The organism is Prosthecodimorpha staleyi (assembly GCF_018729455.1).
GTDB lineage: Bacteria > Pseudomonadota > Alphaproteobacteria > Rhizobiales > Ancalomicrobiaceae > Prosthecodimorpha > Prosthecodimorpha staleyi.
The window spans coordinates 599,315-655,882 of sequence record NZ_JAHHZF010000001.1 but is presented as its reverse complement, the minus strand read 5'-3'; the positions used below and the strand labels follow the sequence as shown (position 1 = coordinate 655,882).

The window sequence follows — 56,568 nt, the reverse complement described above, 5'->3', positions numbered from 1 at the left end:
CAGACCAGGATGAAGTTGGGCACCTCGGTCGCCCAGTAGAGCGACGCGTTGAGGGCGTAGCGGTAGAACACCGCCACCGAGACGATGGCGACGAGCGCCGCCAGGAGCGCGCCGCAGACCCAGCGCAGGGCGATCGAAACGAGGGTCATGGGATCACTTGGTATCCTGGATCGCCTTGATCAGGTCGCCGCCGTATTTGGCCTCGAAGGCCTTCCAGGAGACCTCGGCGCCGGCCCGGAAGCTCTCCTTGTCGACAGTGCGCACGACGGTCATGCCGGCCTTCTCCAGATCGGCGACCAGCTTGGCGTTGGCGGCGCGGGTCGCGGCGACCTGCCGGTCCTGGCTCGCCCGGGCGGCCTTCAGCACGATCGGCTTCAGGTCTTCCGGCAGCTTGTCCCAATAGGCCTTCGAGACCACGAACTGGCTCGGGATGTTGGCGTGCTGGGTCAGGCTCAGGAACTTCTGTACCTCGTAGAATTTCGAGGTGTAGATCAGCTCCGGCGGGTTCTCCTGCGCGGTGACGACGCCCTGCTGGAGTGCCGAATAGAGTTCGGAGAAGTCCATCGGGGTCGGATTGGCGCCCCAGGCGCGGAAGGCGGCGAGCCAGGGCTCGACATTGGGCACGCGGATGACGATGCCCTTCAGGTCCGAGGCCTTGGCGACCGGACCGGTCTTGGTGGTGATGTTGCGGAAGCCGAGTTCGCCCCAGCCGAGCACCTTGAAGCCCTTTTCGAGCATGATCGCGTCGACCTTGTCGCGCACCGGGCCGTCGCGGTGCAGGACCGCGCTGACATGGGCCTCGTCGCGATAGATCATCGGCAGGTTGAGCACGTCGAGGCGCGGATCGATCTGGCCGTGGCGGCCCATGACGGCGCCGTCGATCGCGCCGAGCTTCATGCCTTCCAGATATTCCGTCTCCTTGCCGAGCTGCGCATTTGGGAACACCTGCACGTCGACACGGCCGGGGGCCAGGGTGTCGAGCTCCTTCTTGAAATCCGCGAGCCACAGGCTGTAGCCGTGCGTTTCCGGAAGGGCGTGGGCGATGCGCATGGTGATCGGCTTCGCCGTCTGGGCGCCCGCAACGGTGGCGAGGCCGGTCAGTCCGGCGGCAAGCGCAAGCGCATTCAGCGCCAGCACGGCGCGTCGTCTGGAGATCATGGGGTCCCTCCCGGGTGTGATGGAGCGACGGCTTGTCGCCGTTCTGGCCCGCCGACCGGCGAGGCGTCGCCATGGTAGACGAACTGAGGTACAGTATGTCAAGCTACTGAGGTACAGTATGCGAGTGAAATGCGTGCATGGCAGGCTTCGGCCGGCCGAGCCGGGCGGAGGAAGTCTCCCCCGGCGCCGATTTGCGCTATGGCTGGGTGACGGCGCGGCGGCCGGGAACCGAGACGGGGTGGGTGGATGGGCGAGGTCCGGCGAGGTCCGTTCGGCGAACGGGGGGCGGTGGCGAAGCGCGCGGGATCGGTCGAAGGCCTCGGCATCGACCGCCCGAAATCGCTCGCCGTGCTGGTCGCCGAGCGGCTGCGCGAGGCGATCGTCAGCACCGAGTTGCAGCTTGGTCAGGCGCTGTCTGAAGAGCAGATCGCCGCGACCATGAATGTCAGCCGCACGCCCGTGCGCGAGGCGTTGACCATGCTGCAGCTGCAGGGGTTGATCGACATCAAGCCGCAGCGCGGTTCCTTCGTTTTCAAGCCCGACGCCGAGGACATTGCCGCGCTCGTCGCCTACCGGCACATCCTGGAAATGGCGGCCGCTCCGCTCGCCCTTGCGGCGGCGCCGGAGGCGACGCTGCGCGATCTCGCCGCGTCGGTCGCGATGATGGAGGCGGCGCGCGCCGAGGACCACCCGCTCGATTTCGCCCGCGCCGACTCGCTGTTCCACCAGGCCTTCTTCACCCATTGCGGCAACCGCTACCTGTCGGAAGCCTACGGGATCGCATCAGGTCGGCTGGCGGCGCTCCGCGCCCATCTCGCCGCGCCCTTGACCATGCATCGCAGCCGCGCCCATGCCGACCATCTCGACATGATCGAGGCCTTTCGGGCCGGCGACCGCAAGCGCCTGCTGTCGGTGCTCGGCCGGCACATTCTGGCCATGACCGACAACTATGTCGGGGCCCTGAAAGAGGCCGGATCGGTGCGTTGAGACGCGGCCGGGGGCGGGCCGGACGCGCATTGGGCAGCGCGCCGATTGCAGCCGTCGGCGCGGATCGGTATCAGGCTCGGAGCATCCCGCAGGGGCGAAGGGGCGAGCCGGCGACGCCTGCGTCGCGACGACCCGACCACCCTGCCTCCCGAATCGTTGGCCTCCCGAACAGTTGGCCGCCCGAACCCTTTGCCGCCGATCCCCGCCGCCGCCATCGCTCTCGGGCCGGCGGCATCCAGCGTCCCCTGAGCGAGCCGGAAGACACCTCATGGACCTCTTCGACCGCCTGCGCGCCGCCCGTCCGGATGATTGGCGCGCCTATGTGGCCCATCCCTTCGTCGACGGTCTCGGCGACGGCACCCTGCCGGCCGCCGCCTTCCAGGCCTATCTGGTGCAGGACTACCTGTTCCTGATCCAGTTCGCCCGCGCCTATGCGCTCGCCGTCTACAAGAGCCGCACGCTCGACGAGATGCGCACCGCCCTGTCGGGCGTGAAGGCGATCCTCGATACCGAGATGGATCTGCATGTCCGTCTCTGCGCCGGCTGGGGCCTCGGCCCGTCCGACCTGGAGCGCGCGCCGGAGGGCCGGGCGACGATCGCCTATACGCGCTTCGTGCTCGATTGCGGCCAGCGCGGCGACCTGCTCGATCTCTACGTGGCGCTGGCGCCCTGCGTCGTCGGCTATGCCGAGATCGCCGCGGCGCTCGCCCGTCGGCCGGGCGGGGTTTCCGAGAGCAATCCCTATCGCGACTGGATCCTGGAATATTCCGGGCCGCTCTATCAGGAGGTCGCCCGATCGGCCCGCGCCAATCTCGACCGGCTCGCCCGTCTCGCCCTGACGGAAGCCCGCTTCGACGATCTGGCCGAGACCTTCGGCCGGGCGAGCCGTCTGGAAGCCGACTTCTGGAGCCAGGGCTTCGACGTGCTCGGCTGACCGGCCGGCGCCGGGGCGGCCGTTCCCGCCTGGACGCTCAGGCGCGCAACCGCCGCCGCGATCAGGGCGCCTCCAGCACCTCGACGCGCTTCTCGGTGCGCATGCCGTTGCGCTCCTCGGACGGCGTGCGCTTGAAGAACTCGCTGTAGCATTTGGAGAAATGCGAGGCGGAAACGAACCCGCAGGCGAGCCCGACCGACAGGATCGGCATCGAGGTCTGGCGGATCAGGTGGCGCGCCCGGTTGAGGCGCAGGCCGAGATAGTAGCGGGTCGGGGTGGCGTCGAGATAGCGCTGGAACAGCCGTTCGAGCTGGCGCGGCGACAGGCTGACCAGTTTGGCGAGCTGGGCGCAGGAGAGCGGCCGTTCCAGCCGCTTGTCCATCTCGGCGATGACCGCGAGCAGCTTCGGGTGCGACACGCCGAGCCGCGCCCTCAGTTCCATGCGCTGGCGCTCGTGGCTGTCGCGCATTCGGTGGTGGATCATCTCGTCGGTGACCAGCGCCGCGACCGCCTGGCCCTTCTTGGTCGCCACCAGCGCCAGCATCATGTCGACGGCCGCCGTGCCGCCCGCGCAGGTGAAGCGGTTGCGGTCGAATTCGAACAGTTCCTGGGTGACCTCGATCTCGGGAAACTCCTCGCGGAAGCTGTCGTAATTCTCCCAATGGATGGCGCAGCGGTAGCCGTCGAGCAGGCCGGCCTTGGCCAGCACATAGGTGCCGGTGCAAACGGCACCGATCGAGACGCCGTAGAAGGCGAGCTTGCGCAGCTTCGCGATCAGGATGGAGTGGTCGTATTTCTGCACGTCGAGACCGGCGGAGACGATGATCTCCGGCATTGGTCCGATGTCGCGGTAGGACCCGTCGACCGAGACCGAGACGCCGTTCGAGGCCTCGACCGGCACGCCCTCCGGCGAATAGAGCTTCCAGGCGAACAGCTTCTGGCCGGTGACGTAGTTGGCCAGCCGCAGCACCTCGATCGCCGACGCGAAGGCGATCATCGAGAAGTTCGGGACCAGGAGGAACCCGATCGTATGCGTCGAACCGATCTCGGGTCTGATGTTCATCGCGCGCCTCCCAGCCATCGGTCCGTGCGACCGCCCCTGTCCCACCAGCGACCTTTCCGCGCGTCGATCGGACATCATCCCTTGTCCGAGCGCGACCGCATTTTTGTCATGGCGTCATGAGGGGCTTCGAGCCCCGCCGACGCCGGTCCGGCCGATATGCAGTCAAGGCGAGGTGAAGGCATCCGGCTGGCTGCGGGACGACATGAGGCGTCGGGAAATCGACACCGTCAAGTCCGGGCGGCCTCGAATGCGCCAATGACGGGCTGTGCCGGCTGGGCTCGCGCCACTTTGCGCCGATGCGCCGCCTCCAGCGCGATCATCCCCCAGGCGAGACCCCAGAGCATGAAGAAGTGGCGCCAGTGGTCGCTGTCGATGATCCAGCCGATGACCAGATGGCCGATCAGGCAGACCCAGACCACCTGGGCGTAGGGCTGCCAGGGGCGCGGCTTGAACATCAGCGGGAACAGCGCGCCGATGGTCCAGAAGACCAGGACCAGATAGGAGAGGCCGCCGAGCCAGCCATAGGCCAGGAAGCCCTTCAGATAGACGTTGTGCGGATCCTCGCCGTAATAGTAGCCGAAATCGAGCGGCCCAAGCCCGAGCGGCAGTTCGGTCACCCAGAGGAAGCCGATCAGGTGGCGGGCGAGGCGACCGAGCCGGGCGCCGTCATAGTCCTGCACCAGCTTGGCGCGGTTCATCAGGAATTCGCGCGTGGTCTCGTCGGCGAGGATCGCGACCAGCACCAGCACGACCGCCGCCGCGCCGGCCGCCGCGATGCCGATCAGTCGGAGGCGTCCCTTCACCGAGCGCTCGTTGAGGAACACCACGAAGGCCAGCAGCACGAGGCCGAACACGGCCAGGAACCAGGCGGCGCGCGAGAAGGAGAACAGAACGCCGACCAGGATGACCAGGATCGGTGCCGCCTTCCACCAGACCTCGCGCACCGGCCGGGTCAGGAAGTCGCGGGCCAAGACCAGGAGCGGCAGGACCATGAACGGCCCGAAGACGTTCGGATCCTTGAAGGCGCCCTTGGCGCGGTCGTAGCGGGTCAGGGATTCGATATGGAACAGATAGCCCATGATGCCGAGCACCGCGGCGATCACGGCGGCCAGGATCATGGCGTTGACGATCAGCTCGATGCGCTTCGGGCGCGCCGCGACTGTGGCGGCGAAGAAAATGCAGGTGAAGGCCAGGAACAGCGAGATCGCCACGAACTGCGGCGACTTCTCCTTCTCCAGGAGTGGCTGGGTCATGACCAGGAGGCCGCCGACCTGGAACAGCAGCAGGAGGACGAGCAGCGGTCCCATGGCGCGCGGGATGCGCAGGCCGAGCACGAAGGCGAACAGGCCCATGGCAACCAGGATCAGGTCGTAGGGCGCCGGCTCGATCATCACGACCGAACCGGATGCGACGCCGAGAAACAGCATCGCGTCGCCGAACCGGGCGAGGCCGATGCGCGGCCGGCCGCTGCCGGCCGGGAGCTGGGCGGCCGCGACGCTCATCAATAGGCGTTCTCGCTCGACAGCAGCCTCAAGGGCGTCGCGAACAGGATGTAGAGATCGAAGGCGATCGACCAGTTCTCGATATAGTAGAGGTCGCACTCCACGCGCCGCTCGATCTTGTCGGAGGTGTCGGTCTCGCCGCGCCAGCCGTTGATCTGCGCCCAGCCGGTGACGCCGGGCTTGACGCGGTGGCGGGCGAAGTAACTGTCGACGACCTGCTCGTAGAGCTGGTTGTCGGCCTTGGCAGAGAGTGCGTGCGGGCGCGGGCCGACCAGCGACAGCGTGCCGGCGATGACGTTGAAGAGCTGCGGCAATTCGTCGATCGAGGTGCGACGGATGAAGCGGCCGACCCGCGTCACGCGCGGATCGCCGCGCGTCACCAGCCTGGCGGCGTCGGCATCGGCCTGGTCGACATACATCGAGCGGAACTTCCACACGTCGATCAGCTCGTTGTTGAAGCCGTAGCGCTTCTGCCGGAAGAAGATCGGGCCGCGGCTGTCGAACTTGATGGCGATCGCGGCGCCGACCATGATCGGCATCAGGGCGAGGAGCGCCAGCAGACCGAAGGTCAGGTCGAAGGCGCGCTTCATGACCCGGTCCCAGTCGGCCAGCGGCTTGTCGACCACGTCGAACAGCGGCACCGTGCCGACATAGGAATAGGAGCGCGGCCGGAACTTCAGCTTGCTGGCATGGGCCGAGAGGCGGATGTCGACCGGCAGCACCCAGAGCTTCTTGAGCAGCTGCAGGACGCGCGCCTCCGCGGTCAGCGGCAGGGTGACGATCAGCATGTCGATCTTGCCGATGCGGCCGAACTCGACCAGTTCGTCGATCGTGCCGAGGCGCGGATAGCCGGCCACCACGGCGGGCGAGCGGCTGTCCTTGCGGTCGTCGAAGACGCCGCAGATGCGGATGTCGTTGTCGGGCTGGGCTTCCAGCGACTGGATCAGGTCGGCCGCCGCCTGGCCGCCGCCGACGATCACGGCCCGCCGCGCCAGGCGCCCCATCCGGATCCAGCGCCGCGCCACCGAGGCGAGCAATGCGCGCTCGACGGCCAGGAAGGCCGCGCCCGACAGGAACCACAAGGCCAGCCAGACGCGCGACAGATCCGTGCCGATCTTCATGAAGAAGACGACCACGGCTAGCGTCGCGAACACCGCCGACCACGCCGCCAGCACCCGGCGCACCGTGCGCGCATAGGGCAGGATGCCGGGCAGCGTGTAGCCGCCGGACGAATGCACATACATCGTGTTGACGACTGCCGCGAGCAGCGCGACCGAGAAGTACAGCGCCCGGTCGGCCTCCGGATCGGGCACGTAGATCCAGAAGGTCAGCGCCCCGAGCGCGAAGACGGCGGCGAAGTCCAGCGCGCGCACCGCTCCGGCCAGGATCGACATCGACATCGGCTTGTCGGTCAGGCATTTCGCCACCAGCGCCGAGACCGCGGTGGCCAGCGCCGGATCGTCGGTCTTGCCGGCGACAGGTTCCGGGGCGGGATGGACCAGGCGCAGGTTCGGCTCTCCCTCGGCGGAGGGCGCGGCGGCGGGTTTCGGATCGATATGGGTCGGCTGTACGGACATGGACGATTCCGGTTCAGCGGTTGCGGCTTGTGACCGGCAGACTTGACGATGGATCGGGAGCGGCGGCGGTGCGCGGCGCCACCAGGCTGCGGTAGAGGGCTTCCATCGAACCCGCCATGGCGGCGCTCGAAAAGGTCGGACGGATCGCGGCCGCAAGGTTCGCGGCGCGGTCCTGATGGCCGCGCGGGTCGCCGCGCCCCCCCGCCATGGCGTCGGCCAGCGGCGGGACCCCGCCGGGCGCGATCAGGCGCCCGGCCTCGGCCGCGAAGATCTCCGGTATGCCGCCGACGGCGGTGGCGATCAGCGGACGCGCGGCGGCGATCGTTTCCAACACGATGTAGGGCAGGGATTCGGCACGCGAGGGCACCAGCACGGTCCGGCCCCGGGCCAGCGCGCGCCGGATCGGCATGGACTCGCCGAAGGTGACGACACCCTGCAATCCGCGCTCCTTGGCCAGGGCTTCATAGCGGGCGCGCTCGGTGCCGGGACCGATCAGGGCGGCCGTCACGGTCCGGCCCGCCGCATGCAGGCGCGCCACCGCCTCAATGACCAGGTCAGTGCCCTTCAGGTCGCGCATCTCGCCGACGCAGACGAAATCCGCTGCGTCGGGATCGGCTGCGACCGGCTCGAACTCCGCGGCCGCGACGCCGTTATAGATCAGGCTCGACCGGCAGCGCGGCGTGCCGATCTTGGCCCGGTAGACCGCCTCCTCGAACCGTGAGACGAAGACCAGGCTTTCGGTCAGTCGCTCCAGCGCCCGCTCGACCGCGAAATAGACGCGGCCCTCCAGGCTTGCCGGCGCGTAGTGCAGCGAGCCGCCATGCGGCGAATAGAGCCGGGCGACCGGGATGCCGCCGAGCCGCAGCGCCTGGCCGACGAGGCGCGCGAAGGTGCCGCCCTTGGCGCCGTGGCCGTGCAGGATGTCGGGCCGGAGCGGCGCCAGCCGGCGCCACAGCCGCGCCGCAGCGACCCCATCGCCGGGGCCGATCGAACGGCCCATGGGCACGCGGTGAACGCCGAGGGCCAGATCGCCGGCGAGATCGTCAAGACGCTGCGCTTCGTGGCCGGTGCCGGAGCCGGTCGCACAGACCAGACCGACCGCGTGTCCGGCCGCCGCCTGGTGACGGACCAGATCCTCGACATGCCGGAACACACCGCCGACGGGTGCCCGGAGACAATGCACGATACGCAGGGACTTGCCGTCGGCCATGTCCGTCCTCGAAACCATGCGCGTTTCGCATCTGGTTTCGACTAGATAAGCCGAAGCGAATGAGCCAGGAGTTTAAACGGAGACATGAACGCGCAGGCGGCGCCAGTAAAATAAAATTAACCTTAAGATCTGTGAGTTTAAAACCATTCAAATGCGTCGGCACGTCGCAGGGCTGCGTCCGGCGGTGGACCATCCATCGTCTTTGGCGCCGCAGGACGCTGGTCGCACGATGCCCCGGCCGGGCGATCCCTGTGTTGCGCACGCCGTATGCGCCGGAACGCCCGTCAACGATCCCGGCGGGCTTCGTCCGTGGGATGGGGCCGACCGGGCTTCGGGGGCCGTGCCGCCACGCGGGCCAAGGGGGCGGGCGGTCGCGGCGCTGCGTGCCTTTCCATACGGCATACGGGAATACGCGATTTTCCCAGCCCCGTGGGTCTGTCATATAGACACATCTGAATCTCATTCAGTCTATTCGGATTCCATATATGGACCTGCCTCCGTCGGGTCCGCTTGAATTTCCAAGGAACGAAGGTCGCAATGAGAAACGTTTACATTGATCTCGGCGCCAATGTCGGAAACACGGTCTGCGCGTTCCTGCAAGAAAATCCCGGATTCTTGGCATTTGCATTCGAACCAAACCTGAAATTGATCCCCGCGATTCATCAGAAGGGTTTGAAGATCGGGCGAGATATCTGTGTGATCTGGGGTGCGGCATGGATATCGGACGGCACGATCAGCCTGTTCCAATCCGAACACGCATCGGCGTCCACGGTGGTTCCGGGCAAGGTCGAGTATGTCGACCGCGGCTGGTCGCCGATCAACTATGACCGGCCGCACGACACGCCCTCGATCGATTTCAGCCGATGGCTTTTGGCGAATTTCAGCCGGGAGGATCACATCATCGTAAAAATGGATATCGAAGGCGCGGAATACAAAGTTCTGGAAAAGATGCTGTCGAACGGCGCGCTCTCTCTGGTCAATCAACTCCGATGCGAGTGGCACTACGATCGGTTCCCGGAGATTACGAAGGCGTACCACGACAAGATTTATGCAAAGGTTTCGGCGACTGTCGATCTCGTTGATTGGACTTGATGGCGTTTTGAAGAAAAATTTATTCGCGTTCATAAATATTATTGTGAAGAGAGGCGCCCATGAAAGAGGTATTTTGCCTGACGGCGGTCGCGATCGTAAAAGATGAATCCGCTTACATCGAGGAGTGGCTGGCCTATCACATACTGATCGGATTCGAGCATTTCTATATCTTCGACAATGGTTCCACGGATGACACCGCCAAGGTTCTGGCGCCCTATATCAAGTATGGCTATGTAACCTATATCCAATGGCCCGTCTTCCCCGGCCAGTACGACGCCTACGGCTATGCTGCCAAGATATTCGGGGTTCATAGCCAGTGGATGGCGTTCATTGATATCGATGAATTCTTCGTGCTGAAGCAGCATGAAAGCATGCCGGCATTCCTGAATACCATCGATGCCGATCAGGTCCTGATTCTTTGGCGTTTCTTCGGTCATTCGGGGCATCGGACGAAACCGAACGGGCTCGTCATCGAAAACTACACCGCCTGCGACCCCGAAATCTCACTTGTGGCGAAGTGTATCGTCCGTCCCGCTCGGGTACACGTAATGTTCGTTCACAATTGTTCGACCGATTCCGGCCGGACCGTCAACGACGCGGGAGTCCCGATCAGAGAAGATTGGGTCGTGCAAGCAGGTTTTCGATCCGAAGAATTTGTCTGCCTGAATCATTACTTCACGAAGTCATACGAGGAATACGAAATCAAGATCCGGCGCGGTCAGGTCGACGGCCGCAATCAGAAGACGCTCAAGCCGTTTGAGACGTGGGACTACGCCCATCATGACCGGACCCTCGCGAAATGGGCCGGAAAAGTCAGCGATCTGATGGCTTGGTTCCGCGGCTTGCCGGAGCAACCCTATCGCTACGGCTCCCTGACATCGATCGGCCGTGTCTCCAACTGCCGAAACTTCACCTTGCTGTCGCAGGAGATTGCTCTCGAGTGCGAGGCCCTGGTGTCGCCGCCCCAAGGCATCGCCAGACTGATCTACGGTACCGGCGTGCAGATGTCCGCATCGGTCAGTTCCGAGGCTGCATGCCAGGCTGCCGATGCTTTGATCGACAAGTACCTCGATCGGATCGGCGCCGAGTGCCTGTTCCGGCTGACGGAACAGACCGTCACGGAGATCGCGTTTTCGAATTCGCAACCGCTGTCGACCGGAATTCCACTGGTCATCGCGGCCCAGAACGCCGATCCCTATATCCGCGCTGCGGTGCGCCGGCCGGACTGGCCCGGTTATGTCATCGCCATGGTCCTGCTGAGGGTTCCCCAGACGTCGAACATGGACCTCTTTGCTTTCGGCGAGGATCCGCACGGAGAGGCGATCCGAGAAAGTCGAGGCGTCCGGGTCGAAAAGGGGCTTTGGTTCGGGTCGTATATCATCAATACGACCCCGCTCTGCCCGGACAACGTCCGATGCGATCCGGGATCGGTGCCGGGCACCTATGAGATCATGAGGATGGTGTTTGCGATCGTTCGTTGATTTCGAGACGGACGGTCTCTTCGTCCGGCAGGGTCGGGCAGGGGTCAGAACAGGCGCTCGCGGACATAGATCGTATCGCCGGCGCGGATCGGGTCCGAGGTCGGCACGCGGCCGGTCATGACCTCGCCGTTGATCTGCCGGGTGATGTCGACGGCCGACTGGTTGCCGCGGGCCGTGAAGCCGCCCGCGATGGCGATTGCATTCTGCGCGGTCATGCCCGGCACATAGGGATACTGGCCGGCATTGCGCACCTCACCCATCACGAAGAACGGGCGATACTGGTCGACCTCGACCGAGACGTCCGGGTTGCGCAGGAAGCCGTTGCGGAGCTTCAGGCCGAGTTCGGCGGCGAGCTGGTCGGCGGTGCGGCCGCGCGCCGGCACGAGATTGACCAGCGGGAAGGCGATATAGCCGGCCTGGTCGACCACATAGCTGTTGGTCAGGCTCGGCTGCTCGAACACGGTAATGCGCAGACGATCACCGGAATCGAAGCGATAGGGTTCGTTGAGCACGGCATGGAAGGCGGGCGGCGGCGGCACGTAGCCGGCGCATCCGGCGAGCGCCAGTGACAGCGAAACAGCAATGGCGCGGTGCCAACCCATGACATGATGACCCGTCTGAACCTGCCGCCAAACTGCCCGGTCATGGTTAAGAAAGGTTGAAAGCCGCGCCACTATGGTCAATCGCGTGTTGCCGACCGACCCGAACGTTAACCCACCGGTTACCCTGTCGGCGCAAAGTCCCGGACAAGGAGCGTGCGGGAGTCCTCGGTGTCCATGAATGTCGCCCAACAGCCGGAAGAGCCGTCGATCGATCTCGGCGGGATCCTGAGTGCGCTCTGGCGGGCGAAGCTTTGGATCGTTCCGATCGTCCTCCTGGTGGCGGTCGCAACCTTCGTCGGCGTCAGCCTGATGGCGCCGCGCTACAAGGCCGAGGCGCGTCTGCTGATCGAATCCCGGCCGCTCGTGCTGCGCACCAACGACCAGCGCACGGCCGAGCAGGACCGCGCCCTTCTCGACCAGGAAGGCGTCGTCAGCCAGGTCCAGCTGATCACCTCGCGCGATCTCGCCCGCCGGGTGATCGCCGCCGAACACCTGCTCGACCACCCTGAATTTGCATCGTCGCGCGGCTTCCTCGGCGGTCTTGTCGCGGCGATCGGGCTCACCGGCGGACGCTCGATTTCGCCGGAGGAGCGGGCCCTGGAAACCTTCCTGGAGCGCTTCACGGCCTTTCAGGTCGAGAAGTCGCGCGTGATCCAGGTCGAGTTCTGGGCCCATGATCCCGACGTGGCATCCCGTGTCGCCAATGCGATCACGACCGCCTATCTGCGGCTCCAGGGGGAATCGAAGGTCAAGGACAATGCCGAGACCACCCGCTGGCTGGAGGGCGAGATTGCCGCGCTCCGCTCCAAGGTCGCCGAGTCCGAGGGCCGCGTCGAGACCTACCGCTCGTCGAGCGAGCTGTTCCTGTCGTCGACCAACAACACGACCCTGTTCCAGCAGCAGCTCTCCGAGCTCAACAGCCAGTTGACCGCCGCGCGCGGCGTGAAGTCCGATGCCGAGGCGAAGAGCGCGCAGCTGCGCAAGATCGTCACGGAGGGTGGCTCGCTCGACGCCGCCAGCGAGATCGTCGCCCAGCCGATGTTCCAGCGCCTGCGGGAGCGGCAGATCGCCTTGCGCAGCCGCATCGCGGAACTGTCCGCGATCTACCTGCCGGGCCATCCGCAGATTCAGACGCTCAATTCGCAGCTGCGCGACATCGACGGCCAGCTGCGGGCCGAAGCGCGCAAGACGCTCACCAATCTCGAGAACGACGTGAAGGTCGCCGACCAGCGCATCCGCGAATTGCGCGGTCAGCTCGGCGAGTTCAAGGGCCAGGCGACCCGCGCCAACCAGGAGGACGTGCAATTGCGCGCCCTGGAGCGTGACGCCAAGGCGCAGCGCGACCTGCTCGAAAGCTTGCTCGCCCGCTATCGCGAGGCCGCGACGCGCGCCAATCTGGGTAGCGAGCCGCCGGATGCGCGCGTCATCTCGCAGGCCTCACCGCCGAGCCGGCCCTATTTCCCGAAAGTCGTTCCGATCACCTCGGTGGTAACCCTCGCGGTCTTCCTGCTCTGCGGCACGATCGTCATCCTGCGCGAACTGCTCGCCGCCACGGCCGTCGGCGGTCCAACTCTGGCCGATCAGCCGCCGCGGGGCCGTCCGGCTGCGGCACGGGCCCCGGTCACGGTCGCATCGCCTGAAATTCCCGCGCGCAAGCACGATCCCGTCGATCCCGCCCCCCCTGCGCGTGCGATCGCGACCGATGCGGATGCCCCGATTCTCGGCCTGATGCGGCATTCGGCCGGCGATCCGGCCGTGCCGGCGACGGGAGCCGCGGACCGCCCCATCGCGGCGGCCTCCGCCGAGGCCCCCGCGCTCGGCTCGGACGCGGTTCCGCCCGGCGTGGTGGCGGCGGCGAGTGCGCTGATCGAGGCCGCCAAGGCCATCGAGCGCGTCGAGGCCGGCAAGCCGGACCCGGCCGCTTCGATTGCCGCGGCAGGTTCGGAGGCCGGCGCGGCGCTCCCGCTGCAGCCGGTGTCGCCCGCCGGTGCCGTCTCGGCTCAAGCCCCGGCTGGCGCCGTCGGGCAGGCCGAGGCGACCGACGGCAAGCCGGGACCCTCGGCCTCGGTCGGTCCGCTCGAGATCTGGCGCCGCATCGACGGCCCGGGCCGGGACGCGCGCCTCGTGGCGGTGGTCGCGGCCGCCGACAATGCCGTCGCGCAACGGGCCGCCCTCGGCCTGGTCCGCACCGGCGCCGCGGCGGCCATCCCGGTCTGCCTCGTGGTCCTGGCAGGCGAGGGGTTCGAGGCCGAGCATGTCCTGGACGGCCGGGACCGTCCGGGCTTTGCCGATCTGGTCGCCGGCCGCTGCGGCTTCGGTGCGGCGATCCACCGCGATTCCGGTTCGCTTGCCCATGTCGTGCCGCCCGGCGCGGCGGAGGCGGGCCCGCTCGATCATGATCGCAGCCTGGCCGTCGTCGAGGCGCTGCAACTGTCCTACGAACATGTCGTCGTGGTGGTCGGCAGCCTGACATCGGCCGACCCGGTCGGCATCGCCCTGGCCGGGATCGCCGATCACGTCGTGGTGGCGACCGAACGGGCCGAAGCCGATGCGCCGTCCCGGATGGTAGCCGCAGCCCTCGGCCACGGCGATCCCGGCCGTGTCTCGATCCTGGCGACAGAGACGCTGGCGGCCGGTGCCGTGAGGGCGGCGTAACGGCGGCGCCGATCGCCGTTGACGACCGGCCCGCGGCCGATCGCGATCACGGCGGGCCGCGGCGGAGCGGGGCGGTGCGCAGGCGCAGTTGCCGGTAGAGCTTCCAGGCGGCGGGATTGCGCTTGACCGCGCGCTTCAGGCCCAACGCCGCCCGGGCTGCGGCCGCAAAGGCATGCCCCTTCAGCGTCACCGGCAGCAGGGTTTCGACCAGTTCGATCTCCTGGTCGCACCAGTTCTCCTTGTAGGGCTCCTCGCCGACGCCGAAATCGAGCCCGGCGAGGCCATCCTTGCAGCCGTTCTCGACCAGCCGGTAGACCAGCGTCGTCCCGGGACCGAACCGGGCCAGTTCGTCATTGGCGAAGGACAGGAACAGGATGGAACGGCTGTCGCCGGCGGTCGCCGTTCCCGCCACGGCTCGGACCCGACCGGCCGCCCAGAGCGCGTGCAGCCGCAGCAGCGGTGTCCCGTCCGGGCCGGCCTCGGTCGCCATCCGTCGCAGGAACCCCGCGACCCCGGCCGACGCGAACACGTTCGGCACGCCCATTTCGGCAAAGCGCCGGGCCTTCTGTTCCAGGAAGACGGCCAACATCGAGGCGGCCTCTTCGGTCGTTGCAGCCGTCGAGATGCGATAGTCGCCGGACGTCTCGAAATGGCGTTCGCGCTGGCGCATCCGCTTGCGGCGGTGCGAGCCGGGATGGCGCGCGAGCAACTGCTCGAAGCTGGGCGCCAGGGTTGCGACATGTCCGTTGCTCGGCGAGGCGACCGAGCCTCGGATCGTCGCCAGCGCATTGGCGCAGCCGGCCCAGACCCGCGGCTGCCGCTCCAGGTGGTAGCAATCGATCGCGGCGCTCCGGGCGATCTCGTCCAGTGCGGCCGCGATCGTCTCGCGCGTCGTCCGTACCCGTTCTCCCGGCGCGTAGAGGCCCGGATTGTAGTTCGCATTGCGGTCGCCGAGCCATCGGCCGACCCGGACGGCGCCTTCGCGGGCCACCATCAACGGCCACAGGAAGACGAGGTCCGGACCACGGCGTCCGATCGCGATCAGCGGTTCGACGGCGCGGGCGGTACCGATTTCCTCGAGCCAGATGCGAACCCAGTCGTAGCGCTGGAACGGCGGCACCGCGTCGCGGGCTTCCAGCCACCGCCAGGCGGCTTCCGCCTCGGCGAGCGTGCGCACGATCGTCACGGTCGGGTCGAGGGCTGACGCCACGGCAAAGCCCCGCTGCGGTCGGGCCGTTATCCTTACGGCATGCACTCCCGTCGATATCGACATGCGTTCCGATCCGGGCTTCATCCTCAGGAAATATACCGTTGATTGTCGAAATTGTTAAGCCGAGCACGAGGGACCCCGGCCGCTCAATATCGGCATATATTTAACGGCCGGCTCAGTTAACCATAGGCAATGCAATCCGTCGCGCAGGATATCCTGAACGCCGACCGGTTATTTTACGATGAAGGGCACGGTATCTGGTCCTGCCGCAAGTCGCGACTGAAACGTTCAGAGTTCATTTGCCTGTTCGTGTCATGGTTGCGCAAATGACTCGGGGGAGACATGAAGAAACTGAAAACATTGGTGCAACGAGGCGGGATGGAGGCTCTGGCGCTGACCGGCGCCTTCCGCGTCCACCCGTTCGCCTGTCCGGGCAAGGGCTTGATCCTGACGCTGCACCATGTCCGCCCCTTCGTGCCGGGGCCCTGCGCTCCGAACCGCGAACTCGAGGTCACGCCCGAATTCCTTGAAGGCGTCCTGACCGCCATCCGCGCGCGGGGCATCGATTTCGTCGATCTGGCCGAGGCCGCCCGACGCCTGGACGATCCGGCCGCACGGCGGTTCGCGGTGGTGACCTTCGACGACGGCTATCGCGACAATCGCGAGATCGCACGGCCGATCTTCCGCCGGCACGGCATTCCGTTCACGGTCTTCGTCACGTCCGGCTTCGTCGATCGCACCACCATGCTGTGGTGGAAGGTGGTCGAGGAGGTCGTCGGCATGGTCCCGGTGCTGACCTTCGACCTGGGCGCGGGACCTGAAGTCTTCGAGACGGCCAGCCGCGCCGCCAAGGACAGCGTCGCCAATCGGATCCTGTGCTGGGCCCGGACGGCCGATCCCGGCATCGTGTTCGAGCGCGTCGAGCGTCTGGCCGGGGAGGTCGGACTGGATCCCTTGCGTCCGACCCGGCACGAGATCATGACGCGGACCGAATTGGCCGAACTGGCCGCCGACCCTCTGGTCACCATCGGCGCCCACACGCGCACGCACCCCAACATCCGGCGCCTCGACCGGTCGGCGGCGCTCCAGGAGATGGCGGGGTCGGCGGACGACATCGCCGGCATGATCGGCAGGCGCCCGCGCATCTTCGCCTACCCCTACGGATCGCATCGCGCCGCCGGTCAGCGCGAATTCGACCTGGCGCGCGAGGCCGGCTTCGACTTGGCAGTGACCACGCGGCCGGGCATGCTTCATGCCGAACATGCCGGCCACCGGACGGCTCTGCCGCGGGTCTCGCTCAACGGCAATTTTCAGGATCTGCGCTATCTCGACGTGCTGCTGTCCGGCGCACCCTTCATGCTCTGGAACCGGTTCCGGCGGCTGGACGTGGCCTGACCGCCGGCTCGGCGGGCAGGGCGGACGGACGACGCTCAGGAACCGGTGCGGCGGGGCCGATACATCCACCAGATGATGGCGCCCGCGGGAACGATCCAGGCGATGCCGGCCAGAACGAAGTAGAGCATCCGCCAGGGATTTTCGACCCGGCTGATGACGACCGCGCCGACATCGGTCATGACCCAGATATAGAGGAAGACGAAGGCGAGCAGCAGGAGCACCCCGAGGAGGCGCTTGAGGCGTGGCGGCATGGCGGGCAGGGCTCCGTGACGCGGCGGCCGGGCCTTGGCGGGCGGGCGCCTTTGCCGCGGCGGCTGTGGAAGATGGGACCGAAATCCTATATCGGGTCGTCGCGCCCGGAGGAAAGCCCCGGCGACCGCGCCTGAGGAATTGTCCATGTCCGCCACTTTGTCCGTCACGCCGTCGGCCGTCCCCGCATCGACAGGAACCGGGCCGGTCCGGATCTGGCTTGGCTTCGTCGCCTTCCTGGTCTTTGCGATGGTGATCGTCGGCGGGGCGACGCGGCTGACCGATTCCGGCCTTTCGATCACCGAATGGCAGCCCCTGCTCGGCGCCTTGCCGCCGCTGACCGATGCGGCCTGGCACGACGCCTTCGAAAAGTACCGGCAGATCCCGCAATACCGCCTCGTCAATCAGGGCATGAGCCTGGAGGCGTTCAAGGTCATCTTCTGGTGGGAATGGGCGCACCGCTTCCTCGGCCGCTTCATCGGCGTCGCGTTCCTGGTGCCGTTCCTGGTCTTCGCCGCGACCGGGCGGATCGCGCGCCGCCAGGTGCCGCGCTTCGTGACGCTGTTCGCCCTCGGCGGCCTGCAGGGGGCGGTCGGCTGGTGGATGGTCGCCTCCGGCCTGGTCGACCGCGTCGATGTCGCGCCCTACCGGCTGGCGACCCACCTGACGTTCGCCTGCTTCATCTTCGCCGCCTTGGTCTGGACCGCCCTGTCGCTGGACGAGCGGGGCGCGGCCGGACCCGTGACCGCCGGAGCGCGGGGGCGCCGGCGCGGGCTCGCGGTCGGCGCCACGGTCGTGACGGTCGCGGTCTTCGTTCAGATTTTCCTGGGTGGACTGGTCGCCGGCAACGATGCCGGCCTCGTCTACAACACCTGGCCGTCGATGAACGGCAGCTTCCTGCCGGACGCGCCGCTGGCGCTCGAACCGGCTTGGCGCAATCTGTTCGAGAATCACGGCCTCGTTCAGTTCGTCCACCGGATGGGCGCCTATACCCTGTTCGCGCTCGCCCTCGTGCAGGCGGGTCTCGCGGTTCGCGCCGGCGGCGCGGCCCGGGCGAGCGGCCTGCTGCTCGGCCTTGCCGTGGCCGCGCAGGCGGTCGTCGGCATCCTGACGCTTCTGATGGTCGTCCCGCTCGGTCTCGCGCTCGTCCACCAGGGTCTGGCCGTCCTGGTGCTCGGGATCGCCGTCGCCCACCTGAAAGCGGTCCGCCGCGCCTGACGCCCGTCCCCTGATCCGGCCTGAGAAAGAAAAAGGCCGCGCTCCTGTTCGGAGCGCGGCCCAGGTGGTGGCTGGATGGCTAGCCACGAAGGGGGAACAGCAGGTGCCCGGGGACGCGGGCGAGGGGTGTTGGAGACCGAAGCGGCGATGGTCAGGGGGTGCGGGTGGGTTGCCGCCCCGGTCTCCAAGCTCGGGTGCCGGCGGTCCGACGGGTCAGGTCGGCCGATCGGCGAAAACTCAGCGGCTCGCCTCGGGGGCGGGCATGCGGACGAGGACCGAAGTCCGGGCGGCTTCGTCGCGCTTCTCGATGGTGATGGTCCGGACCGGCAGAATGCCGTTGTCGGCGTCAGAGGCGCAGTCCGGGGCGGCCTCGTGGCCGGCGCCGGTGCAGGCCGAGATCAGGTCGAAGGCCGCGGCGATGCGGGCATTGGTGGCTGCGATCGCGATCCGGTCGGCCTTGCCGGCGGTCTCGATGCGCTCGGCATGGGCGGCTCCGAACAGGATCGATCCGGTCAGGCCAGCCGCGGCGGCAATCGTGGCGATCATCTTCTGGAGGCTCATCGTTCCTCTCCGTCTCTCTCGTCTGGGCCCCGACCTTTCCACGCGGATCGTGAATGGTCTCGGAGCCGGTCGTTCAGGTCGTCTTCATCTCTGACACCGGTGAGACTAGCGGCGCTCCGTGTCGGGGTCTTTGCGTCCGTTCGGCAATCGGGTTTCGAACCGGCAACAGAATGGGAGGGGGACGAAACAATTCTGGCTGCGACGAAACATTCCGGCCGGAACGACATGGACGCCCGCGGAATCGCGCGGGTTGGGGCCGTTCGATGCGCTGCGATTGCCGCCTTTCGAGGGAATCGACCGGCTCGTCCGTCCCGGCGATTCCGTCCGGGCGCGAGTTGCGCTAAGGAGGCGCCATGACCCGCACAGCGCTCTATCCCGGCTCCTTCGATCCCGTCACCAACGGCCATGTGGACGTTCTCGCCCAGGCGCTCGACATCGCCGATCGGGTGATCGTCGCCATCGGCATCAGCGCCACCAAGAAGCCGCTGTTCAGCTTCGAGGAGCGCGAGGCGATGATCCGCGAGGCGGTCGCCGCGCTCGGCCACCCGCAGGAGCGGGTCGACGTGATGGCCTTCCAGGGGCTGGTCGTGAAGGTTGCGGCGGAGCGGGGCGCCTCGATCCTGATCCGCGGCCTGCGCGACGGCACCGACCTCGACTATGAAATGCAGATGGCCGGCATGAACGGCATCATGGCCCCGGCCGTGCGTACGATCTTCCTGCCCGCCTCGCCGCATGTACGCCACATCACCGCCACGCTGGTCCGGCAGATCGCCCAGATGGGCGGCGATCCGGCGCCATTCGTCCCGGCCGGCGTCGCCGCAAGGCTTGCCGCCCGCGCAGCCGGCGGCTGACCCGACCCCGAAGAAGGACCCGTTCCATGCTCCGCAGGACTTTCCTGGCCGCTCTCGGTGCGGCCGCGCTCATCCCCGCCGCCCATGCCGCCGAGAAGCCGGATCCCGAGAACACGCTCTATCTCGACACCCAGTATGGCCGCGTCACCATCATGCTGCGTCCGGGTCTGGCCCCGAAGCATGTCGAGCGCATCAAGACGCTGACCCGTCAGGGCTTCTACAACGGCCTCAAGTTCCACCGGGTGATCCCGGACTTCATGGCCCAGACCGGCGATCCGCGCGGCAACGGCACCGGCGGCTCGCCGCTGCCGAACCTGCCGGCCGAGTTCACCGACACCAAGTTCCAGCGCGGCACGCTCGGCATGGCCCGTTCGAACGATCCGAACAGCGCCAATTCGCAGTTCTTCATCTGCCTCGCCGACAGCCCCTGGCTCAATGGCAAGTACACGGTGTTCGGCGACGTGATCGACGGCATGGCGGTCGTCGACCAGATCCGCAAGGGCACCAAGGAGAACAACGGCGCGGTCGCCGATCCTGACATCATCGTCAAGATGCAGGTCGCCGCCGACGTGAAGTAGGCCGGCTTGTGCGGGACGACACCGGTCCGCTTGGTTGCGGACCGAGGCGTTTTCGTCGATAAGACCGCCCGACCCGGCCCTGAACAGGCCGCTTAACGACAAGGATATAAGATGGCTGCCGATCCCGAAAACACGCTGGTGATGGAGACGACCAAGGGCCGTGTCGTCATCGAACTGCGCCCGGACCTCGCGCCCGGTCATGTCGAGCGCATCAAGAAGCTCGCCCGCGAGAAGTTCTATGACGGCATCGTCTTCCACCGTGTGATCGACGGCTTCATGGCCCAGACCGGCTGCCCGCGCGGCACCGGCACGGGCGGTTCGAGCTATCCGGACCTCAAGGCCGAGTTCAACACCGAGCCGCATGTCCGCGGCGTCTGCTCGATGGCCCGGGCCCAGAACCCGAACTCCGCCAATTCGCAGTTCTTCATCTGCTTCGAGGATGCCCGCTTCCTCGACCGTCAGTACACGGTCTGGGGCAAGGTCACCGAAGGCATGGAGAATGTCGACAAGATCAAGCGCGGCGAGCCGGTCCGCGACCCGGACAAGATCGTGTCGCTGCGCGTCCTGGCCGACGAGAAGGCCGCCTGACGGTCTGATCGTCTGGACTGCAAGCGAAGCCCCGCGGCTCGGCTCCGGCCGGCGCGGGGCTGTCGCCGTTTTGAAGCCCAATTTCCCGGGAGCCGAGCCCTGCGCGTCGACCTGTTCGATTTCGACCTTCCGGCCGAGCGGATCGCACTCCGGCCGGCGCACCCGCGGGAGGCGGCGCGGCTGATGGTCGTGCGGCCGGACGAGGGCTGCCGGATCGAGGACCGCACCGTCGGCGACCTGCCGGATCTCGTCCGGCCGGGCGATGCCCTGGTCTTCAACGACACGCGCGTCATCCCGGCCGAACTGCACGGCACCCGCATCCGGGACGAGGGCCGCGTCGCCGTCGCCTTCACGCTCCTGAAGCGCGAGGGGGCGGACCGCTGGCGCGCTTTCGCGCGGCCGGGCAAGCGGCTGAAGGTCGGCGACCGGGTCCTGTTCGGCGAACACGGACAGGCGTGCCTCCTCGGCGAGGTCTGGGCGACGGTCGCCGAGAAGGCCGAGGACGGGCAGGTGCTGGTCGCCTTCGATCTGGCCGGCCCGGATCTCGACCAGGCCATCCACGCCGTCGGCACCGTGCCGCTGCCGCCCTATATCTCGTCGAAGCGCGCCGCCGATGCGCAGGACCTCGCCGACTATCAGACCGTCTACGCCCGCGCCGAGGGCGCGGTCGCGGCGCCGACCGCCGGGCTGCATTTCACGCCGGACCTGATCGCGCGGCTCGACGCAGCCGGCGTCGAGCGGCATTTCGTGACGCTGCATGTCGGGGCCGGCACTTTCCTGCCCGTGAAGGTCGACGATACGGCCGAGCACCGCATGCATTCCGAATGGGGCACGATCGATGCGGCGACCGCGGCGGCGCTCAACGCCGTGCGCGCCCGCGGCGGACGGATCGTGGCGGTCGGCACGACCTCGCTCCGGCTTCTGGAAAGCGCGGCGGACGAGGCGGGGCGCATCCGGCCCTTCTCGGGCGAGACCGATATCTTCATCACCCCCGGCAAGGCGATCCGCGCGGTCGACATGCTGATGACCAATTTCCACCTGCCGCGCTCGACCCTGTTCATGCTGGTCTCGGCCTTCGCCGGGCTGGACTGCATGCGGGCCGCCTATGCGCAGGCGATCGCAACCGGCTATCGCTTCTATTCCTACGGCGATACCTCGCTCCTGTTCAGGGCCACCGGCCGATGACCGTTCCCACCCCGACCGACCCCGCCGCGGCGCCCGCCTTCGGCTTCCGCCGGATCGCCACCGACGGCATGGCCCGGCGTGGCGAGGTGACGACCGCCCATGGGGCGATCCGCACGCCGGCCTTCATGCCGGTCGGCACCCAGGCGACGGTGAAGACCATGTATCCCGAGCAGGTGAGGGCGCTCGGCGCCGACATCCTGCTCGGCAACACCTATCACCTGATGCTGCGCCCGACGGCCGAGCGCGTCGACCGGCTCGGTGGCCTGCACCGGTTCATGAACTGGCCCCATCCGATCCTGACCGATTCCGGCGGCTTCCAGGTCATGTCGCTGGCCAAGCTCCGGAAGATCAACGAGCAGGCGGTGACCTTCCAGAGCCATATCGACGGCAGCCGCCATGTGCTTTCGCCGGAGCGCAGCCTGGAGATCCAGGGCCTGCTCGGCTCGGACATCCAGATGCAGCTCGACGAATGCGTCGCGCTCCCAGCGGAACGCGCCGAGATCGAGCGCGCCATGCGGCTGTCGCTGCGCTGGGCGGAGCGCTCCAAGGCCGCCTTCTTCGGCAAGCCCGGTCACGGCCTCTTCGCCATCGTGCAGGGCGGCGACGACGAGGCCCTGCGGGTGGAATCGGCGCGCGCGCTGACGGCGATCGGCTTTCACGGCTACGCGGTCGGCGGGCTGGCGGTCGGCGAACCGCAGGACGTCATGCTGCGCATCCTGTCGGCGACCACGCCCGAACTGCCTGAGGACCGGCCGCGCTACCTGATGGGCGTCGGCACGCCCGACGACATCGTCGAATCGGTCGGCCGCGGCATCGACATGTTCGATTGCGTCATGCCGACCCGGGCCGGCCGGCACGGCCAGGCCTTTACGCGGCGCGGCAAGGTCAACCTGCGCAACGCCCGTCACGCCGACGATCCGCGCCCGATCGACGAGGAGTCCACCTGTCCGGCCGCCAGGGACTATTCGCGTGCCTATCTGCACCACCTGGTCAAGGCCGAGGAGGCGCTCGGCGCCATGCTGCTGACCTGGATCAACCTGTCCTACTACCAGGACCTGATGGCCGGCCTGCGCGCCGCCATCGAGGCCGGCCGCTTCGAGGACCATAAGGCCGAGGTCAAGGCCGGCTGGGCGCGGGGCGACATCCCGCCGCTCTGAGCCGGCGTCACAAACGCGTACCGACGATCGATCGCCGTCGCCGGACCGCGCGCCTGGACGATGGCGCATGCGCATTTGGGGTCGGTGCCGCTGCTGCGCTGCAGCGTAACTAAGGTCATGAACCTTACATACAAGACGTTGACGCCCGCGATGCCGGCTGCCAATCTCTCCCGGTCCGGCGCTCCCGCCGGGACCCGACCCAGCCGCGAGCCGAGACGTGACCATCGCCGTCCCCGAACCCCGCCCGGCCCTCGATCCGGCCCTCGTCGAAGCGCTCAGGGCCTTGCTCGGCAACCGGTTTTCCATGTCGGCCGCCGATCGCGAGAGCCACGGCCGGGGCGAATCCTGGCATCCGGGCGAGCCGCCGGACGGTGTCTGCCGCGCGGTCTCGACCGAGGAGGTCGCCGCCATCGTCCGTCTTGCGGCGCAGCATCGGACCCCGATCGTCGCCTTCGGGGCGGGCACCTCGCTGGAGGGCCATGTCGGCGCGACCCGCGGCGGCCTGTCGATCGACCTGTCGGGCATGAACCGCATCCTGGCGTTCCGCCCGGACGATCTCGACGCCACCGTCGAGGCCGGCGTCACCCGCCAGCAGCTGAACACGCACCTGCGCGATGCCGGGCTGTTCTTCCCGGTCGATCCCGGCGCCGAGGCGACGCTCGGCGGCATGGCGGCGACGCGCGCCTCCGGCACCAATGCGGTCCGCTACGGCACCATGCGCGAGAATGTCGTGCAATTGACCGCCGTGATGGCCGACGGCCGCATCGTGCGCACCGGCGGTCGGGCGCGCAAATCCTCCGCCGGCTACGACCTGACCCGGCTCCTGGTCGGCTCGGAAGGCACGCTCGGCATCATCACCGAACTGACCGTGCGCCTCTACGGCATCCCGGAGGCGATCTCGGCGGCGACCTGCCGCTTCGACGACATCGCCGACGCGGTCCAGACCGTGACCACGCTGATCCAGTGCGGCATCCCGGTGAGCCGGGTCGAACTGCTCGACGGCAACACGATGGCGGCGGTCAATCGGCACTTCAAGGCGGACTTCGCCGAGGTACCGACCCTGTTCTTCGAGTTCCAGGGCACCCGGGCCGGCGTCGACGAGCAGGCCGCGCTGGTCGAGGAGATCGCCCGCGACCATGGCGGCGCCGGCTTCGAATGGGCGGCCGGCCAGCAGGCGCTGAACCGGCTCTGGCATGTCCGTCACAATGTCCACTACGCGATCCAGGGCATGCGTCCGGGCGCGCGGGTCTGGAGCACGGATGTCTGCGTGCCGATCTCGCGCCTGACCGAACTCGTCCGCGCCACCCGCGAGGACGTGGCCGGGGCGAGCTTCTTCGTCGCCACGGTCGGCCATGTCGGCGACGGCAACTTCCATCTCGGTCTGGTCATCGATCCGGCCGATCCGGCCGAACTCGCCGAGGCCGAGGCGCTCAACGACCGCCTGGTCCGCCGCGCCATCGCCATGGAGGGCACGGCGACCGGCGAGCACGGCGTCGGCTCGGGCAAGCGCAAGTTCATGGCGCTCGAACATGGCGAGGGGATCGCGGTGATGCGCGCCATCAAACAGGCGCTCGATCCGCTCGGCATTCTCAATCCGGGCAAGGTCCTGCCGGATCCGGTCTGAACGACCCGAACCGAAACGCACGAAAGCCGCGGGGACACGCGGCCGAGAACTCGCAACGACACTGGGAACGGAGGAAACCCATGACCACCCTGAAAATCGCCGCCCTGACCTTCGGACGCCGCACCATGCTGGCCGCGCTGGCGGGCGTTGCCGTGCTCGCGGCCGCCGGCCCGGCCGCGGCGCAGACCTGGCCGAACCGGCCGATCACCATGATCGTGCCCTGGGGCGCCGGCGGCGGCACCGACGCGACCGCGCGCATGATCGCTTCGCTGCTGGAAAAGCAGCTCGGCGTGCCGGTCCCGGTCGTCAACCGCACCGGCGGGTCCGGCGTGGTCGGCCATCAGGCGATCGCCTCGGCCGAGCCGGACGGCTACACGATCGGCATCGCCACGCTCGAAATCGGCGGCATGCACCACCAGGGCCTGACCGCCCTGACGCATGAGGCCTACGAGCCGATCGGCCTCTACAATTCCGATCCGGCCGCCCTCTTCGTGCGCGCCGACAGCCCTCATAAGACCGCCAAGGATCTGGTCGACGCGATCGCCAAGAGCTCCGACCGCCAGTTCAAGGCCTCGGGCAGCGCGCAGGGCGGCGTCAACCACCTGGCGCTCGCCGGTCTCCTCAAGACCGCCGGCATCCCGACCGCGCGCGTCGCCTGGGTGCCGAGCGAAGGCGCGGCGCCGGGACTGCAGGATCTCGCCGCCGGCGGCGTGCAGATCGCCACCGCCTCGCTGCCCGAGGCCGCGGCGCTGATGGCGGCCGGGCGCATCCGTCCGCTCGCCATCCTGGCGCCGAAGCGCGACGCCGCAGCGCCGGACGTGCCGACCCTGCAGGAGGCCGCAGGCCTCAACTGGTCGATGGGCTCCTGGCGCGGCATCGTCGCCCCGAAGGGCACGCCGGCACCGGTGGTCGCGCGCCTGCAGGCCGAGGTCGGCAAGGCGGTCGAGACGGCCGACTATCTGAACTTCATGAAGTCCAAGGGCTATGCGACCGGCTGGACGCCCGGCGAGGGCTTCCGCGCCTTCATGGTCGCCAACGACAAGAATCTCGGCGAGACGCTGACCGAGGTCGGCCTGAAGAAGTGACCGAACGGGTATGACGGACCGGTCCGGGGCGGCCCTGCGGCCCCGGACCGGCCGCCTCGTGCCCGTCGCGATCCGATCCCCGGGGGAACCCCATGAAAATCCACGACACGATCCTCGGGCTGATCTTCGCCCTGATCGGGGTTGCCGTGCTGGTCACGGTCTCCGGCTATCCGAAGATGCCCGGCCAGGATGTCGGCCCCGCCGTGTTCCCCGGCACCGCTGGCGCGTTGCTGACCGTGTTCGGGCTGATGCTGTTCGTCAAGGGACGGCTGGCGCCGGCACGCATGCGCGGGCTGGTCGAGGTCGGCCCCTGGATCGCCTCGCCGCGCCATATCCTGGCCGGTCTGGCCACGCTCGGCGGCATCCTGGCCTATACGCTGCTGGCCAACCGCCTGGGTTTCCTGATCGTGGTGCCGCCGCTGATGTTCGTCTGGCACCTGACGCTCGGCATCCGCTGGCCGGTCGCGCTCGTCTCCGCGCTCCTCACCACGGCGATCATGTGGGGGCTGTTCTACAAGGTCCTCGGCGTGCCGCTGCCCTGGGGTCTCCTCACCCGCTACGCCTTCTGAAGGGGGTCGCCATGGATGCCGTCGTCACCGCCTTCGGGATGGTCTTCAACGCCGAGACCCTGCTGATCATCGCCGCCGCCTCGATCTACGGCCTGTTCGTCGGCGCCGTGCCGGGCCTCACCGCCACCATGGCGCTGGCGCTACTGGTGCCGCTGACCTTCTTCATGGATCCGATCCCGGCGCTCGCCGCCATGGTGACGACCAGCGCGATGGCGATCTTCGCCGGCGACATTCCGGGCTGCCTGCTGCGCATGCCCGGCACCGCCGCCTCGGCCGCCTACACGGACGAATCCTACGCCATGTCGCGCAACGGCCATGCCGACACCGCGCTCGGCGCCGGCCTCGTCTTCTCGGCGATCGGCGGGCTGTTCGGCACGGTCGTATTGATCGCCTGTGCGCCGATCCTGGCCGAATTTGCCCTGAATTTTACGTCCTTCGAGTATTTCTGGCTGATCCTGCTCGGCATCACCTGCGCGATCGCCATCTCGTCCGACCGGCCGCTCAAGGGCGGCATCATGCTGGTGCTCGGCTTCCTGGTCGCCTCGGTCGGACTGAGCAATCCGGCCGCCTTTCCGCGCTTCACCGGCGGCAGCACCGACCTGATGGGCGGCATCGGCTTCCTGCCGCTCTTGATCGGCATGTTCGCGACCTCCGAGATCATCCGCTACGCGCTCGACACCAAGGCCCGGCCGCCGATCATCGACCAGCCGATCGTCAACGTCTTTGCCGGCATGTGGCGGCTGACCGTCCAGTATCCGGTCCAGATCGTCCGCGGCAGCGTGCTCGGCACCGTCGTCGGTGCCCTGCCGGGCGCTGGCTCGGATATCGCCGCCTGGATGAGCTACGCGGTCTCCAAGAAATTCTCCAAGGAACCGGAGAAGTTCGGCACCGGTCATGTCGAGGGCATCGTCGAATCGGGTGCCGCCAACAACAGCGCGCTCGCCGGCGCCTGGATTCCGGCGCTGGTCTTCGGCATTCCGGGCGACACGCTGACGGCGATCGTGATCGGCGTGCTCTACATGAAGAACCTCAATCCCGGCCCGACGCTGTTCACGACCAATCCGCAGAACATCTACGCGATCTACATCCTGTTCATCTTCGCCAATTTGATCATGGTGCCGTTCGGCTGGGCCACCATCAAGGTCGCCAAGCGCATCCTGGCGGTGCCGCGCGCCATCCTGATGCCCGTGATCCTGCTCTTCTGCATCGTCGGCTCTTTCGCGATGAACAATGCGGCCTTCGATATCGGCATCATGCTGGTCGCCGGGCTGGTTGCCTATATCCTGGAGGAGAACGACTTCCCTGTCGCGCCGGCCATCCTAGGCGTGGTGCTCGGACCGATGCTGGAGGAGAACCTGGTCAAGTCGATGATCAAGTCCGACGGCCATGTCGCCGATTTCTTCGAACGCCCGATCGCCGGCGTGCTCGGCGTGATGACGCTCGTCGTGTGGACCTGGCCGTTCCTGCGCGTCGCCATCCGGCGGCTGCGGGCGGCCGAGCCCCGGTCGGCCGCCTGATGCCCGACCTCAGAATCGAGGCGCCGCGCTCGCTGACCGCCATGATCATCGATCGCCTGGAGCGGGCGATCGTGGAGGGCGAGTTCGGGCTCGGCGAAATGATCTCGGAGGAGACGCTGGCCAAGTCCTTCGGGGTCAGCCGGACGCCGGTGCGCGATGCGCTGGCGGCGCTCGCCGGGACGGGGCTGGTGGTGATCCTGAACAAAAAGGGCAGCTTCGTCTTCCAGCCGACCATCGAGGATACCGTGACGCTGTGCGAATACCGCACCATCCTGGAGATCCAGGCCGTGCGGCTTTGCCACGCGCGGGCGCGAACGGCTGCCCTGGCATCCTGGCGCGAGGCGATCGCCGAGATGGACCGCGCCTCGACCGACGACGCGGTCGCCTATGGCCGGGCCGACAGCCGCTTCCACCGCGCCCTGTTCGACCATTGCGCCAATGCCTATCTGGCCGACGCCTACCGGCTTGCCGCCGGCAAGGTGGCGGCGCTGCGCACCCACCTGACCGCCCGCTCGCGCCCGCGCCGCGACACCTCCTATGAGGAGCACCGCGCGATGGCCGACCTGTTTGAGGCCGGCGACATCCCGGCGCTCGAGGCCCTGCTCGCCGAGCATATCGACCGGACCCGGAAGGTCTATCGGGAGGCGCTGGCCGAGCCGGCCGCGCCGGGTCGCCCAGCCCTGACCCTGAAGGAGACATGACGCCGTGACCCGCTCCGCCGACGCCCTGAGCGCCCGCCTCGCCACCGGCCGCATCCTCGCCGCACCCGGTGCGCCGGACGCGCTCGCTGCCCGGCTCGTCCAGGCGGCCGGCTTCGAGGCCGTCTACATGACCGGCTTCGGCGCCACGGCGAGCCGGCTCGGCATGCCCGACATCGGCCTCCTGACCCAGACCGAGATGACCACGCATGCCCGCGACATGGCCCGTGCCGTCTCGATCCCGATCATCGCCGACGCTGATACCGGCTATGGCGGGCCGGCCAACATCGCCCGCACGATGGAGGAATATGCCCAGGCCGGCGTCGCGGCGATCCATCTCGAAGACCAGGTCGCGCCGAAGCGCTGCGGCCAGCTCGCCGGCATCCGCCTGATCCCGGCCGAGGAGGCCGTGCGCAGACTGCAATGCGCCGTCGCCTCGCGGCCCGCCGGCGGTCCGCTGGTGATCGGCCGCACCGACGCCATGCCGGCGGCCGGACCGGAGGAGGCGATCCGGCGGGCGAAGCTCTACCAGGATGCCGGCGTCGATCTGGTCTTCGTCGACGGCATCAAGCGCATCGCCGAGGTCGAGGCGGTCGCCCGCCATGTCGAGGGGCCGAAGGTGGTCTCGATCGTCGACGGCAACGAGACCGTCGCGCTCAAGGCCGCGGATCTGGAGCAGATGGGCTTCTCGGTCGTCTTCTATGCGGTCACGGCCCTGTTCGCCGCCGCCCGCGCCATGGCGGACGCGCTCACGGTGTTGAAGCGCGACGGCACGCCGGCCGCGACGGCGCCCGCCCTGATGACCTATGCGGACTTCTCGGCCCTGGTCGACCTGCCGCATTTCCAGGATCTCGACCACCGCTTCGGCTGAAGTCTGCCCCTTCCGAGGGGCGTTTTCATTTGTAATCATTCCAAACAGGACGAGATGAACTTCCGATTTGAAGAATTATAATCGATTGTCTTGAAGATCAATTTCGTTGACCCTGTCGCAAGACCGATGCAATGCTTGGATTGTCTCCAGCGGGGGCGGCCCGACGTGGCTGTTCCGCCGGATGCCGTGGACGAAACGCGACGCGACCCGCCGTTCCGGCCGGGACCGGTCGACCGTCCCGGTCCCGGCGGACACGGCCGCTGCCGTGCGTTCTGCGGCCCTGCGGGAAGGCCCGACCCGGTTCGCGCCGGCCGCACATCACCAAGTCATCCGGTCATGTCCATCGATACGCCCCCCGCCTTGTCTCTTCCCGAAGCCGCACCCGTCTGGGAGCCTGGGTCCGACGCGCCCGGTCGCAAGCGCCTGCGCATCTGGGAGCTGGAAAGCTCGATCCATTGCGCGGTGATCGGCACCTGCCTGTCGATCGAGGACCTGCGCCGCTTTGCTCGCCGCATGGACCTGAACCGGGTCGCGGCGGCGGAAGAATTCGAACTGCACACCTATTTCGTCGGCTCGATGCATGTCGCCAACCCGCTGTCGCGGCTGGTCGACAAGCATCTGACGATGCAGGCCGACGGCGCCTGCCGACAGCTCGACCGGGCCTCGGACGCGGCGTCCCGGCAGGCGGTCTGGGACGGCCTGATGGCCGCCGGCCGCGTCGGCCCGGCCTTCTGGGCCTTCATGACCGCGGCTTCCGTCGACGAGGCGATGAAGCGCCGCCTCTATGGCGAGATCCACATGATGTCGCATCTGCACGGCCAGGCGGTGCATCTGGTCCGGCGCAATGCGTCCGAGATGGAGCGGCGCGTCCAGGCCCTGGAGGAGCGCATCCAGCGCGATCGCCGCAGTCACGAACAGGATCTGCGCGAGCGCGACCGCCGCATTGAGGACCTGACCCAGGCGGCGCGGTTACGGCCCGGCTGTCCGCTCGGCCTCCCGCAGACGGCTGGGGAGGGGGGTGCCCGCCGCGACCGTTCGCGCGAGGCCCGGCGCCTCGGGGCCCTGCGCGCGCTCGTCGCCCGGCGCAACGATGCCTTGGCGGCGGCTTCCGCCGAAATCGCCGAACTGAAGAAGCGGCTCGCCGATCTCGCCGAGACGCGGGCCAGCCTGTCGGCGGCGCCGGCCGTGCGGGCCGACGAGGCCGTCGCCGCGGCGCGCTTCCGTCGCATCGGCTATGTCGGCGGGCGGGCCGGTGTCGTGGCGCGGCTCAGGCTGCTGGCGGCCGAACGGGCACTCGAACTCGACCATCACGACGGCGGCGTCGAGGACAACTTCCACCGGCTGGAATGCCTGGTGACCGGTGCCGACTGCCTGATGTGCCCGATCGACTGCATCAGCCACGCCGCCTGCCGGGTCGTCAAGGAACTCTGCCAGAAGCAGTCGAAACCCTTCATTCCCCTGCGCAATTCGTCGATGGCCTGCTTCGAGCGGGCGCTTTGCGAACATGTCGCCGGCCACGGCTGAGCGTGCCGGCCGCCCCCATGGATAGCCTCATGACCGATCTCGCCATCACCATTCCTGTGCTCGCCTCCCTCGATCTCGCCGAGACGCGCGACTTCTACACGGCCGGGCTCGGCTTCGCGGCGATCTATCAGGACGACCGCTATCTGATCGTCCGGCGCGACGCGATGGAACTGCATTTCTGGCTGACCGACGATCGCCGCTTTCCGGAGAACACCTCCTGCTACATCCGCGGCGGCCAGATCGACCGCCTCTACGAAGAGTTTCGGACGGCCGGAATCGAGCGGCTCTCAACGCTCGAACTGCGCCCCTGGGACATGGTCGAGTTCCACATCCACGACCCGCACGGAAACCTGCTGCGGTTCGGCCGGAACCCCGAAGCCGAATAATGCGTTGCAGAGCGGAGGCGGATTCCCTATGACCCAGCATGTTCCCTCGATGCCGGCCGCGCCGGTCCTGACGCCGGCCCGGCGGGCCGAACTCTTCCTGCTCGATCAGTGTCGGCGCCTGGCCGGGTCCCGCCTGACCGGCGCGACGGTACCGGCGGATCGGGTGCTGGCGGACCTCCGAGCCGTCCTGCCGGAGGCCGAAGCCTGCCGGGTGTTCGGTCAGCTCTACGCCCTCGTCGCCCGGATCGATCGGGAAGCCGGAGACGGCTTCCTCTGGTATCCGCCGGGTGCGACCCGCCAGTCGCCCGACGAAGCCCGGCTGATCGCCGCCGCCCATCGTCTGCTCGGCACCGCCGATCCGCGCCCGTCAAGCGAGGCGACGCCGTGGATCGATCCCGGCGAAGAGCGCCTGCCGGTCGGTCGCCTGGCGTCGGCCGCAGGCCGGACGCTGGCGGCCGCGACGCTTCTGCCGGAGACCTATTGCGCCGTCGCCGACACCTTCTGCGGCCTGTTGACCCTGACCGGGCATGCCTGCGCGGCGGGCTGCCCGGTCCATGCCGCCACCCGGCCGATGGGTGACGCCGGCACCGTTGGTGCCGAGGGGCAGCGGTCGGCGGAGGCCCGGCCGGCCGGTGCCGGTCGATGAGGCGCCGCAAGGGACCGCAGGCCCACGGCGGCGCCATGCGCCGGGGCGAAGACGAGGCGATGGCCGCGGCCGACGGCGAGGCGGCCGAGACCGTCGAGAGCGCGGCTTCGGAGCCGGGGCAGAGCCGCCACGAACTGATCGCCCTCTCGATCGTCCGTCTGGCCATGTCCGGCTACCGGACCGGCCACGTTTCCTGCTGGGATTCGGCCTTCAGCGCCACCAGCGAGATTCTCGGGCCGGTCGACGGCCCGGCCGTGTTCGGACGGGTGATCGCGCTGGTTCATGCGGTGCGGTGCGAGCGGGTCGGCACCTTCGTCTTCCAGCCGGTCGCCTGCAGCGGACTGTCTTCGGACGAGCGCGATCTCGTCGCGCTGCTCCGGGCCGCCCGCGGCCCCGAACCGGCCGGTCTCGACGGGACCGCCGCGCGGTTCGGCGGGCGAGCGACGGCGCCGCTGATCCGCCTGTCGGCGCGGGCGCTCGGCGTGCTGCTCGACCGGCTTGAGCAGGCCGGTCCGATCGGCCCCGACGACCTCGACGCCGCCGATGCCGGGCCGCCGCCGACCCGGCACTGACGCGTCCGCCGGGTCGTGTCCCTCGGGCTGCCCCGCCGGTCGGCATGGCTTGGATCGAGCCCTGCGGGGACGATTTGCGGGGCTCCGGCCGTGTCGGCGCTTGCAATCGGGCGCCCGGATGCCTATAAGCCGCGCCATTCCACACGCGGGTGTCGGGCGGCGGCCGAAGGGTGAAACCCTGGCCGTACCGTCCTTCCGGTGTTTGTTCCGGGCTTCGTGCCCGGCCGAACGCGAACCCCGCGGAGGCAGAACCGGAAAAGAAGGAGACGGTAGGCATGTCCCTGCCCGATTACAGCATGCGTCAGCTTCTCGAGGCCGGTGTCCATTTCGGTCACCAGAAGCACCGTTGGAACCCGAAGATGGCTCCGTACATCTTCGGCGTGCGCAACAACATCCACATCATCGACCTGGCCCAGACCGTGCCGATGCTGCATCAGGCGCTCAAGACCGTCAGCGACACCGTCGCCCGCGGCGGCCGCGTGCTGATCGTCGGCACCAAGCGTCAGGCGCAGGATTCGGTCGCCCAGGCGGCCCGCCGCTCGGCCCAGTATTTCGTCAACAGCCGCTGGCTCGGCGGCATGCTGACCAACTGGAAGACCATTTCGCAGTCGATCCAGCGCCTGCGCAAGCTCGAAGAGACCCTCTCGGGCGAGGTTTCCGGCCTCACCAAGAAGGAGCGCCTGACGCTCGATCGCGAGCGCGAGAAGCTCGAGAAGGCGCTCGGCGGCATCAAGGACATGGGCGGCCTGCCCGACCTGATCTTCGTCATCGACACCAATCGCGAGGCGATCGCGATCCAGGAAGCCCGCCGCCTGGGCATTCCGGTCGCCGCGATCCTCGATTCGAACTGCGATCCGGACGGCATCTCGTTCCCGATTCCCGGCAATGACGACGCCGGTCGCGCCATCGCGCTCTATTGCGACCTGATCGCGCGCGCCGCGATCGACGGTATCGGCCGCGCCCAGGGCGACATCGGCATCGATGTCGGTGCCTCCGAGGTGCCGCCGGAAGAGTCCGCGGTCGCCGAAGAAGCGGCCTGACCAAGACCCCGTCGGTTCGCGTGAACCCTACCGGCCGCATCGTCATGCGGTCGTCACGGGTTGACGGCATTCGAAAGGATCGGCCGGGGAGGGTGCGAGACCCGCTCCGGCCCGGTTCGTTACGGACGCCGGTTGGTCGGCGAGACGGGACGGGACGCCCGCGGGCGCTCCGTCATGCGGCCGGAACGCCTTCGGGCGCGACGGCTTGCGCCTGACCGCGTCCGTCCGAACGCCGGCATTCGCTTCCGCCCGACCGCAACCGACGACACTGCCACGCCACCGCATTCCAAACGCCGCCGTGTGTGCCGCGCCCCCGTGCGGTCGACGACGACATCCGAGAGACGACCATGACCACGATTTCGGCTTCCCAGGTGAAGGCGCTCCGCGACCAGACCGGCGCGGGCATGATGGATTGCAAGACCGCGCTGATCGAGACCGCCGGCGACATCGAGGCCGCGGTCGACTGGTTGCGCAAGAAGGGTCTGTCCAAGGCCGCGAAGAAGTCGGGCCGTACCGCCGCCGAGGGCCTGATCGGCGTCGCCGCCGCCGGCAATGCCGCGGCCGTGGTCGAGGTCAATTCCGAGACCGACTTCGTCGCCCGCAACGAGCAGTTCCAGGGCCTCGTCGCCACCATCGCGGCTCTCGGCCTCGACGCCAAGGGCTCGGTCGAGACCCTCGGCGGCCTGACCGTGCCGGGCACCGAGAAGTCGGTCACTGAGCGCCTGACCGACGCCGTGGCGACCATCGGCGAGAACATGCAGCTGCGCCGGACTGCCTATCTGGAAGTCGCCGACGGCGTGGTCGCGCACTACATCCACAGCACCGTCGCCGACGGCCTCGGCAAGATCGGCGTGCTGGTCGCGCTGGAGTCGACCGGCGACAAGGCCGTGCTCGCCGCGCTCGGCCGCCAGATCGCCATGCATGTCGCCGCCCACGACCCGACCCCGGTCGCCGTCGTGACCGAGCAGGTCGACCCGGCGCTGGTCGAGCGCGAGCGCGCCATCTTCGCCGAGCAGGCCGCCCAGTCCGGCAAGCCGGCCGCGGTCGTCGAGAAGATGGTCGAGGGTCGCATCCGCAAGTTCTATGAGGAAGTGACGCTCCTGAAGCAGCACTTCGTCGTCAACCCGGATCTGACCGTCGAGGCCGCCGTCAAGGCCGCCGAGAAGGATGCCGGCGCTGCCGTCGCGGTGAAGGGCTTTGTCCGCTTCCAGATCGGCGAAGGCATCGAGAAGGCCGAGTCCGACTTCGCCGCCGAAGTCGCCGCTGCGGCCGGCACGAAGTAATCCTGCCCCCAGAATTCGAAAGGCGCCGGGCGTGACACCCCGGCGCCTTTCCTGTATCCGAGCCGTCGATCGCGTCGACGCCTGCCCGCCGATGCCTGTATGAGGAGTGCCCCATGACCGGACTTCGCTGGAAACGCGTTCTGGTGAAGCTGTCGGGCGAGGCGCTGGCCGGCCAGCAGGCGATGGGCATCGATCCCGACGTGGTCGGCCGGATCGCCGACGACCTGGTCTCCGCCGTGAAGCTCGGTGCCGAAATCGGCGTCGTGATCGGCGGCGGCAATCTGTTTCGCGGTGCCTGGCTGCAGAAGCAGGGCACCGACCGCGTCACCGGCGACCATATGGGCATGATGGCGACGGTGATGAATGCGCTCGCCATGCGCGAGGCGCTGGCGGCGCGCGGCCTGAAGGCCTCGGTCCTGTCCGGCCTGCCGATCCCGACGGTCTGCGATACCTTTACCCAGCGCGGCGGGCTCGAGCATCTCGCCAGCGACCGCGTCGTGCTGTTCGCCGGCGGCACCGGCTCGCCCTTCTTCACCACCGACACGACGGCCGCGCTGCGCGCCGCCGAGATGCGTTGCGACGCCATCCTGAAGGCGACCAATGTCGACGGCATCTACACCGCCGACCCGAAGAAGGATCCGAACGCAGAACGCTACGACCGGCTGACCTTCGAGGAGGCGATCTCCCGCGACCTGAAGGTGCTCGATACCTCGGCTTTCGCTCTTGCCCGCGACAACGCGATTCCGATAATCGTGTTCTCGCTCCAGGAAGCCGGCGCGCTGATCGAGGTTCTGGCCGGCCGAGGCCGCGCCACGGTCGTGGCAGGGTAGTCCGGCCTCCCTCAGCCATCGACGACGCCCGTCGTTGGAAGGGCCGTCGTCGAGAGGGATCGCCGCCGAGAACGGGCCGACGCCGGATCCCCCGCAGGCACGCGGGGGAGTCCGACAGGAAGATCGAGGAAATCCATGGCAGCACACAAATTCGACTTCGACGACCTGAAGCGCCGCATGGGACAGGCGGTCCATGTGTTCAAGGACGAACTGGCCGGTCTGCGCACCGGGCGTGCCTCGACCCATCTCCTGGAGCCGATCACCGTCGAGGCCTACGGCTCGCGCATGACGCTGAACCAGGTCGCCTCGGTGTCCGTCCCCGAGCCGCGCATGCTGGTCGTCTCGGTCTGGGACCGCGGCATGGTGTCGGCGGTCGACAAGGCGATCCGCGAGGCCAATCTCGGCCTCAACCCGATCGTCGAAGGCGCGACCATGCGCATCCCGATCCCGGAACTGACCGCCGACCGCCGCAAGGAACTAGTCAAGGTCGCGCACAAATATGCCGAACAGGCCCGCGTCGCCGTGCGCCACATCCGCCGCGACGGGCTCGACACGCTCAAGAAGGCGACCAAGGACGGCATGCCGGAGGACGAGGAGGCGCGCCTGTCCGACCGCGTCCAGAAGCAGACCGATGAGTCCATCTCGGAGATCGACAAGCTCCTGTCCGCCAAGGAGCAGGACATCATGAAGGTCTGAGATCGATGGCGACGCCGGAGGCCACTCTCGACAAGGTCCCGCTCCGGCGGGCCGCCGCGCTTCCGCGCCACGTCGCCATCATCATGGACGGGAACGGCCGGTGGGCGACGGCGCGCGGGCTGACCCGCACCGAGGGCCACCGCAAGGGGGTCGAGATGGTCCGCCGGATCGTCCGCCATGCCGGCGATCTCGGGCTCGAATACCTGACGCTGTTCTCGTTCTCGACCGAAAACTGGCGCCGCCCCGCCGACGAGGTTTCGTACCTGATGGGGCTGCTGCGCTTCTTCATCCGCCGCGATCTGGCCGAACTGCACGGCAACAATGTTCGCGTCCGGGTCGTCGGCGATCGCAACGGGCTCGGCGGCGACATCCGCGCCCTGCTCGAGGAAGCCCAGAATCTGACGGCCGGCAATACCGGGCTGACGCTGACCATCGCCTTCAACTACGGTGCCCGTCAGGAGATCCTGCGGGCGGCCCGCCGCCTTGCCGAGGAGGTCGCCGCCGGTCGGCTGGCGCCCGCCGATATCGACGCGGGGCAGTTCGAAGCCGCGCTGGATACGGTCGGCATGCCGGACCCCGATCTGGTCATCCGCACCAGCGGCGAGCAGCGCGTCTCGAACTTCCTGCTCTGGCAGGCGGCCTATGCCGAATTCGTCTTCTCGCCGGTCTGCTGGCCGGACTTCGACGAGACCGAATTCGACCGGGCGCTCGCCGAGTTCGGGGGGCGGGAACGGCGCTTCGGCGGCGTCGAGGCCGGGGCGCTGCATCGATGAGCTCATCCGACGGCAAGATGCCGGCGCCCGACGGCCTTCGGCGGCGCGAACTCCGCCTGCGGATCCTTTCGGCCCTGGTCATGGTGCCGGTCGCGCTCGGCGCGACCATCTGGGGCGGCGCCGCCTTCGGGGCCCTGACAGCGCTCGCGTCGGCCCTGATCTTCCTGGAATGGACCGCGATCGTCACCCGCAACAAGGCGTCGCGGATCACGACCATCGGGGCCGTCCTGATCGTGGTCGCGATCGTGCTCGACGCCCATGCCCAGCCGAATCGCGCCATCGTCACCGCGACGCTTGCCTGGCTTCTGGTCGCCGTTGCGGCCTATCGGCTGGAGGCGGGCAGCAAGCGGTCCTGGCTTGCCTTGGGTCCCGGCTATGCGCTGCTGCCCGGTCTGGCGCTGGTCAGCCTGCGCAGCGACCATCCGCTCGGCCTGACGGCGGTGCTGTTCCTGTTCGCCGTGGTCTGGTCGACCGATATCGCCGCCTATTTCACCGGCCGCGCCCTCGGTGGCCCGAAGCTGTGGCCGGCCGTCTCGCCCAACAAGACCTGGTCGGGGGCGCTCGGCGGCCTGGCCGCGGCGGTCGCCGCCGGCTCTGCGGTGGCGGCGGCCGGCGACGTGCCGCGGCTCCTGCCGCTCGTCGGCGTGGCCGCCGTGCTGTCGGTCGCCAGCCAGGCCGGCGATCTGTTCGAATCGGCGGTCAAGCGCCGGTTTGGCGTGAAGGACTCCGGCAGCATCATTCCCGGCCATGGCGGCGTCATGGACCGGCTCGACGGGTTGATCTTCGCCGCGGTGATCGCCGCCGCGATCGGGCTCTGGCGGGCGCCGGAAGCGCCTCTGGCGCGGGGTCTGCTCGCCCAGGGCCTGCTGGCATGGTGAGTTTCGATTTCTCGCCCGACGCCGAACCGCCCTTCGCCATGCCGGCCGCCGGCGGCCCGCGCCGGATCACCCTGCTCGGCGCGACCGGCTCGATCGGCCGCTCGACGCTCGATCTGGTCGGCCGCGAGCCGGAGCGCTTCCGCATCGAAAGCATGGTCGCCGGGCGCGACCTGGCCGGTCTGGTCGCCGCGGCGCGAACCTTCCGTCCGGCCCGCGCCGTGCTCGCCGAACCGTCGCTGCATGGAGCGCTGAAGGATGCGCTGTCCGGCACCGGCATCGCGGCCGCCGCCGGCCCGGAAGCCGTGCTGGAAGCCGCCTCCGCGCCGGCCGATCTGGTCGTCGCCGCCATCGTCGGGGCGGCCGGGCTCGGACCGACGCTCGCCGCGGTCCATGCCGGCCTGCCGATCGCGCTGGCCACCAAGGAATGCCTGGTCGCCGCCGGCCGGCTGTTCATGGCGGCGGCGGCACGCCACAAGGCGCGCATCCTGCCGCTCGACAGCGAGCACAACGCCATCTTCCAGGGCTTCGAGGCCGGCAATGCGGCTGCGGTCGAGCGGATCGTGCTGACCGCCTCCGGAGGCCCGTTCCGGACCGCCACGATCGCCGAGATGGCCCGGGCGACGCCCGAGCAGGCGCTGAAGCACCCGAACTACGCCATGGGATCGCGCATCACCATCGACAGCGCGACCTTGTTGAACAAAGGCCTCGAAGTCATTGAGGCGCATCATCTGTTCGGCATTCCCGGCGACCGGATCGACGTTCTCGTCCATCCCCAGCAGCTGGTCCACGGCATGGTCGCCTATGGCGACGGCTCGCTGGTCGCCGGGCTGGCCGCGCCCGACATGCGCACGCCCATCGCCCATTGCCTCAACTGGCCGGACCGCGGCCGGGCGCCGACGCGCCGGCTCGATCTCGGCGAGATCGGCACGCTGACCTTCGAGAAGCCCGATCTCGTCCGCTTCCCGGCGCTGGCACTGGCCTACCGGGCGCTGGCCGCCGGCGGCGGCGCCTCGGCAGTCCTGAACGCCGCCGACGAGATCGCGGTCGCCGCCTTCCTGGCCCGTCGGATCGGCTTCCTCGACATCGCCCGCCTCGTCGAGACGACCCTCGACCGGGCCTCTGCCGCCGGGCTCTTCGCCGAACCGGCCGATCTGGAGGCGGTCGCGATGGTCGACACCCAGGCGCGGCGGCTCGCCGACGAAATTCTTCCCCATCTTGCCGCAAAGACCGGATAGGGAAAGTTCACGGATTTTGGCCAGGATCATCCCGGCCCGCCGCGGTGGGCCGGCCGAGAGGGCGACATGGAACTTCTATCGATGATCGGCGGCACGCTCTGGACGGCGATCAGCTACGGCGTACCGTTCCTGTTTGTGCTGACCGTGGTGGTGTTCATCCACGAACTGGGTCATTTCCAGGTCGCGCGCTGGTGCGGCGTCGCGATCGAGACCTTCTCGATCGGTTTCGGCCGCGAGCTCGTCGGCTGGAACGACCGCCACGGCACGCGCTGGCGGATCGCCGCCATTCCGCTCGGCGGCTACGTGAAGTTCGAGGGCGACGAAAATGCCGCCTCCAAGCCGGCGGCCGGTGCGCTCGACGGCCTCAGCGCCGATCAGCGCGCGCGCAATTTCCACGGCCAGCCGGTCTGGAAGCGGGCGGCGATCGTGGTCGCCGGTCCGGTGGCGAACTTCATCCTGGCGATCGCCATCTTCTCGGTCGTCTTCGGCCTGGAAGGCCGTCAGGTGACTCTGCCCTACGTGGCCGGGGTCATCCAGGGCGGCGTTGCCGAGAAGGCCGGCATCAAGGCCGGCGACCGCATCGACGCGATCAACGGCGTCGCCATGGAGAGCTTCAACGATCTGATCCGGGCCGTGTCCGGGGCGGCCGGCGATCGGCTCGACATCCGCATCGAGCGCGACGGCCGTCTGATCGATATCGTGGCGGTGCCCGAACAGGTCGCCCAGCAGACCAGTCTCGGCATCCAGCGGCGCGCCATGCTCGGCGTGCGCAAGAGCGACCTGCCCGAACACCAGCGCCACGAGACCTTCTCGCCGCTCGGTGCCGTCAGGGCCGGCATCGCCCAGAACAACCTGATCATCGAGCAGACGCTCGCCTTCTTCGGACGGCTGTTCACCGGCCGCGAACATGTCGACCAGATCAGCGGCATCGGGCGCATCGCCCAGGCGTCCGGAGAGACCGCCAAGGCCGGCTTCGTCGCCCTGGTCATGTGGCTCGGCTACATTTCGACCTCGATCGGCCTGCTGAACCTGATGCCGATTCCCGTTCTCGACGGCGGTCATCTCGTTTTCTACACGCTTGAGGCGATTCGCGGGCGACCTCTCTCCGAGAGGGTGCAGGAATATACCTTCCGTTTTGGGCTCGCGATCGTGCTCATGCTGATGATCGTCGCCAACTGGAACGATGTGGTTCACTTCGCTTCGCGGGCGGCCGGGTGAGCCTCGTCGCGCGCCCGGCCGCCTGAAACCGCGCAAATCCGCTATTCTCAATGAATAGAGGCGTTTGCAACCGGCGTTCGGGGGCGTTCCGTCGGCGTGGCTGATGGGCAACGGTAGGGTTGGATAGTCCGGCCGAGGGGGGCTCCTCGGCTTGCGCAGGCCCCAAAAGCCTGTACAACACAAGACAACGACGGTGGGAATCCATCGACAGGCGGTTCGCTTCGCGTGCCGACGGACATGAAAAGACAGGGCTTCGATTCGATGCGAGCTTTCTCGACAGTCGTACGCAAGACGGCCTTCGCGGCAGCCTTTCTGACCTTCGTCCCGGTGGCGGGACCAGGTTTTGAGGTTCTCGGCGTCAGCGTGGCGCGAGCGGAGGTGGTCTCCTCGGTGGTCGTGCGCGGCAACCAGCGGGTCGAGGCCGAGTCGGTCCGGTCCTACATTTCGATCCGACCCGGCAAGCCCTTCACGCCGCGTGAAGTCGACGACAGCCTGAAGGCGCTCTACGCGTCCGGCCTCTTCTCCGACGTTCAGATCCAGCAGCAGGGTGGCCAACTGGTCATCACGGTGGCCGAGAGCCCGCTGATCAACCGGATCTCCTTCGAGGGCAACAAGCGCCTGACCGACGAGCAGCTCGGATCGGTCATCGACTCCAAGGCGCGCGGCTTCCTGTCGCGGTCGAAGGTGCAGAGCGACGTGCAGCGCCTGCTTGAAGCCTACCGCCGCAACGGCCGCTTCCGGGCCAATGTCGAGCCGAAGATCATCGAGCTGCCGGACAACCGCGTCAATCTCGTGTTCGAGTTCGACGAGGGCGACAAGACCGCCGTGTCGCGCATCTCCTTCTCGGGCAACAAGTCCTTCTCCGACGGCCGCCTGCGCGACGTGGTCAAGACCCGCGAGACCGGCCTGCTCGGTTTCATCCGCACCACCGACTCCTACGATCCGGACCGCCTGGGCCAGGACCAGGAAGCGCTGCGCAAGTTCTACACCAAGAACGGCTATGCCGATTTCCGCATCGTGTCGGCCAGCGCCGATCTCGATCGCGAGCGGAACGTGTTCTTCGTGACCTTCGCGGTCGACGAGGGCGAACTGTACCGCTTCGGCGCCATCGACGTGCAGACGACCCTGCCGGAACTGACGCCCGACCGGTTGATGAAGGTGATCCGCTCCTCGCCGGGTTCGGTCTACAGCGCCGAAGACATCGAGAAATCGATGGAGGAGATCGTCATCGAGGCCTCGAAGAACGGCTACGCCTTCGCGCAGGTTCGTCCGCGCGCGGTGCGCGATGCCGCGACCAAGACGATCGCGATCACCTATTATGTCGATGAGGGTCCGCGCACCTATGTCGAGCGGATCAATGTCCGCGGCAACAATCGGACGCGCGACTACGTCATCCGGCGCGAGTTCGACATTGCCGAGGGCGATGCCTACAACAAGGCCTTCGTCACCCGCGCCGAGCGTCGCCTGAACCGGCTGAACTTCTTCAAGTCGGTGCGCGTGACCACCGAGCAGGGCAGCGCGCCGGATCGGATCGTGCTGAACGTGGATGTCGACGAACAGTCGACGGGCGAATTCGGCTTCGGCGCCGGCTACTCGTCGGCGGAAGGCTTCATCGGCGACGTGTCGCTGCAGGAGCGTAACTTCCTCGGCCGCGGCCAGTTCATCCGCGCCTCGGTTCAGTTCGGCGAGTCCCAGCACGGCTACTCGTTCTCCTTCACCGAGCCCTATTTCCTCGGTCGTCGGATCTCGGCCGGCTTCGATCTCTACACGACCCATTACGAGCCGACCTACTTCCGCTCCTATTCGGAAGACACCAAGGGCGCGACGGTCCGCCTCGGCTTCCCGATCACCGAGAACCTGACGATCGGACCGAGCTACTCGCTCTATTCCCAGAACATCATGCTGGCGAAGTCGCAGATCGACGGCCGCTACACCAACGGCGAAGCCTCGATCGCGTACAAGCAGTATCTGTCGCAGGGACACAAGGGCGCGAGCATCTTCAATCCGTGTCCGGGTGGCGGCAGCTGCGAGCGCTACACCGTCACGTCGATGCCGTCGTTCAACATCGTCTACAATTCGGTCGACAACATCCAGTTCCCGCGTGACGGCTTCTACGTGAAGCTGCAGACGGACTTCGCCGGCCTCGGCGGCGATGTCTCCTTCCTGCGCAACACGCTCGATGCCCGCTACTATCGCGAGCTCTATGCGGACTGGGGCACGGTCGGCATGCTGCGCTTCCGCGCCGGCCACATCCAGGGCATCGGCGACAATGTCGGCTTGATCAACAACTTCTTCCAGGGCGGCGAGACGATCCGCGGCTTCGCGACCTCCGGCTACGGGCCGCGCGACATCACGAAGATCAACGACCCGAACAAGAAGAACGACGCCTATCGCATCAACGAGGCGCTCGGCGGTCGGACCTACTGGTCTGCGACGGCGGAGGCGACCACGCCCTTCCCGTTCACTCCGGAAGAGTTCGGCCTGTACTGGTCGGTCTTCGCCGATGCCGGCAGCCTGTTCAACGTGGACTCGAGCGGCCTGCCGAAGCAGGGCACGGCGATCTACAAGAACAACAATCAGAACGGCACCCAGATCGGCAAGTTCACCTATGTGGACGATGCGACGATCCGCTCCTCCGCCGGCTTCGGCGTGGTGTGGCGCTCGCCTTTCGGTCCGCTGCGCGCCGACTTCGGCTGGGCCCTCACCAAGGGCAAGGCCGACCAGGTCCAGGTCTTCCGCTTCAGCGGCGGCACCCAGTTCTGATCCAGGCTTCGGCCAGACCGCTTCGATCAAGGCCGCCCTATCCGGGCGGCCTTTTTCGTTTGCGCGGATGCCCGGCGGTTTCGTCCGCTCGTCGGTTCGCGGCGAGGCGCGAAATGTCCCGAATGCCGGGGTGCGGGCATGAAAATGCCCCGCGTCCGGATCGGAGGCGGGGCTGGTCTTGGCTTCCGTCGGACCGACGCGGAATGCGATGGCGATCCCAGTCATCGGCCTCGTCGGTGCCGGGGCGGGTAGGATCGTCCTCGGGCCCTGGCAAGTCTTGCGGCGGCGCCGCGATGTCGCGGCGTGACGCGAGCGTCACGCCGGACGCGGCGAAGGGGTGCGTCAGCCGACGGCGGTGCCGTGCAGGTCGTAGGCGTCGGCGCGCTCGATCTTGACGGTGACGATCTCGCCGGCGCGCAGTGGGCGGCGGCTGGCCACATAGGTGGTGCCGTCGATCTCCGGCGCATCCCACTTGGTGCGGCCCTTGGAGACGGTGGGGCCCGCCTCGTCGATGATGACGGATACGCGGCGGCCGACGCGGGCGCGCTGCAGGCGGTCGGAGATCGCCTGCTGGTGCTTCATGAAGCGGTGCCAGCGCTCCTCCTGCACCTCGCGCGGGATGTGGTCGCCGAGCGCGTTGGCCGGGGCGCCCGCGACCGGCTCGTATTTGAAGCAGCCGACGCGGTCGAGCTTCGCCTCGCTCAGCCAGTCGAGCAGGAAGCGGAAATCCTCTTCCGTCTCGCCCGGGAAGCCGACGATGAAGGTCGAGCGGATGGCGAGATCGGGCGCGATGGCGCGCCAGGCGGCGATCCGGTCGAGCGTCTTCTCCTGGTTGCCGGGGCGGCGCATCGCCTTCAGCACCTTCGGGGCCGCGTGCTGGAACGGAATGTCGAGATAGGGCAGGATCTTGCCCTCGGCCATCAGGCCGACCACCTCGTCGACATGCGGATAGGGATAGACATAGTGCATCCGGATCCAGGCGCCGAGGTCGCCGAGCTCGCGCGCCAAGTCGAGGAACTTCGCCCGGACCGAGCGGTCCTTCCACGGGCTCTCGGCATATTTCAGGTCCAGCCCATAGGCCGAGGTGTCCTGGCTGATCACCAGGATCTCCTTCACCCCGGCCTTGACCAGCTTCTCGGCCTCGCGCAGAACCTCGGCGGCCGGCCGCGAGACAAGATCGCCGCGCAGCTTGGGGATGATGCAGAAGCTGCAGCGATTGTTGCAACCCTCTGAAATCTTGAGATAAGCGTAGTGGCGCGGGGTCAGCTTGACGCCCTGCGGCGGGATCAGGTCGACGAACGGGTCGTGGGCCGGGGGCACCACGGCATGCACGGCCCCGACCACGCTCTCATAGGCCTGCGGACCGGTGATCGCGAGCACATCCGGGAAGGCGTCGCGGATCTGTGCCGGCTCGGCGCCCATGCAGCCGGTCACGATGACCTTGCCGTTCTCGGCCAGCGCCTTGCCGATCGCGTCGAGGCTTTCCGCCTTGGCGCTGTCCAGGAATCCGCAGGTATTGACCACGACCACATCGGCGCCGGCATGGCTACGCGCCATCTCGTAGCCCTCGGCGCGCAGCTGCGTGATGATGCGCTCGCTGTCGACCAGCGCCTTGGGACAGCCCAGGCTGACGAAGGAAACCTTCGGGGCGGCGGCCGTCTCGGCGGCCATCCCGGCGATCGGTGCGGTGTCGGTCATCGGAAAGGTCCTGGCGATGGGCGCTGGCCGCCGCAGCGCGGCGATCGGCGGTCGCGAAAAGGTCGGTGGTCGATGCGGACGGGCCGGGCACGGAACGAAGTTTGCCGCAGGCCCAAACGCCAACGGCGCGGCATCGCTGCCGCGCCCAGTCGCTGTGTTCTTAACCCGCTTTGCGCGAAATGCAATCCTCGACCGCCCGGGCGACCAGATCGGCAACCTCCAGATCGGTGCCGATCGCCGCGACATGGTGCAGGATGCCGGGCCGCTCGGCGACCAGTGACGCCACGTCGTCGAGCGCGTGGGTACCCTCCGAGGCGAAGAAGCCAAGCACGATCTCCGGATCGACCGCCGCGAAGGCCTCGTCGATGAACGGGGCCTCCTCGATGAAGCCGAGATGGATCGTGCCGAGCCCGCGCCATTGCAGGTCCGCCGCCACGGCCTCGGCGCGCTGACGCGAGGCCGGTTCGCCCGAACCCGAGCCGTGTGCAACCAAAAGGATGCGGAAATCCGCCGGCGCCCGGCCGCCCTGCATCGCCGCCACCGCGCGCAAGCGATGCTCGATCAGGTCGACGAGATGCGGGTCGAGCCCGAACGGGGTCAGCCGCTCGACCGTCGCGAAACCGGCAGCCGCGAGCCGTTGCGGCAGGCGCTCGCGCACGAAATAGCCGTCGGCCATGAAGAAGGGATAGACCGCGACGGTGCCTTCCGCCGCCGCGCCGAGCCGCGCCCGTGCCGCCGCGAAGGTCTCCGGCTCCTTCAGCACCGCCCAATCGACCGGCAGGTCGAGCCGCCGCGCCAGGCGTTCTGCGACGGTGCGTACGCTGTCGTTGCGCTTCTGCGCGCCTCCATCGCCATGGGCGGCGAGCAGTACGGCGGAGATCGGCGGTTCGAGGCTCAAGGTGGGACGGGTCCGGTTGGTCGCGTCACCCCCATATGGCACCGGCCGGCCGGCCGGCAAGGGCGCGGCCGGCGTCGGTGCGGACGAATGGCGGGAAAGTCACGGCCGCGCGTCTATCGGTGCTCCCACGCGACGGCGTCGTCCAGCAGGCCTTCGACCACCAGCCGCCGCGCCACCGCCCATGTCCGGCCCCAATCGAGTATGGTCTCGGCCGGATAGTCGCCCTCCTGGCCGCCGATGGTCAGATACAGGCTCGCGCCGGGATCGACCGGATCGCGCCGCCTTGCCTCCTCGAACGTATTGTTCCGGTTGTCCACATAGACGACATAGCTGCCGGTACCGCCGCCGACGACGAGATGACGGCCCGTCGCGAGACAGATGGTGCAGATCGAATGGCGGTGCTGATCGAGCCGTCGGATGGCCTGCTCGATATCCGACAGGCTCGGGCGGATGCGCGTATCGACACGGCAGAGGCCGCCGGTCCAGATGTCCCATTCGATCGCGGTGGCCAGCGGCGCCGACGAAAGTCCATCCATGATCGCGTCTCTTGCCTGGTCGTCCGGTACGGCGGATCGGCCATGTGCGCGTGAATTTCACGCGGCATGATAGCAATCCAAATCCGAGACTGACAGAATCAAGGACCTCATACGAGGGGCCGGGACGACGGCCGTTGGACCGACGATGCGCAAACGACGTCGGATCCCCCGTGGGTGCTGCCGAACCGGCCCAGACCGGACAGATGCGGGTCCACACCGCCCCGATACGGTCGGCGCTCATGCAGCGGCGCTGCCGTTCAAGCTGGCGGCGACGGGAGGCGGTGAGGGCGGTCACGCTGGCGGCCGCTCCCCCTCGGCATTGGCCGGAACGAGTCCTCCCGGACGGCCGGAGTGGGACGGCCGCTCCCGCGCGGGCATCCGGTCCGGCGGCGCCCAGGGGACCGTGGGCCGTCGCCGCCTGAGGATTCTCCGCGGTGGCGGTTTCCATCCGGATTTGAAATGCGCTAGGAAAGTCCGTCTTCCGGCTGGCGGTTCGCGGGCCCGACGAGGTCCCCGCGGGGATGCGGCGGGCCGGGCGGGTCTTCGGATGGGGGGCGTCCGGCGTCGGCGCACGGCCGTCCGATCCCGCGGTGCGGGGTCCGGCCCGTGACGCAGACTGTTCGGTCTCAATTCTCTTCGTCCCGTTGTCCCGCCTTCGGCCTTGCCCTCGGAACCCAGCGCCTCATGCCCGATCCCGCCTTCTTTCCCCGCCCGCGCGCCGTGGCTCTCGAGGAAATCGCGGCCTGGTGCGGCGGGCGACTGGCCGATCCGGCCCAGGCCTATGTGACGGTTTCGGGCGTGGCGCCGCTCGATGCGGCCGGCAACGGCGATCTCGCCTTCCTGGACAATCAGAAATATCTCGGCCAGCTCGCCGCGACTCACGCGACCGCCTGCCTGGTGCATCCGCGCTTCGTCGGCCGCGTGCCGCGCGATGTCGCCGCGATCGAGACGGCGGAACCCTATCGGGCCTTCGCGACCGTGCTGGCCAAGCTCTATCCGGCCGCCTTCCGGCTCGAGGGCGCCTATGGCGGTCATGCCGGGCATATCTCGGAAGGCGCCCATATCCATGCCTCGGCGCGTCTGGAGCCGGGCGTCACGGTCGAGCCCGGCGCCGTGATCGGTGCCCGGGCGGAGATCGGCACCGGCACGACGATCGGCGCCGGAACGGTGATCGGCCATGACTGCCGCATCGGCCGCAACTGCCATATCGGCCCGAACGCGACCGTGATCCATGCGCTGATCGGCAACCGCGTGATCATCCATGGCGGGGTCCGGCTCGGCCAGGACGGCTTCGGCTTCGCCATGGGGCCGCGCGGCCATCAGAAGGTGCCGCAGATCGGCCGCGTGGTCGTCCAGGACGATGTCGAGATCGGCGCCAACACCACGATCGACCGCGGCGCCACGCGCGACACGATCGTCGGCGAGGGCACCAAGATCGACAACCTGGTTCAGATCGCCCACAACGTGGTGATTGGCCGCCATTGCGTGATCGTCTCCCAGGTCGGCATTTCCGGCTCGACCACGCTGGAGGACTTCGTCGTGGTGGCCGGGCAGGCCGGACTGGTCGGCCATGTCCGCGTCGGCGCCGGTGCGCAGATCGGCGCCCAGTCGGGCGTCACCGGCGACGTGCCGCCGCGGGCCCGGATGGGCGGCACCCCAGCCCGGCCGATGACGCAATGGGCCCGCGAAATTGCCAGCCTCAAGCGGCTGGCCGAAAGACGCCCCGGGCGCCCCCGAGCGGATGCCGCCGAAGGGCAAGAGCAAGAGGGATAGACGCGATGACCGAAGCCACGGTGACCACGCTCGAATCCGCCGACCTGCAGCGGCTTCTGGAACTGCTCCCGCACCGCTACCCGTTCCTGATGGTCGACCGGATCGTCGACATGGACGGCGACCAGTCGGGCGTCGGGATCAAGAACGTCACGATCAACGAACCCCAGTTCATGGGCCATTTCCCCGGCCGGCCGATCTTCCCCGGGGTGCTCCTGATCGAGGGCATGGCGCAGACCGCCGGCGCCATGTGCGTGGCGGCGACCATGAAGGGCTGCGCCCCGAGCGTGGTCTATTTCATGACCATCGACCGGGCGAAATTCCGCAAGCCGGTCGTCCCGGGCGACCAGGTGCGCTACCATATGACCAAGCTCAAGAGCCGGGCCAACATGTGGTGGTTCCGCGGCGAGGCCAAGGTCGGCGATACGCTGGTGGCCGAAGCCGAACTCAGCGCGATGCTGGTGAAGGACTGAGCATGACAGCACGCATCCATCCCTCCTCGGTCGTCGAGGACGGAGCGCGGCTCGGCGACGGCGTCGTGGTCGGACCCTTCTGCGTCGTCGGCCCGGAATCGGTGCTGGCCGACGGTGTCGAACTGGTCAGCCATGTCAGTCTGGCCGGGCGCACAGAACTCGGGGCGGGCGTGAAGATCTACCCCTTCGCCTCGATCGGCCATCCGCCGCAGGATCTGAAATATCGCGGCGAGCCGAGCCGGGTCACGGTCGGCGCCCGTACGGTCATCCGCGAGCAGGTGACGATCAATCCGGGTACCGAGGGCGGCGGCATGCTGACCTCGATCGGCGAGGACTGCCTGATCATGGTCGGCGCCCATGTCGCCCATGACTGCCGGGTCGGCAACCACGTCATCCTGGTCAACAACGCCACGCTGGCCGGCCATGTCACGGTCGGCGACCACGCCATCCTGGGCGGGCTGTCGGCGGTGCACCAGTGGGTGCGGATCGGGCCGCATTCCTTTCTCGGCGGCCTGTCGGGGCTGGAGAACGACCTCATCCCCTACGGCTCGGCGCTCGGCGACCGCGCCCGGCTTGGCGGGCTCAACCTGGTCGGCCTGCGCCGGCGGGCCTTCGAGCGGGACAGCATCCACAAGCTGCGCGCGGCCTACCGCATGCTGTTCTCCGACGAGGGCACGCTGATGGAGCGCGTCGGCGATGTCGCGGCCATGTTCGCCGACGAGCCGCTGGTCATGGAGGTGGTCGATTTCGTGCGTGCCGGCGGCGATCGGGCCTTGTGCATGCCCCGGGCCGGTCGGGAGGCGTGAGCCGCCATGGCCAAGCGCGCCGCGGAACCCGCCGGACCGCGCCCCCTGGTGATCCTCGCCGGCGGGGGTGACTTCCCGCTGATCGCCGCCGAACAGGTCATGGCCTCCGGCCGACCCGTGCTGCTGGTCGGCATCGAGGGCGAGGCCTCGTCCGAGATCGAGGATTTCCCCCATACCTGGGTCAAGCGCGGACAGCTCGGCAAGCTGTTCTCGATCATGAAGACCTTCCGCGCCCAGGATCTGCTGATCCTCGGCATGCTCGCCGACCGGCGCATGCCGACCTGGCGCGAGGTCGACCTGACCGGCCTCTGGGAGGTACTGCGCCACTGGCGCATGCTGCAGGACGGCGACGACACCGTGCTGCGCAAGGTCGCCCGCATGGTCGAGGCGCGCGGCTTCACCATCGTGCAGCCAGCCGAGGTGATCCCGTCGATGATCGCGCGTTCGGGCCTCTACGGGCGCTATCGGCCGACCGACGGCGACCTCGCCGACGTGCTGGTCGCCTACCGGGCCGCCAAGGAACTCGGCCGGCGCGACAAGGGGCAGGCCTGCGTCGCCTCGGACGGGCAGGTGATGGCGCGCGAGGATCATCGCGGCACCGACAATCTCCTGGAGCGGGTCGCCGCCGAGCGCCGCCAGAAGGGCTTCACCGGCTCGAACGGCGTCCTGGTGAAATGTCTGAAGCCGGGTCAGGATACCCGCCTCGATCTGCCGGCGGTCGGGCCTGCGACCGTGCGCAATGCCGCCGCCGCAGGCCTCGCCGGCATTGCCGTCGAGGCCGGGTCGACCCTGGTCGTCGACGAGGACCTGATGATCGAACTGGCCGACCGTCTCGGCCTGTTCCTGATGGGGTTCGCGCTGTCCTCCGCGGCGCTCGGCGGGCGGCCGGGCGACGGGCCGGCGAAGGACGGCAAGCCGACCGGCGGGAAGGCCCGGGGCGCCAAGCCGTGAGCGCGCCGGAGCCGCGCGTCTTTCTGATCGCCGGCGAATCCTCCGGCGACGAACTCGGTGCGCGCCTGATGCGCGGCCTTGCCGAGGCGACCGGCGGCAGGGCCGCCTTCTCAGGCATCGGAGGTCCGGCCATGGCGGCTGCGGGCCTGGAGAGCCTGTTTCCGATGGCCGATATCGCCGTCATGGGCATCGGTCCCGTGCTGGCGCGACTGCCGACCCTGATCGACCGCATCCGGCGCGCGGCCGACGCGGCGATCGCGGCCGCGCCGGACGTGGTGGTGCTGATCGACAGCCCCGATTTCACCCATCGCGTCGCCGCACGCCTGCGCGCGGCCCGGCCCGAGGTGCCGATCGTCGTCTATGTCTCGCCGACGGTGTGGGCCTGGCGTGCCGGGCGCGCCCGCAAGCTCGCCCGGTTCACTGACCGGCTGCTCGCCATTCTGCCGTTCGAGCCGGAGGTGCACCGCATCCTGGGCGGGCCGCCGACCGTCTATGTCGGCCATCCGGTGCTGGAGCGGCTGGCCATCTTGCGCGGGGCCCGGTCGCTCGCGCCGGAGCGGCCGCCCATGCTGCTCGTCCTGCCCGGCAGCCGGCGTTCCGAAATCGCTCGCCTGATGGCGGTCTTCGGCGCGACGCTGGGCCTTCTGAAGGCGCGCGGTCTGGCATTCGACGCGGTCCTGCCGGCCGTGCCGCATCTGCGCGGCGAGATCGAGCGTCTGTCCGCGGCTTGGCCGGTGGCGCCGCGCCTCGTCGGACCCGACGGCAAGGCGGCCGCGTTCCGGGACGCCGGCCTCGCCCTGGCGGCCTCCGGCACGGTGACGCTGGAACTGGCCGCCGCCGCCATCCCGACGGTCGCCGCCTACCGGCTCGACTGGCTCGGCCGGCGCGTGGTGCGCTTCATCGACATTCCGCCGACGCTGCGGCCGATCGTTCCGGTCCGCTCCGCACTGCTGCCCAATCTGATCCTCGGCCGCCGCGCCGTGCCGGAATTCATCGACCGGGACTGCACGCCGGACGCCCTCGCGGATGCCCTGGCGCCGCTCTTCGCAGACGGCCCGGAGCGTCGGGACCAGCTCGCCGCCTTCGCCGAACTGGAGGCCAGGATGGCCCTGCCGGACGGCCGCCGTCCCGGGGAAGCCGCGGCAGCGGCGGTGCTCGACGTGATCGCACGCCGCGCCCTGCGCCGGCCATAGGGCAGGGACCGGTCGGGGCGCTCGACGTCGCACCCGGTGCCGAGACCGGGCACCCAATCCCCGGCACCCAATATCCGGCACCAACGACGAAGGGCGCCCCTCGCGGGACGCCCTCGATCTTTCGATCCTGAAACGCCGGACCTCAGCCGCGATCGGCGACCGCGGTGACATCGCGGCGCACGGCGCCGGTATAGAGCTGGCGCGGACGGCCGATCTTCTGGGACGGGTCCTCGATCATTTCCTTCCACTGCGCGATCCAGCCGACGGTGCGCGCGACGGCGAACAGCACGGTGAACATCGAGGTCGGGAAGCCCATCGCCTTCAGGGTGATGCCCGAATAGAAGTCGATGTTCGGGTAGAGCTTCTTCTCGATGAAATACTCGTCGTGGAGCGCGATCCGCTCGAGCTCGATCGCCACCTGCAGCAGCGGATCGTCCGGATTGCCGACGATCTTCAGCACGTCGTGGCAGGTCTGCTGCATGATCTTGGCGCGCGGGTCATAGTTCTTGTAGACCCGGTGACCGAAGCCCATCAGACGGAACGGATCGTTCTTGTCCTTGGCGCGCGCGACATAGTGCGGAATGCGGTCCGGCGTGCCGATCTCGGTCAGCATGTCGAGTGCCGCCTCGTTGGCGCCGCCATGGGCGGGTCCCCACAGGCAGGCGATGCCGGCCGCGATGCAGGCGAACGGGTTGGCGCCCGAGGAGCCGGCGAGACGAACGGTCGAGGTCGACGCGTTCTGCTCGTGGTCCGCATGCAGGATGAAGATGCGGTCCAGAGCCCGTGACAGGATCGGGTTGACGACATACTCCTCGCACGGAATGGCGAAGCACATGCGCAGGAAGTTCGAAGAGTAGTCGAGATCGTTCTTCGGATAGATGAACGGTTGGCCGATCGAGTACTTGTAGGCCATCGCCGCAATGGTCGGCATCTTGGCGATCATACGGATCGACGCGACCATCCGCTGGAACGGATCGGTGATGTCGAGCGAGTCGTGATAGAAGGCCGACAGCGCGCCGACCGTGCCGACCATGACCGCCATCGGATGGGCGTCGCGACGGAACCCGCTGTAGAAGCGGTTCATCTGCTCGTGCACCATGGTGTGGCGCGTGACGCGGCCGACGAAGTCTTCCTTCTCGTCCGCCGTCGGCAGTTCGCCGTAGAGCAGCAGGTAGCAGGTCTCGAGGAAATCGGTGTGCTCGGCGAGCTGTTCGATGGGATAGCCGCGGTAGAGGAGGACGCCCTCGTCGCCGTCGATATAGGTGATCTTCGACTCGCAGGATGCGGTCGAGGTGAAGCCGGGATCGTAGGTGAACATTTTCGAAGCGCCGTAGAGCTTCGAAATGTCGATCACGCTCGGCCCGATCGAGCCGTCCTTGATCGGGAAGGACAAGGTCTCATTGCCGAGCGCGAAGCTGGCGTTCTTATCGGTCATGCGGCAATCCCCGTGAGGTCGGTATCGCTCGGTGAGGGACGCTCCGGACCCGGATGACGGCCAAGCCGGCAATCCGGGAAAGCGTGGCAGGACGAGGGTTTCGGTGCCGGTGGGATAACGGTCCGCCCGCCCGAAGGGCTGCGACCATCCGCCACGTCCGGACGCCGGAAACCGACACCGGTCCCCGTAGCCCATTTGTGCGGGAGCGACAAGCGCGCCGAAGGGATGATGCGGTGCGGGAGGATGCTAGCCGAAAAATCGACGGATGACAGCCGCCATTTGTGCGTTGCCGAAGAGCTTGCCTGCGCATGGCCGCAGTGCGGGGTCGCGACGGGTCTGTCGATGGCAGAAGATTAAAATCACCCGATTCTCTGAAAAATACTCTCATAGACAAATATTAAATTGCCAATTAACGTAATGATAACCAAATAAATCGTCTATAACTGTCAAGTCTGAGTGATGAATACCTATTACTACTCACTTGCGCTGTCCTGTCCGTTTGGTGACACTATATAAGCAGACACTAAATTACATGTCGCTTACACAGGAGATGGCCTTGTCCTTCTTGCGAACCATCCTGGCCGCCGGTCTGACGATCAGCGCCTCGGCGGCTGCGGCGCAGACCGCCAGCCCCAATGACGGGCGGTTGCTCGCGTCCAATTGCATGCAGTGCCATGCGACCAACGGCCAATCGCGGCCGGGCTTCAGCAGTCTGGCCGGAAAGAGCGCCTCGGAGATCACCGGCGAGATGTTGGAAATGGCGCGGATGACGCCCGGCAAGGAGCCCGAAAAGGACCTGATGGCGGTCCATGCGCGTGCCTATACGCGGGCCGAGATCGATCTCATCGCCAAGTATCTGGCTTCGAAGTGACGGGGGCTCGCATGGATCGCCGACAGTTTATCGCCTCCCTCGCGGCCGGTTCGGCCATCGGGCTGACCGGGCCGCTGCCCGCCTTCGGTGCCGCGATCGTGAACGTGGTCGTGGTCGGCGGCGGCATGGCCGGGACCACCGCGGCCAAGTATCTGAAACTCTGGGGCGCCTCGTCGGGCCTCGACGTCCGCGTCACCCTGATCGACGCCAACGCCGCCTATGTCTCCTGCATCATGTCCAACAAGGTGCTGACCGGCGAGACGACCCTGTCGGCCCTGACCTACCGCTACACCAAGCTGGCCGGGCGCGGCGTGACGGTCGTGCAGGGGCAGGTCGCGTCGGTCGACAAGACGAACCGTGTCGTCACCCTGGCGGACGGGCGGACCTATCCCTATACGCGCCTGATTCTCGCACCCGGCATCGACTTCGACTATTCGGCGCTGGCCATCTCGGCGCGCGGCCTGACGCTCGACCAGGCCCTGGCCGCCGTACCTCATGCCTGGAAGGCCGGCCCGCAGACGACCGAACTCCGCCGGCAGTTGCTCGCCCTGACCAACGGCAACCGCGTCGTGATGACCATTCCGGCAGCGCCCTACCGCTGTCCGCCCGGCCCCTACGAGCGTGCCTGCGCGATCGCGGGCTGGCTGAAGGCCAATCGGCCGAAATCGAAGCTGATCGTCCTCGACGCCAACGCCAAGATCATCGCGGAACCGGTCAATTTCGGCAGGGCCTTCTCGGAGACCTACCGGACCGTGATCGAATACTATCCCGGCGTGACGGTCAAAGGCGTGACCTGGGATTCCGCGACGCCGAAGCTGAAGACCGTCTCGCTGCTCGACGCCGGCGGCGCGTCCGTGACCATGCCGGCCGAAGTGGTCAACCTGATCCCGCCGCAAAAGGCCGGCCGCGTCGTCATCGACACCCTCGGGCCGACCGGGCTCTCGGCCAATGGCCGCTGGGCCCTGGTCGACGAGATCAGCTATGAATCCAAGATGTTCCCGGGCATTCACGTGATCGGCGACGCGATCAATTCGAAGCAGCCCAAGGCCGGCCATATCGGCAACCAGGAGGCCAAGATCTGCGCGGATGCGATCCTGCGGCTCGGGTCCGGGCGGGCGCCCTATGCGGCGCCGGTCACCAACTCGGCCTGCTTCACGCCCATCACCCCGACCACGGCGACCTGGCTGACCGCGGTCTATCGCTATCAGACCGACATCGATCCGGCGACGGGGCAGAGCCTCGGCACGAAATCCATGCAGATGGTCAGCGGCTCGCCCGTCGGGGTGGCGAGCGAGACCCCGACCGGCGCCTCGGGCGACAATGCCGATGCCATGAAAAAATGGTTCGCCGCGCTGATGGTCGACACCTTCGGCTGAGGCCGAACCTCGCAGGCCGCGACCGCGCCCGCTCCCGTCCGGTTCGATCCGGCAGGAGCGGGCGGGCGCGTCCGCAGGACGCCCGGCGGCGGCCGGGGAGGAGATCGGGAAAGCGGTCGGGGAGGCGACCGGTCAGGCGGTCGCCTGATCGCGGATGCGGGCGAGGCTTTCCTCGCGGCCGAGCACGGCGAGCACATCGAAGATGCCCGGCGAGGTCGACCGGCCGGTCAGCGCGGCGCGCAGCGGCTGAGCCGCCTTGCCGAGTTTCAGCCCAGTCGCCTCCGCATAGGCCCTGACGGCGGTCTCGGTCGAGGCCGCGGACCAGTCGTTGATCCCCTCCAGCGCGGCGAGCAGGCCGGCGAGCGTGGCGCGGGCCGGGGCGTCGAGCAGCTGCGCGGCCTTCTCGTCGAGCGGCAGCGGACGCTCCGCGATCAGGAAGCGCGCACCGTCGAGCAGTTCGATCAGCGTGCGGGCGCGTTCTTTCAGGCCCGGCATGGCCTCCAGGAACCGGCCGCGCGCCGGCTCGGCGGCGAGCGGCGCGAATTCGGCGCCGTTCGGCAGGTAGGGGATCAGCGCCAGCGCCTCGGCATGCAGCTCCGCGTCGGCGGTGCGCCGGATCCACATGCCGTTCAGGTGCTCGAGCTTGGCGAAATCGAACCGCGTCGCGGCCCGGTTGATGTCGGACGGCTCGAACCAGCCGACCGCCTCGGCGGTCGAGAAGACCTCGTCGTCGCCATGGCTCCAGCCGAGCCGGCACAGATAGTTGCGCAGCGCCTCGGGCAGGTAGCCGAGCGCCCGGTAGGCGTCGACGCCGAGCGCGCCGTGGCGCTTGGACAGCTTGGCGCCGTCCGGACCGTGAATCAGCGGCACATGCGCCATCACCGGCACCGACCAGCCCATCGCCTGATAGATCTGGGTCTGGCGCGCGGCATTGGTCAGATGGTCGTCGCCGCGGATGATGTGGGTGACGCCCATGTCGTGGTCGTCGACGACCACCGCCAGCATGTAGGTCGGCGTGCCGTCGGAGCGCAGCAGGATGAAGTCGTCGAGCACGTCGTTGCGGAACACGACGCGGCCCTGAACCTGGTCGTCGATGACCG

At 68.2% G+C, this 56,568-nt stretch carries 53 protein-coding genes (2 of these 53 only partly in view); 38 read left to right on the top strand and 15 right to left on the bottom strand.

Annotated elements, in window-relative coordinates:
- Both KL771_RS02875 and KL771_RS02870 read right to left on the bottom strand, forming a co-directional pair.
- Positions 1-149 carry the 5' portion of a TRAP transporter small permease gene (locus KL771_RS02875; protein WP_261967044.1) on the bottom strand. 322 nt of this gene lie to the left of the window's left edge, so the window shows 149 of its 471 coding nt (coding positions 1-149); it begins with the start codon at positions 147-149; its stop codon lies off the left edge, out of view.
- A 4-nt stretch (positions 150-153) separates the two neighbouring features.
- On the bottom strand, positions 154-1,158 hold the full coding sequence (locus KL771_RS02870) for a TRAP transporter substrate-binding protein (protein ID WP_261967043.1): 1,005 nt from the start codon (positions 1,156-1,158) through the stop codon (positions 154-156).
- Positions 1,159-1,446: 288 nt separating this feature from the next.
- On the opposite strand from KL771_RS02870, the gene KL771_RS02865 reads away from it, so the two are divergent.
- Both KL771_RS02865 and KL771_RS02860 read left to right on the top strand, forming a co-directional pair.
- Positions 1,447-2,145, top strand: a complete 699-nt coding sequence (locus tag KL771_RS02865; protein ID WP_261967042.1) for a GntR family transcriptional regulator — start codon at positions 1,447-1,449, stop codon at positions 2,143-2,145.
- A gap of 268 nt (positions 2,146-2,413) precedes the next feature.
- Positions 2,414-3,079, top strand: a complete 666-nt coding sequence (locus tag KL771_RS02860) for a TenA family protein (protein WP_261967041.1) — start codon at positions 2,414-2,416, stop codon at positions 3,077-3,079.
- A 61-nt stretch (positions 3,080-3,140) separates the two neighbouring features.
- Here KL771_RS02860 and KL771_RS02855 read toward each other — a convergent pair whose 3' ends face one another.
- From KL771_RS02855 to KL771_RS02840, 4 genes are all read right to left on the bottom strand, one after another.
- On the bottom strand, positions 3,141-4,142 hold the full coding sequence (locus KL771_RS02855) for a GlxA family transcriptional regulator (RefSeq protein ID WP_261967040.1): 1,002 nt from the start codon (positions 4,140-4,142) through the stop codon (positions 3,141-3,143).
- A 227-nt stretch (positions 4,143-4,369) separates the two neighbouring features.
- On the bottom strand, positions 4,370-5,644 hold the full coding sequence (locus KL771_RS02850; RefSeq protein WP_261967039.1) for an O-antigen ligase family protein: 1,275 nt from the start codon (positions 5,642-5,644) through the stop codon (positions 4,370-4,372).
- Complete coding sequence (locus KL771_RS02845; protein WP_261967038.1) at positions 5,644-7,221, bottom strand: undecaprenyl-phosphate glucose phosphotransferase; 1,578 nt, start codon at positions 7,219-7,221, stop codon at positions 5,644-5,646. The genes KL771_RS02850 and KL771_RS02845 overlap by 1 nt, the downstream gene beginning before the upstream one ends.
- 13 nt (positions 7,222-7,234) lie before the next feature.
- Positions 7,235-8,449, bottom strand: a complete 1,215-nt coding sequence (locus tag KL771_RS02840; RefSeq protein WP_261967037.1) for a glycosyltransferase family 4 protein — start codon at positions 8,447-8,449, stop codon at positions 7,235-7,237.
- Between the two features lie 519 nt (positions 8,450-8,968).
- Between KL771_RS02840 and KL771_RS02835 the strand changes: the two genes are divergently transcribed.
- Complete coding sequence (locus tag KL771_RS02835; RefSeq protein ID WP_261967036.1) at positions 8,969-9,523, top strand: FkbM family methyltransferase; 555 nt, start codon at positions 8,969-8,971, stop codon at positions 9,521-9,523.
- Between the two features lie 59 nt (positions 9,524-9,582).
- Positions 9,583-11,004: a glycosyltransferase family 92 protein gene (locus tag KL771_RS02830; RefSeq protein ID WP_261967035.1), complete on the top strand. Its 1,422-nt coding sequence runs from the start codon at positions 9,583-9,585 to the stop codon at positions 11,002-11,004.
- A 44-nt stretch (positions 11,005-11,048) separates the two neighbouring features.
- Here KL771_RS02830 and KL771_RS02825 read toward each other — a convergent pair whose 3' ends face one another.
- On the bottom strand, positions 11,049-11,606 hold the full coding sequence (locus KL771_RS02825) for a polysaccharide biosynthesis/export family protein (RefSeq protein WP_261967034.1): 558 nt from the start codon (positions 11,604-11,606) through the stop codon (positions 11,049-11,051).
- 174 nt (positions 11,607-11,780) lie between these two features.
- Between KL771_RS02825 and KL771_RS02820 the strand changes: the two genes are divergently transcribed.
- Complete coding sequence (locus KL771_RS02820; protein ID WP_261967085.1) at positions 11,781-14,261, top strand: Wzz/FepE/Etk N-terminal domain-containing protein; 2,481 nt, start codon at positions 11,781-11,783, stop codon at positions 14,259-14,261.
- A 46-nt stretch (positions 14,262-14,307) separates the two neighbouring features.
- Here KL771_RS02820 and KL771_RS02815 read toward each other — a convergent pair whose 3' ends face one another.
- Positions 14,308-15,471 carry a GNAT family N-acetyltransferase gene (locus KL771_RS02815; RefSeq protein ID WP_261967033.1) on the bottom strand — a complete coding sequence of 388 codons (1,164 nt, stop codon included), beginning with the start codon at positions 15,469-15,471 and terminating at the stop codon, positions 14,308-14,310.
- A gap of 342 nt (positions 15,472-15,813) precedes the next feature.
- On the opposite strand from KL771_RS02815, the gene KL771_RS02810 reads away from it, so the two are divergent.
- Complete coding sequence (locus KL771_RS02810; protein ID WP_261967032.1) at positions 15,814-16,866, top strand: polysaccharide deacetylase family protein; 1,053 nt, start codon at positions 15,814-15,816, stop codon at positions 16,864-16,866.
- A gap of 35 nt (positions 16,867-16,901) precedes the next feature.
- On the opposite strand, the gene KL771_RS02805 is transcribed toward KL771_RS02810, so the two are convergent.
- Entirely contained in the window at positions 16,902-17,117 is a 216-nt protein-coding gene (locus tag KL771_RS02805) for a DUF2842 domain-containing protein (RefSeq protein ID WP_261967031.1), read from the bottom strand.
- 145 nt (positions 17,118-17,262) lie between these two features.
- Between KL771_RS02805 and KL771_RS02800 the strand changes: the two genes are divergently transcribed.
- Positions 17,263-18,333 (top strand): COX15/CtaA family protein, encoded by a 1,071-nt coding sequence (locus KL771_RS02800; RefSeq protein WP_261967030.1) that lies wholly within the window; start codon positions 17,263-17,265, stop codon positions 18,331-18,333.
- A gap of 237 nt (positions 18,334-18,570) precedes the next feature.
- Here KL771_RS02800 and KL771_RS02795 read toward each other — a convergent pair whose 3' ends face one another.
- On the bottom strand, positions 18,571-18,894 hold the full coding sequence (locus KL771_RS02795) for a hypothetical protein (RefSeq protein ID WP_261967029.1): 324 nt from the start codon (positions 18,892-18,894) through the stop codon (positions 18,571-18,573).
- 353 nt (positions 18,895-19,247) lie between these two features.
- Between KL771_RS02795 and coaD the strand changes: the two genes are divergently transcribed.
- From coaD to bamA, 24 genes are all read left to right on the top strand, one after another.
- A complete protein-coding gene (gene coaD / locus KL771_RS02790) occupies positions 19,248-19,745 on the top strand; it encodes a pantetheine-phosphate adenylyltransferase (RefSeq protein WP_261967028.1) in 498 nt (165 codons plus the stop codon).
- A 26-nt stretch (positions 19,746-19,771) separates the two neighbouring features.
- On the top strand, positions 19,772-20,323 hold the full coding sequence (locus KL771_RS02785) for a peptidylprolyl isomerase (protein ID WP_261967027.1): 552 nt from the start codon (positions 19,772-19,774) through the stop codon (positions 20,321-20,323).
- Between the two features lie 111 nt (positions 20,324-20,434).
- The gene (locus KL771_RS02780; RefSeq protein ID WP_261967026.1) at positions 20,435-20,911 is read left to right on the top strand and encodes a peptidylprolyl isomerase; all 477 of its coding nucleotides are present in this window, start codon (positions 20,435-20,437) and stop codon (positions 20,909-20,911) included.
- Between the two features lie 99 nt (positions 20,912-21,010).
- Complete coding sequence (gene queA / locus KL771_RS02775; RefSeq protein ID WP_261967084.1) at positions 21,011-22,096, top strand: tRNA preQ1(34) S-adenosylmethionine ribosyltransferase-isomerase QueA; 1,086 nt, start codon at positions 21,011-21,013, stop codon at positions 22,094-22,096.
- A complete protein-coding gene (tgt, locus tag KL771_RS02770) occupies positions 22,093-23,253 on the top strand; it encodes a tRNA guanosine(34) transglycosylase Tgt (protein ID WP_261967025.1) in 1,161 nt (386 codons plus the stop codon). Before queA ends, tgt begins: the two co-directional genes overlap by 4 nt.
- Positions 23,254-23,470: 217 nt before the next feature.
- Complete coding sequence (locus KL771_RS02765) at positions 23,471-24,877, top strand: FAD-binding oxidoreductase (protein WP_261967024.1); 1,407 nt, start codon at positions 23,471-23,473, stop codon at positions 24,875-24,877.
- An 80-nt stretch (positions 24,878-24,957) separates the two neighbouring features.
- Positions 24,958-25,962 (top strand): tripartite tricarboxylate transporter substrate binding protein, encoded by a 1,005-nt coding sequence (locus KL771_RS02760; protein ID WP_261967023.1) that lies wholly within the window; start codon positions 24,958-24,960, stop codon positions 25,960-25,962.
- Positions 25,963-26,054: 92 nt separating this feature from the next.
- The gene (locus KL771_RS02755) at positions 26,055-26,531 is read left to right on the top strand and encodes a tripartite tricarboxylate transporter TctB family protein (protein ID WP_261967022.1); all 477 of its coding nucleotides are present in this window, start codon (positions 26,055-26,057) and stop codon (positions 26,529-26,531) included.
- Positions 26,532-26,542: 11 nt separating this feature from the next.
- Positions 26,543-28,048, top strand: a complete 1,506-nt coding sequence (locus KL771_RS02750; RefSeq protein WP_261967021.1) for a tripartite tricarboxylate transporter permease — start codon at positions 26,543-26,545, stop codon at positions 28,046-28,048.
- Positions 28,048-28,749: a GntR family transcriptional regulator gene (locus KL771_RS02745; protein WP_261967020.1), complete on the top strand. Its 702-nt coding sequence runs from the start codon at positions 28,048-28,050 to the stop codon at positions 28,747-28,749. The genes KL771_RS02750 and KL771_RS02745 overlap by 1 nt, the downstream gene beginning before the upstream one ends.
- A 4-nt stretch (positions 28,750-28,753) precedes the next feature.
- Positions 28,754-29,617: an isocitrate lyase/PEP mutase family protein gene (locus tag KL771_RS02740; protein ID WP_261967019.1), complete on the top strand. Its 864-nt coding sequence runs from the start codon at positions 28,754-28,756 to the stop codon at positions 29,615-29,617.
- Between the two features lie 360 nt (positions 29,618-29,977).
- The gene (locus KL771_RS02735; protein ID WP_261967018.1) at positions 29,978-31,141 is read left to right on the top strand and encodes a DUF2325 domain-containing protein; all 1,164 of its coding nucleotides are present in this window, start codon (positions 29,978-29,980) and stop codon (positions 31,139-31,141) included.
- 29 nt (positions 31,142-31,170) lie between these two features.
- A complete protein-coding gene (locus KL771_RS02730) occupies positions 31,171-31,527 on the top strand; it encodes a bleomycin resistance protein (RefSeq protein WP_261967017.1) in 357 nt (118 codons plus the stop codon).
- A gap of 28 nt (positions 31,528-31,555) precedes the next feature.
- Positions 31,556-32,173 carry a hypothetical protein gene (locus KL771_RS02725; RefSeq protein ID WP_261967016.1) on the top strand — a complete coding sequence of 206 codons (618 nt, stop codon included), beginning with the start codon at positions 31,556-31,558 and terminating at the stop codon, positions 32,171-32,173.
- On the top strand, positions 32,170-32,745 hold the full coding sequence (locus KL771_RS02720; RefSeq protein WP_261967015.1) for a hypothetical protein: 576 nt from the start codon (positions 32,170-32,172) through the stop codon (positions 32,743-32,745). The genes KL771_RS02725 and KL771_RS02720 overlap by 4 nt, the downstream gene beginning before the upstream one ends.
- Positions 32,746-33,020: 275 nt before the next feature.
- Positions 33,021-33,785: a 30S ribosomal protein S2 gene (gene rpsB, locus KL771_RS02715; RefSeq protein ID WP_261967014.1), complete on the top strand. Its 765-nt coding sequence runs from the start codon at positions 33,021-33,023 to the stop codon at positions 33,783-33,785.
- A gap of 347 nt (positions 33,786-34,132) precedes the next feature.
- On the top strand, positions 34,133-35,068 hold the full coding sequence (gene tsf, locus KL771_RS02710) for a translation elongation factor Ts (RefSeq protein ID WP_261967013.1): 936 nt from the start codon (positions 34,133-34,135) through the stop codon (positions 35,066-35,068).
- A gap of 113 nt (positions 35,069-35,181) precedes the next feature.
- Complete coding sequence (gene pyrH / locus KL771_RS02705; RefSeq protein ID WP_261967012.1) at positions 35,182-35,898, top strand: UMP kinase; 717 nt, start codon at positions 35,182-35,184, stop codon at positions 35,896-35,898.
- Positions 35,899-36,033: 135 nt separating this feature from the next.
- On the top strand, positions 36,034-36,594 hold the full coding sequence (gene frr / locus KL771_RS02700) for a ribosome recycling factor (RefSeq protein ID WP_261967011.1): 561 nt from the start codon (positions 36,034-36,036) through the stop codon (positions 36,592-36,594).
- Between the two features lie 5 nt (positions 36,595-36,599).
- Positions 36,600-37,367 (top strand): isoprenyl transferase, encoded by a 768-nt coding sequence (locus tag KL771_RS02695; RefSeq protein WP_261967010.1) that lies wholly within the window; start codon positions 36,600-36,602, stop codon positions 37,365-37,367.
- Complete coding sequence (locus tag KL771_RS02690) at positions 37,364-38,245, top strand: phosphatidate cytidylyltransferase (RefSeq protein WP_261967009.1); 882 nt, start codon at positions 37,364-37,366, stop codon at positions 38,243-38,245. Before KL771_RS02695 ends, KL771_RS02690 begins: the two co-directional genes overlap by 4 nt.
- Positions 38,239-39,480 (top strand): 1-deoxy-D-xylulose-5-phosphate reductoisomerase, encoded by a 1,242-nt coding sequence (gene dxr / locus KL771_RS02685; RefSeq protein ID WP_261967008.1) that lies wholly within the window; start codon positions 38,239-38,241, stop codon positions 39,478-39,480. Before KL771_RS02690 ends, dxr begins: the two co-directional genes overlap by 7 nt.
- Positions 39,481-39,546: 66 nt before the next feature.
- Complete coding sequence (rseP, locus tag KL771_RS02680; protein ID WP_261967007.1) at positions 39,547-40,698, top strand: RIP metalloprotease RseP; 1,152 nt, start codon at positions 39,547-39,549, stop codon at positions 40,696-40,698.
- Between the two features lie 261 nt (positions 40,699-40,959).
- Positions 40,960-43,461 carry an outer membrane protein assembly factor BamA gene (gene bamA, locus KL771_RS02675; RefSeq protein ID WP_261967006.1) on the top strand — a complete coding sequence of 834 codons (2,502 nt, stop codon included), beginning with the start codon at positions 40,960-40,962 and terminating at the stop codon, positions 43,459-43,461.
- A gap of 342 nt (positions 43,462-43,803) precedes the next feature.
- Here the strand turns inward: bamA and rimO are convergent, their stop codons facing one another.
- The 3 genes from rimO to KL771_RS02660 all read right to left on the bottom strand — a co-directional run bounded on the left by rimO (position 43,804) and on the right by KL771_RS02660 (position 46,593).
- Positions 43,804-45,132 carry a 30S ribosomal protein S12 methylthiotransferase RimO gene (gene rimO / locus KL771_RS02670; protein WP_261967083.1) on the bottom strand — a complete coding sequence of 443 codons (1,329 nt, stop codon included), beginning with the start codon at positions 45,130-45,132 and terminating at the stop codon, positions 43,804-43,806.
- A gap of 187 nt (positions 45,133-45,319) precedes the next feature.
- Positions 45,320-46,057: a sirohydrochlorin chelatase gene (locus tag KL771_RS02665; RefSeq protein WP_261967005.1), complete on the bottom strand. Its 738-nt coding sequence runs from the start codon at positions 46,055-46,057 to the stop codon at positions 45,320-45,322.
- 113 nt (positions 46,058-46,170) lie between these two features.
- The gene (locus KL771_RS02660; RefSeq protein ID WP_261967004.1) at positions 46,171-46,593 is read right to left on the bottom strand and encodes an Imm1 family immunity protein; all 423 of its coding nucleotides are present in this window, start codon (positions 46,591-46,593) and stop codon (positions 46,171-46,173) included.
- 684 nt (positions 46,594-47,277) lie between these two features.
- Between KL771_RS02660 and lpxD the strand changes: the two genes are divergently transcribed.
- Genes lpxD through lpxB form a run of 5 tightly spaced genes read left to right on the top strand, consistent with a single transcriptional unit; the run spans position 47,278 to position 51,786 of the window.
- The gene (lpxD, locus tag KL771_RS02655; protein ID WP_261967003.1) at positions 47,278-48,366 is read left to right on the top strand and encodes a UDP-3-O-(3-hydroxymyristoyl)glucosamine N-acyltransferase; all 1,089 of its coding nucleotides are present in this window, start codon (positions 47,278-47,280) and stop codon (positions 48,364-48,366) included.
- Positions 48,367-48,371: 5 nt separating this feature from the next.
- Positions 48,372-48,836: a 3-hydroxyacyl-ACP dehydratase FabZ gene (gene fabZ, locus KL771_RS02650; RefSeq protein ID WP_261967002.1), complete on the top strand. Its 465-nt coding sequence runs from the start codon at positions 48,372-48,374 to the stop codon at positions 48,834-48,836.
- A gap of 2 nt (positions 48,837-48,838) precedes the next feature.
- Positions 48,839-49,642, top strand: coding sequence for an acyl-ACP--UDP-N-acetylglucosamine O-acyltransferase (gene lpxA / locus KL771_RS02645; RefSeq protein WP_261967001.1), 804 nt, complete (start codon positions 48,839-48,841; stop codon positions 49,640-49,642).
- 6 nt (positions 49,643-49,648) lie between these two features.
- A complete protein-coding gene (locus KL771_RS02640) occupies positions 49,649-50,593 on the top strand; it encodes an LpxI family protein (RefSeq protein WP_261967000.1) in 945 nt (314 codons plus the stop codon).
- Positions 50,590-51,786, top strand: a complete 1,197-nt coding sequence (gene lpxB / locus KL771_RS02635; RefSeq protein WP_261966999.1) for a lipid-A-disaccharide synthase — start codon at positions 50,590-50,592, stop codon at positions 51,784-51,786. Before KL771_RS02640 ends, lpxB begins: the two co-directional genes overlap by 4 nt.
- A gap of 142 nt (positions 51,787-51,928) precedes the next feature.
- Here lpxB and gltA read toward each other — a convergent pair whose 3' ends face one another.
- Complete coding sequence (gene gltA, locus KL771_RS02630) at positions 51,929-53,221, bottom strand: citrate synthase (protein ID WP_054361394.1); 1,293 nt, start codon at positions 53,219-53,221, stop codon at positions 51,929-51,931.
- A 556-nt stretch (positions 53,222-53,777) separates the two neighbouring features.
- Here gltA and KL771_RS02625 point away from each other — a divergent pair.
- Together KL771_RS02625 and KL771_RS02620 are read left to right on the top strand one after the other, a co-directional pair.
- A complete protein-coding gene (locus KL771_RS02625) occupies positions 53,778-54,092 on the top strand; it encodes a c-type cytochrome (RefSeq protein ID WP_261966998.1) in 315 nt (104 codons plus the stop codon).
- A gap of 11 nt (positions 54,093-54,103) precedes the next feature.
- The gene (locus KL771_RS02620) at positions 54,104-55,468 is read left to right on the top strand and encodes an FAD-dependent oxidoreductase (protein WP_261966997.1); all 1,365 of its coding nucleotides are present in this window, start codon (positions 54,104-54,106) and stop codon (positions 55,466-55,468) included.
- 132 nt (positions 55,469-55,600) lie between these two features.
- Here the strand turns inward: KL771_RS02620 and gltX are convergent, their stop codons facing one another.
- Positions 55,601-56,568: the 3' portion of a glutamate--tRNA ligase gene (gene gltX / locus KL771_RS02615; protein WP_261966996.1), read on the bottom strand. 457 nt of this gene lie beyond the right edge of the window; only the last 968 of its 1,425 coding nucleotides appear in the window; the start codon falls outside the window, past its right edge; it ends in the stop codon at positions 55,601-55,603.

Coding starts and splice junctions, on each gene's coding strand:
- KL771_RS02695 (WP_261967010.1), top strand. CDS start 36,600: ATGGCGACGCCGGAGGCCACTCTCGACAAGGTCCCGCTCCGGCGGGCC.
- KL771_RS02720 (WP_261967015.1), top strand. CDS start 32,170: ATGAGGCGCCGCAAGGGACCGCAGGCCCACGGCGGCGCCATGCGCCGG.
- KL771_RS02690 (WP_261967009.1), top strand. CDS start 37,364: ATGAGCTCATCCGACGGCAAGATGCCGGCGCCCGACGGCCTTCGGCGG.
- KL771_RS02835 (WP_261967036.1), top strand. CDS start 8,969: ATGAGAAACGTTTACATTGATCTCGGCGCCAATGTCGGAAACACGGTC.
- tgt (WP_261967025.1), top strand. CDS start 22,093: ATGACCGTTCCCACCCCGACCGACCCCGCCGCGGCGCCCGCCTTCGGC.
- KL771_RS02745 (WP_261967020.1), top strand. CDS start 28,048: ATGCCCGACCTCAGAATCGAGGCGCCGCGCTCGCTGACCGCCATGATC.
- KL771_RS02780 (WP_261967026.1), top strand. CDS start 20,435: ATGGCTGCCGATCCCGAAAACACGCTGGTGATGGAGACGACCAAGGGC.
- KL771_RS02825 (WP_261967034.1), bottom strand. CDS start 11,606: ATGGGTTGGCACCGCGCCATTGCTGTTTCGCTGTCACTGGCGCTCGCC.
- KL771_RS02810 (WP_261967032.1), top strand. CDS start 15,814: ATGAAGAAACTGAAAACATTGGTGCAACGAGGCGGGATGGAGGCTCTG.
- lpxA (WP_261967001.1), top strand. CDS start 48,839: ATGACAGCACGCATCCATCCCTCCTCGGTCGTCGAGGACGGAGCGCGG.
- KL771_RS02640 (WP_261967000.1), top strand. CDS start 49,649: ATGGCCAAGCGCGCCGCGGAACCCGCCGGACCGCGCCCCCTGGTGATC.
- fabZ (WP_261967002.1), top strand. CDS start 48,372: ATGACCGAAGCCACGGTGACCACGCTCGAATCCGCCGACCTGCAGCGG.
- KL771_RS02805 (WP_261967031.1), bottom strand. CDS start 17,117: ATGCCGCCACGCCTCAAGCGCCTCCTCGGGGTGCTCCTGCTGCTCGCC.
- frr (WP_261967011.1), top strand. CDS start 36,034: ATGGCAGCACACAAATTCGACTTCGACGACCTGAAGCGCCGCATGGGA.
- gltA (WP_054361394.1), bottom strand. CDS start 53,221: ATGACCGATAAGAACGCCAGCTTCGCGCTCGGCAATGAGACCTTGTCC.
- KL771_RS02660 (WP_261967004.1), bottom strand. CDS start 46,593: ATGGATGGACTTTCGTCGGCGCCGCTGGCCACCGCGATCGAATGGGAC.
- KL771_RS02755 (WP_261967022.1), top strand. CDS start 26,055: ATGAAAATCCACGACACGATCCTCGGGCTGATCTTCGCCCTGATCGGG.
- KL771_RS02730 (WP_261967017.1), top strand. CDS start 31,171: ATGACCGATCTCGCCATCACCATTCCTGTGCTCGCCTCCCTCGATCTC.
- KL771_RS02860 (WP_261967041.1), top strand. CDS start 2,414: ATGGACCTCTTCGACCGCCTGCGCGCCGCCCGTCCGGATGATTGGCGC.
- KL771_RS02840 (WP_261967037.1), bottom strand. CDS start 8,449: ATGGTTTCGAGGACGGACATGGCCGACGGCAAGTCCCTGCGTATCGTG.
- KL771_RS02870 (WP_261967043.1), bottom strand. CDS start 1,158: ATGATCTCCAGACGACGCGCCGTGCTGGCGCTGAATGCGCTTGCGCTT.
- KL771_RS02725 (WP_261967016.1), top strand. CDS start 31,556: ATGACCCAGCATGTTCCCTCGATGCCGGCCGCGCCGGTCCTGACGCCG.
- KL771_RS02820 (WP_261967085.1), top strand. CDS start 11,781: ATGAATGTCGCCCAACAGCCGGAAGAGCCGTCGATCGATCTCGGCGGG.
- dxr (WP_261967008.1), top strand. CDS start 38,239: ATGGTGAGTTTCGATTTCTCGCCCGACGCCGAACCGCCCTTCGCCATG.
- coaD (WP_261967028.1), top strand. CDS start 19,248: ATGACCCGCACAGCGCTCTATCCCGGCTCCTTCGATCCCGTCACCAAC.
- KL771_RS02785 (WP_261967027.1), top strand. CDS start 19,772: ATGCTCCGCAGGACTTTCCTGGCCGCTCTCGGTGCGGCCGCGCTCATC.
- KL771_RS02750 (WP_261967021.1), top strand. CDS start 26,543: ATGGATGCCGTCGTCACCGCCTTCGGGATGGTCTTCAACGCCGAGACC.
- KL771_RS02855 (WP_261967040.1), bottom strand. CDS start 4,142: ATGAACATCAGACCCGAGATCGGTTCGACGCATACGATCGGGTTCCTC.
- KL771_RS02845 (WP_261967038.1), bottom strand. CDS start 7,221: ATGTCCGTACAGCCGACCCATATCGATCCGAAACCCGCCGCCGCGCCC.
- tsf (WP_261967013.1), top strand. CDS start 34,133: ATGACCACGATTTCGGCTTCCCAGGTGAAGGCGCTCCGCGACCAGACC.
- rimO (WP_261967083.1), bottom strand. CDS start 45,132: ATGGCCGCCGAGACGGCCGCCGCCCCGAAGGTTTCCTTCGTCAGCCTG.
- pyrH (WP_261967012.1), top strand. CDS start 35,182: ATGACCGGACTTCGCTGGAAACGCGTTCTGGTGAAGCTGTCGGGCGAG.
- rseP (WP_261967007.1), top strand. CDS start 39,547: ATGGAACTTCTATCGATGATCGGCGGCACGCTCTGGACGGCGATCAGC.
- KL771_RS02830 (WP_261967035.1), top strand. CDS start 9,583: ATGAAAGAGGTATTTTGCCTGACGGCGGTCGCGATCGTAAAAGATGAA.
- lpxD (WP_261967003.1), top strand. CDS start 47,278: ATGCCCGATCCCGCCTTCTTTCCCCGCCCGCGCGCCGTGGCTCTCGAG.
- KL771_RS02800 (WP_261967030.1), top strand. CDS start 17,263: ATGTCCGCCACTTTGTCCGTCACGCCGTCGGCCGTCCCCGCATCGACA.
- rpsB (WP_261967014.1), top strand. CDS start 33,021: ATGTCCCTGCCCGATTACAGCATGCGTCAGCTTCTCGAGGCCGGTGTC.
- KL771_RS02620 (WP_261966997.1), top strand. CDS start 54,104: ATGGATCGCCGACAGTTTATCGCCTCCCTCGCGGCCGGTTCGGCCATC.
- KL771_RS02850 (WP_261967039.1), bottom strand. CDS start 5,644: ATGAGCGTCGCGGCCGCCCAGCTCCCGGCCGGCAGCGGCCGGCCGCGC.
- bamA (WP_261967006.1), top strand. CDS start 40,960: ATGCGAGCTTTCTCGACAGTCGTACGCAAGACGGCCTTCGCGGCAGCC.
- KL771_RS02795 (WP_261967029.1), bottom strand. CDS start 18,894: ATGAGCCTCCAGAAGATGATCGCCACGATTGCCGCCGCGGCTGGCCTG.
- KL771_RS02760 (WP_261967023.1), top strand. CDS start 24,958: ATGACCACCCTGAAAATCGCCGCCCTGACCTTCGGACGCCGCACCATG.